This is a genomic window from Sporosarcina jiandibaonis, assembly GCF_013184495.1.
GTDB lineage: Bacteria > Bacillota > Bacilli > Bacillales_A > Planococcaceae > Sporosarcina > Sporosarcina jiandibaonis.
Genome location: NZ_JAAOIY010000006.1, coordinates 1 through 57,671 on the forward strand (window position 1 = coordinate 1; position 57,671 = coordinate 57,671).

The 57,671-nt window shown below is 42.0% G+C and carries 55 protein-coding genes, 1 tRNA gene and 1 pseudogene (1 of these 57 running past the window's edge); 18 read left to right on the forward strand and 39 right to left on the reverse strand.

Annotated features, from left to right (window positions below):
* Nucleotides 1–171 precede the first annotated feature (171 nt).
* Genes G8782_RS14345 through G8782_RS14355 form a run of 3 tightly spaced genes read right to left on the reverse strand, consistent with a single transcriptional unit; the run spans nucleotide 172 to nucleotide 3,528 of the window.
* The gene (locus tag G8782_RS14345) at nucleotides 172–804 is read right to left on the reverse strand and encodes a YczE/YyaS/YitT family protein (RefSeq protein ID WP_172372425.1); all 633 of its coding nucleotides are present in this window, start codon (nucleotides 802–804) and stop codon (nucleotides 172–174) included.
* Nucleotides 805–832: 28 nt separating this feature from the next.
* Entirely contained in the window at nucleotides 833–1,327 is a 495-nt protein-coding gene (gene ybaK / locus G8782_RS14350) for a Cys-tRNA(Pro) deacylase (protein WP_172372427.1), read from the reverse strand.
* Nucleotides 1,328–1,371: 44 nt separating this feature from the next.
* A complete protein-coding gene (locus G8782_RS14355) occupies nucleotides 1,372–3,528 on the reverse strand; it encodes a DNA topoisomerase III (RefSeq protein ID WP_172372429.1) in 2,157 nt (718 codons plus the stop codon).
* 193 nt (nucleotides 3,529–3,721) lie between these two features.
* Between G8782_RS14355 and G8782_RS14360 the strand changes: the two genes are divergently transcribed.
* On the forward strand, nucleotides 3,722–4,228 hold the full coding sequence (locus G8782_RS14360) for an RNA polymerase sigma factor (RefSeq protein ID WP_172372431.1): 507 nt from the start codon (nucleotides 3,722–3,724) through the stop codon (nucleotides 4,226–4,228).
* On the forward strand, nucleotides 4,209–4,841 hold the full coding sequence (locus G8782_RS14365; RefSeq protein WP_172372433.1) for a hypothetical protein: 633 nt from the start codon (nucleotides 4,209–4,211) through the stop codon (nucleotides 4,839–4,841). Before G8782_RS14360 ends, G8782_RS14365 begins: the two co-directional genes overlap by 20 nt.
* Before the next feature lie 53 nt (nucleotides 4,842–4,894).
* On the opposite strand, the gene G8782_RS14370 is transcribed toward G8782_RS14365, so the two are convergent.
* Nucleotides 4,895–6,766 (reverse strand): cation:proton antiporter, encoded by a 1,872-nt coding sequence (locus G8782_RS14370; RefSeq protein WP_172372435.1) that lies wholly within the window; start codon nucleotides 6,764–6,766, stop codon nucleotides 4,895–4,897.
* 133 nt (nucleotides 6,767–6,899) lie between these two features.
* Here G8782_RS14370 and G8782_RS14375 point away from each other — a divergent pair, with 133 nt between their 5' ends.
* Both G8782_RS14375 and G8782_RS14380 read left to right on the forward strand, forming a co-directional pair.
* The gene (locus G8782_RS14375) at nucleotides 6,900–7,961 is read left to right on the forward strand and encodes a PseG/SpsG family protein (RefSeq protein WP_172372437.1); all 1,062 of its coding nucleotides are present in this window, start codon (nucleotides 6,900–6,902) and stop codon (nucleotides 7,959–7,961) included.
* Nucleotides 7,962–7,987: 26 nt separating this feature from the next.
* On the forward strand, nucleotides 7,988–8,173 hold the full coding sequence (locus G8782_RS14380) for an SE1832 family protein (protein ID WP_172372424.1): 186 nt from the start codon (nucleotides 7,988–7,990) through the stop codon (nucleotides 8,171–8,173).
* Between the two features lie 178 nt (nucleotides 8,174–8,351).
* On the opposite strand, the gene G8782_RS14385 is transcribed toward G8782_RS14380, so the two are convergent.
* Entirely contained in the window at nucleotides 8,352–9,785 is a 1,434-nt protein-coding gene (locus G8782_RS14385; protein ID WP_172372439.1) for a phospholipase D-like domain-containing protein, read from the reverse strand.
* Between the two features lie 155 nt (nucleotides 9,786–9,940).
* On the opposite strand from G8782_RS14385, the gene G8782_RS14390 reads away from it, so the two are divergent.
* Entirely contained in the window at nucleotides 9,941–10,123 is a 183-nt protein-coding gene (locus tag G8782_RS14390; RefSeq protein ID WP_172372441.1) for a hypothetical protein, read from the forward strand.
* A 303-nt stretch (nucleotides 10,124–10,426) separates the two neighbouring features.
* The gene (locus G8782_RS14395; RefSeq protein WP_172372443.1) at nucleotides 10,427–10,948 is read left to right on the forward strand and encodes a helix-turn-helix domain-containing protein; all 522 of its coding nucleotides are present in this window, start codon (nucleotides 10,427–10,429) and stop codon (nucleotides 10,946–10,948) included.
* Nucleotides 10,949–11,163: 215 nt separating this feature from the next.
* Here the strand turns inward: G8782_RS14395 and G8782_RS14400 are convergent, their stop codons facing one another.
* The 4 genes from G8782_RS14400 to G8782_RS14415 all read right to left on the reverse strand — a co-directional run bounded on the left by G8782_RS14400 (nucleotide 11,164) and on the right by G8782_RS14415 (nucleotide 14,410).
* Entirely contained in the window at nucleotides 11,164–11,547 is a 384-nt protein-coding gene (locus tag G8782_RS14400; protein WP_172372445.1) for a hypothetical protein, read from the reverse strand.
* Nucleotides 11,548–11,686: 139 nt separating this feature from the next.
* The gene (locus G8782_RS14405; protein ID WP_172372446.1) at nucleotides 11,687–12,004 is read right to left on the reverse strand and encodes a hypothetical protein; all 318 of its coding nucleotides are present in this window, start codon (nucleotides 12,002–12,004) and stop codon (nucleotides 11,687–11,689) included.
* Nucleotides 12,005–12,523: 519 nt separating this feature from the next.
* Nucleotides 12,524–13,069, reverse strand: a complete 546-nt coding sequence (locus tag G8782_RS14410) for an RNA polymerase sigma factor (RefSeq protein WP_172372447.1) — start codon at nucleotides 13,067–13,069, stop codon at nucleotides 12,524–12,526.
* Between the two features lie 108 nt (nucleotides 13,070–13,177).
* Nucleotides 13,178–14,410: a hemolysin family protein gene (locus tag G8782_RS14415; RefSeq protein WP_172372451.1), complete on the reverse strand. Its 1,233-nt coding sequence runs from the start codon at nucleotides 14,408–14,410 to the stop codon at nucleotides 13,178–13,180.
* A 170-nt stretch (nucleotides 14,411–14,580) separates the two neighbouring features.
* Between G8782_RS14415 and G8782_RS14420 the strand changes: the two genes are divergently transcribed.
* Nucleotides 14,581–15,978, forward strand: coding sequence for a dipeptidase (locus G8782_RS14420; protein ID WP_172372454.1), 1,398 nt, complete (start codon nucleotides 14,581–14,583; stop codon nucleotides 15,976–15,978).
* A 297-nt stretch (nucleotides 15,979–16,275) separates the two neighbouring features.
* On the forward strand, nucleotides 16,276–17,124 hold the full coding sequence (locus G8782_RS14425) for a DegV family protein (RefSeq protein WP_172372456.1): 849 nt from the start codon (nucleotides 16,276–16,278) through the stop codon (nucleotides 17,122–17,124).
* Nucleotides 17,125–17,164: 40 nt separating this feature from the next.
* Here G8782_RS14425 and G8782_RS14430 read toward each other — a convergent pair whose 3' ends face one another.
* Entirely contained in the window at nucleotides 17,165–17,650 is a 486-nt protein-coding gene (locus tag G8782_RS14430; protein ID WP_172372458.1) for an amidase domain-containing protein, read from the reverse strand.
* A 268-nt stretch (nucleotides 17,651–17,918) separates the two neighbouring features.
* A tRNA-Ala gene (locus G8782_RS14435) sits at nucleotides 17,919–17,991 on the reverse strand.
* Nucleotides 17,992–18,058: 67 nt separating this feature from the next.
* Between G8782_RS14435 and G8782_RS14440 the strand changes: the two genes are divergently transcribed.
* Both G8782_RS14440 and G8782_RS14445 read left to right on the forward strand, forming a co-directional pair.
* Nucleotides 18,059–19,078 carry a DUF2804 domain-containing protein gene (locus G8782_RS14440; RefSeq protein WP_172372460.1) on the forward strand — a complete coding sequence of 340 codons (1,020 nt, stop codon included), beginning with the start codon at nucleotides 18,059–18,061 and terminating at the stop codon, nucleotides 19,076–19,078.
* 96 nt (nucleotides 19,079–19,174) lie between these two features.
* A complete protein-coding gene (locus tag G8782_RS14445) occupies nucleotides 19,175–19,663 on the forward strand; it encodes a YusW family protein (protein WP_172372462.1) in 489 nt (162 codons plus the stop codon).
* Between the two features lie 45 nt (nucleotides 19,664–19,708).
* Here the strand turns inward: G8782_RS14445 and G8782_RS14450 are convergent, their stop codons facing one another.
* Together G8782_RS14450 and G8782_RS14455 are read right to left on the reverse strand one after the other, a co-directional pair.
* On the reverse strand, nucleotides 19,709–21,538 hold the full coding sequence (locus G8782_RS14450) for an ABC transporter ATP-binding protein (protein WP_172372464.1): 1,830 nt from the start codon (nucleotides 21,536–21,538) through the stop codon (nucleotides 19,709–19,711).
* A complete protein-coding gene (locus G8782_RS14455) occupies nucleotides 21,519–23,261 on the reverse strand; it encodes an ABC transporter ATP-binding protein (RefSeq protein ID WP_172372466.1) in 1,743 nt (580 codons plus the stop codon). Before G8782_RS14455 ends, G8782_RS14450 begins: the two co-directional genes overlap by 20 nt.
* A gap of 226 nt (nucleotides 23,262–23,487) precedes the next feature.
* On the opposite strand from G8782_RS14455, the gene G8782_RS14460 reads away from it, so the two are divergent.
* The 4 genes from G8782_RS14460 to G8782_RS14475 are packed head-to-tail and all read left to right on the forward strand — an operon-like array spanning nucleotide 23,488 to nucleotide 26,264.
* Entirely contained in the window at nucleotides 23,488–23,871 is a 384-nt protein-coding gene (locus G8782_RS14460; protein ID WP_172372467.1) for a GntR family transcriptional regulator, read from the forward strand.
* The gene (locus tag G8782_RS14465) at nucleotides 23,868–24,761 is read left to right on the forward strand and encodes an ATP-binding cassette domain-containing protein (RefSeq protein WP_172372468.1); all 894 of its coding nucleotides are present in this window, start codon (nucleotides 23,868–23,870) and stop codon (nucleotides 24,759–24,761) included. The genes G8782_RS14460 and G8782_RS14465 overlap by 4 nt, the downstream gene beginning before the upstream one ends.
* A complete protein-coding gene (locus G8782_RS14470) occupies nucleotides 24,748–25,500 on the forward strand; it encodes a hypothetical protein (RefSeq protein WP_172372469.1) in 753 nt (250 codons plus the stop codon). The genes G8782_RS14465 and G8782_RS14470 overlap by 14 nt, the downstream gene beginning before the upstream one ends.
* Nucleotides 25,500–26,264 carry a hypothetical protein gene (locus tag G8782_RS14475; RefSeq protein WP_172372470.1) on the forward strand — a complete coding sequence of 255 codons (765 nt, stop codon included), beginning with the start codon at nucleotides 25,500–25,502 and terminating at the stop codon, nucleotides 26,262–26,264. Before G8782_RS14470 ends, G8782_RS14475 begins: the two co-directional genes overlap by 1 nt.
* A gap of 47 nt (nucleotides 26,265–26,311) precedes the next feature.
* Here the strand turns inward: G8782_RS14475 and G8782_RS14480 are convergent, their stop codons facing one another.
* Nucleotides 26,312–26,803, reverse strand: a complete 492-nt coding sequence (locus G8782_RS14480) for a YndM family protein (RefSeq protein ID WP_172372471.1) — start codon at nucleotides 26,801–26,803, stop codon at nucleotides 26,312–26,314.
* A 158-nt stretch (nucleotides 26,804–26,961) separates the two neighbouring features.
* Between G8782_RS14480 and G8782_RS14485 the strand changes: the two genes are divergently transcribed.
* Nucleotides 26,962–27,153: a hypothetical protein gene (locus G8782_RS14485; RefSeq protein ID WP_172372472.1), complete on the forward strand. Its 192-nt coding sequence runs from the start codon at nucleotides 26,962–26,964 to the stop codon at nucleotides 27,151–27,153.
* A 60-nt stretch (nucleotides 27,154–27,213) separates the two neighbouring features.
* Here the strand turns inward: G8782_RS14485 and G8782_RS14490 are convergent, their stop codons facing one another.
* A complete protein-coding gene (locus G8782_RS14490; protein ID WP_172372473.1) occupies nucleotides 27,214–28,140 on the reverse strand; it encodes a DMT family transporter in 927 nt (308 codons plus the stop codon).
* 99 nt (nucleotides 28,141–28,239) lie between these two features.
* Here G8782_RS14490 and G8782_RS14495 point away from each other — a divergent pair, with 99 nt between their 5' ends.
* From G8782_RS14495 to G8782_RS14505, 3 genes are all read left to right on the forward strand, one after another.
* Nucleotides 28,240–29,895, forward strand: coding sequence for a sensor domain-containing protein (locus G8782_RS14495; protein WP_246231705.1), 1,656 nt, complete (start codon nucleotides 28,240–28,242; stop codon nucleotides 29,893–29,895).
* A gap of 235 nt (nucleotides 29,896–30,130) precedes the next feature.
* Nucleotides 30,131–31,447 carry a short-chain fatty acid transporter gene (locus G8782_RS14500; RefSeq protein WP_172372474.1) on the forward strand — a complete coding sequence of 439 codons (1,317 nt, stop codon included), beginning with the start codon at nucleotides 30,131–30,133 and terminating at the stop codon, nucleotides 31,445–31,447.
* A 115-nt stretch (nucleotides 31,448–31,562) separates the two neighbouring features.
* Nucleotides 31,563–32,444, forward strand: a complete 882-nt coding sequence (locus tag G8782_RS14505; protein ID WP_172372475.1) for an SDR family oxidoreductase — start codon at nucleotides 31,563–31,565, stop codon at nucleotides 32,442–32,444.
* Nucleotides 32,445–32,532: 88 nt separating this feature from the next.
* Here G8782_RS14505 and G8782_RS14510 read toward each other — a convergent pair whose 3' ends face one another.
* The 24 genes and pseudogenes from G8782_RS14510 to mobB form a co-directional block, all read right to left on the reverse strand.
* The gene (locus G8782_RS14510; protein WP_172372477.1) at nucleotides 32,533–33,231 is read right to left on the reverse strand and encodes an AIM24 family protein; all 699 of its coding nucleotides are present in this window, start codon (nucleotides 33,229–33,231) and stop codon (nucleotides 32,533–32,535) included.
* Between the two features lie 76 nt (nucleotides 33,232–33,307).
* Entirely contained in the window at nucleotides 33,308–34,555 is a 1,248-nt protein-coding gene (locus tag G8782_RS14515) for a serpin family protein (RefSeq protein ID WP_172372479.1), read from the reverse strand.
* Nucleotides 34,556–34,666: 111 nt separating this feature from the next.
* On the reverse strand, nucleotides 34,667–35,824 hold the full coding sequence (locus tag G8782_RS14520) for a saccharopine dehydrogenase family protein (RefSeq protein ID WP_172372481.1): 1,158 nt from the start codon (nucleotides 35,822–35,824) through the stop codon (nucleotides 34,667–34,669).
* A 79-nt stretch (nucleotides 35,825–35,903) separates the two neighbouring features.
* Nucleotides 35,904–37,382 (reverse strand): aldehyde dehydrogenase family protein, encoded by a 1,479-nt coding sequence (locus G8782_RS14525; RefSeq protein WP_172372482.1) that lies wholly within the window; start codon nucleotides 37,380–37,382, stop codon nucleotides 35,904–35,906.
* A gap of 335 nt (nucleotides 37,383–37,717) precedes the next feature.
* On the reverse strand, nucleotides 37,718–38,764 hold the full coding sequence (locus G8782_RS14530) for a YecA family protein (RefSeq protein WP_172372484.1): 1,047 nt from the start codon (nucleotides 38,762–38,764) through the stop codon (nucleotides 37,718–37,720).
* A 99-nt stretch (nucleotides 38,765–38,863) separates the two neighbouring features.
* A pseudogene (locus tag G8782_RS14540) lies at nucleotides 38,864–39,432 on the reverse strand (MFS transporter); the annotation flags it as partial.
* A 233-nt stretch (nucleotides 39,433–39,665) separates the two neighbouring features.
* Nucleotides 39,666–40,310: a hypothetical protein gene (locus G8782_RS14545; RefSeq protein ID WP_172372490.1), complete on the reverse strand. Its 645-nt coding sequence runs from the start codon at nucleotides 40,308–40,310 to the stop codon at nucleotides 39,666–39,668.
* Between the two features lie 23 nt (nucleotides 40,311–40,333).
* The gene (gene glpK, locus G8782_RS14550) at nucleotides 40,334–41,827 is read right to left on the reverse strand and encodes a glycerol kinase GlpK (protein WP_172372500.1); all 1,494 of its coding nucleotides are present in this window, start codon (nucleotides 41,825–41,827) and stop codon (nucleotides 40,334–40,336) included.
* A 267-nt stretch (nucleotides 41,828–42,094) separates the two neighbouring features.
* Entirely contained in the window at nucleotides 42,095–42,970 is an 876-nt protein-coding gene (locus tag G8782_RS14555; RefSeq protein ID WP_172372502.1) for a choline/ethanolamine kinase family protein, read from the reverse strand.
* A 73-nt stretch (nucleotides 42,971–43,043) separates the two neighbouring features.
* A complete protein-coding gene (gene nadX, locus G8782_RS14560; protein WP_172372504.1) occupies nucleotides 43,044–43,832 on the reverse strand; it encodes an aspartate dehydrogenase in 789 nt (262 codons plus the stop codon).
* Between the two features lie 130 nt (nucleotides 43,833–43,962).
* The gene (locus G8782_RS14565; protein ID WP_343035077.1) at nucleotides 43,963–44,988 is read right to left on the reverse strand and encodes a threonine ammonia-lyase; all 1,026 of its coding nucleotides are present in this window, start codon (nucleotides 44,986–44,988) and stop codon (nucleotides 43,963–43,965) included.
* A complete protein-coding gene (leuD, locus tag G8782_RS14570) occupies nucleotides 44,989–45,582 on the reverse strand; it encodes a 3-isopropylmalate dehydratase small subunit (RefSeq protein WP_172372506.1) in 594 nt (197 codons plus the stop codon).
* A gap of 27 nt (nucleotides 45,583–45,609) precedes the next feature.
* Nucleotides 45,610–47,019, reverse strand: coding sequence for a 3-isopropylmalate dehydratase large subunit (leuC, locus tag G8782_RS14575; protein WP_172372508.1), 1,410 nt, complete (start codon nucleotides 47,017–47,019; stop codon nucleotides 45,610–45,612).
* Between the two features lie 17 nt (nucleotides 47,020–47,036).
* Complete coding sequence (gene leuB / locus G8782_RS14580; protein ID WP_172372510.1) at nucleotides 47,037–48,137, reverse strand: 3-isopropylmalate dehydrogenase; 1,101 nt, start codon at nucleotides 48,135–48,137, stop codon at nucleotides 47,037–47,039.
* Between the two features lie 40 nt (nucleotides 48,138–48,177).
* Nucleotides 48,178–49,728, reverse strand: a complete 1,551-nt coding sequence (locus G8782_RS14585; protein ID WP_172372512.1) for a 2-isopropylmalate synthase — start codon at nucleotides 49,726–49,728, stop codon at nucleotides 48,178–48,180.
* On the reverse strand, nucleotides 49,715–50,743 hold the full coding sequence (gene ilvC / locus G8782_RS14590; protein WP_172372513.1) for a ketol-acid reductoisomerase: 1,029 nt from the start codon (nucleotides 50,741–50,743) through the stop codon (nucleotides 49,715–49,717). Before ilvC ends, G8782_RS14585 begins: the two co-directional genes overlap by 14 nt.
* Nucleotides 50,744–50,776: 33 nt before the next feature.
* On the reverse strand, nucleotides 50,777–51,292 hold the full coding sequence (gene ilvN / locus G8782_RS14595; protein WP_172372518.1) for an acetolactate synthase small subunit: 516 nt from the start codon (nucleotides 51,290–51,292) through the stop codon (nucleotides 50,777–50,779).
* On the reverse strand, nucleotides 51,289–53,022 hold the full coding sequence (gene ilvB, locus G8782_RS14600) for an acetolactate synthase large subunit (protein WP_216667904.1): 1,734 nt from the start codon (nucleotides 53,020–53,022) through the stop codon (nucleotides 51,289–51,291). The genes ilvN and ilvB overlap by 4 nt, the downstream gene beginning before the upstream one ends.
* Before the next feature lie 938 nt (nucleotides 53,023–53,960).
* Nucleotides 53,961–54,923 (reverse strand): 2-hydroxyacid dehydrogenase, encoded by a 963-nt coding sequence (locus G8782_RS14605; RefSeq protein WP_172372522.1) that lies wholly within the window; start codon nucleotides 54,921–54,923, stop codon nucleotides 53,961–53,963.
* 25 nt (nucleotides 54,924–54,948) lie between these two features.
* On the reverse strand, nucleotides 54,949–55,959 hold the full coding sequence (moaA, locus tag G8782_RS14610; protein ID WP_172372524.1) for a GTP 3',8-cyclase MoaA: 1,011 nt from the start codon (nucleotides 55,957–55,959) through the stop codon (nucleotides 54,949–54,951).
* 4 nt (nucleotides 55,960–55,963) lie between these two features.
* Nucleotides 55,964–56,533 (reverse strand): molybdenum cofactor guanylyltransferase, encoded by a 570-nt coding sequence (locus G8782_RS14615; protein WP_172372526.1) that lies wholly within the window; start codon nucleotides 56,531–56,533, stop codon nucleotides 55,964–55,966.
* On the reverse strand, nucleotides 56,530–56,763 hold the full coding sequence (gene moaD, locus G8782_RS14620) for a molybdopterin converting factor subunit 1 (RefSeq protein WP_172372528.1): 234 nt from the start codon (nucleotides 56,761–56,763) through the stop codon (nucleotides 56,530–56,532). Before moaD ends, G8782_RS14615 begins: the two co-directional genes overlap by 4 nt.
* Entirely contained in the window at nucleotides 56,760–57,206 is a 447-nt protein-coding gene (locus G8782_RS14625) for a molybdenum cofactor biosynthesis protein MoaE (protein WP_172372530.1), read from the reverse strand. The genes moaD and G8782_RS14625 overlap by 4 nt, the downstream gene beginning before the upstream one ends.
* Nucleotides 57,193–57,671 carry the 3' portion of a molybdopterin-guanine dinucleotide biosynthesis protein B gene (gene mobB / locus G8782_RS14630; RefSeq protein WP_172372532.1) on the reverse strand. Its footprint extends 34 nt past the window's final position, so only the last 479 of its 513 coding nucleotides appear in the window; its start codon lies beyond the right edge, outside the window; its stop codon occupies nucleotides 57,193–57,195. Before mobB ends, G8782_RS14625 begins: the two co-directional genes overlap by 14 nt.

Consider the following 57,671-nt stretch of genomic DNA (forward strand, 5'->3'; position numbering starts at 1 on the left):
ATCAAGAAGACAATGGAATCTTAAAAAGATGACTCCGATTGAATATCGAAGTCATCTCATAGCTGCCTAATTAGCAGCGGGTATTTTATTAAACTGTCCGAAATTTAGGGCGCAGTTCATATAAAAATTCATCCTGCACTTTATTTTCGACATTTTAATATTGTTTACCTTTTACAACAAAACCTTTATATCTGTTTCCCCAATAATCTTCATTAGGAGCGCTCGGCTTTGCGGTAGTGAATATTGGACGATTTGACCGATTACGATGGCGACGATGACTGTTCCGATGCCGACTGGACCGCCGAGGAGCCAGCCTGCTAGAGCAGCGATTATTTCGATGATGGTACGCGCTTTTTTAAGGCTTGTTCCGAACTTATCGACGATGACAAGCATTAAACTATCGCGCGGTCCTGCTCCGATATTGGGTGAGACGTAAATGCCGGCACCGTAGCTCATTACGACAACGCCGAACATGAAAATAACCGTTTGTCCGGCGAGTGTTTCGATTTCTGGGATCATCCAGTTGAACATGTCGATAAATAAGCCAATTAAAAGCATATTGAGCCATGTGCCGATTTTGGGTAACTCTTTGCGAATAATCGCTGTTGTGGTCACGATTGTAAGGCCCAAAAGTATGCTCCATGTACCAATTGTTAGTCCAAACTTATTAAACAAACCGACATGGAGTACGTCCCATGGCCCGATTCCGAGACGATGCCCTTTTATCGTCATGGTTGCGCCGAGCGCCATGACTAGCATGCCGAATAGATAGAACGCCCATCTCCAAAATAATATCTTTCTCATTCAAGTCCTTCTTTCCCTTGTTAAACTGCTACTGAGTTTTCACAATATCTTTAAATACAGCTTCCGATACTTCCTTGAGATTTTCCGGCGACAGCTTCATTTGCACACCTGGTCGACCCGCACTTACGATGATTTCGTCTAGTTCCAACGCGGATTCATCGATGAATGTCGGATATTTTCTTTTCATGCCGATCGCTGAACAGCCTCCGCGGACATATCCGGTTTCTTTCGTTAAATCTTTTAAAGGAAGCATTTCCAACTTTTTAACACCTGCCGCTTTCGCTGCTTTTTTTAAATCAAGTTCGAGGGCGACCGGCAATAAAAATACGAAAAGTTCTTTTTGACTCGCCTTAGTCACGAGTGTTTTATACACAGCTTCTACTGCTTGTCCCGTTTTTTGTGCGACGGAAACTCCATCTACTTGACCATCACTGATGTCGTATTCCATTAACTCATAGTGAATATTTTCACCGTCCAGAATTCGGACAGCATTTGTTTTCGGAGCCTTATTTGGTTTTGCCATGAGTAGTCACCTCTTAAAAGGCCGCCATTTTCGGCAGCCGATTATTATTTATCGAAAAGTTTTTTCAACGCTTCCGCCATTGCGGTGTTTTCTGGTTCCTCTTGCTTTTTTAAATACTTTTGGACATCTCGTTTATTCGCTCGGTTGCCTGATTCTTTACGGCGTTTTTCAAATGCCGATAACTTTTCTCGATGTCCGCAAGAACAAACGAAAATTTGTCCATCGCCTTCCCCGCGCAGTTCCAATCGTTTTTTACAAACAGGGCATCTGGCATTTGTTTGTCTTGAAATACTTCGGCGATAACCGCATTCACGGTCTTGACAAACATGCATTTTCCCGCGTTTCCCGTTCACTTCAAGAAGAAGTTTTCCGCAATCCGGGCATGTTCTTCCTGTGACATTATCGTGTCTGAATTTTTTATCGTCTGTTTTGATTTCAGTGACGGCTTGCTTTGAAAAGGCGATCATATCCTTCATGAAGTCTGCTTTTTTCATTTTTCCATTGGCGATTTTCGTGAGTCCTTGCTCCCACTCTGCAGTGAGCGCTGGCGACTTCAAATCTTCCGGTACTAGCTCCAGAAGTTGGCGACCTTTTGACGTCGTAAAAATATCATTTCCTTTTTTCTCAATCACGAATGACTTGAACAATCTTTCAATCACATCTGCGCGTGTCGCGACTGTTCCTAGTCCGCCCGACTCGCCAATTGTCTTGATTAAATCCTTCGATTCACCTTGCATGAATTGCGTCGGATTTTCCATTGCCGCGAGAAGTGTTCCTTCATTGAACCGAGCAGGAGGTGTTGTTTTCCCTTCTGTCATGGTTACAGCCCGCACTTTTACTTCTTCGCCTTTTTTGAATGAAGGCAGCGTTTCTACGGCATCATCGTCAGATGCGTATACCTTTTTCCAGCCTTCATCAGTAACCGTCCGCCCTCTCGCATTGAATGTTTCATTCCCAACGACTAGCTCGGCAGTCACTTGATCATAGCGGAATGGGCCAAAGAAGACAGCGAGGAACCGGTTGACGATTAATTCATAAAGTCGTTGTTCACGATCTGATAGCTTTTGGTAAATCGGGGTTTCCTCTGTCGGAATAATCGCGTGGTGATCTGAAACCCTTTTATCGTCGATTACGCCTCTTTGCGGTTTAATTGTTCCTGAACGAAGAAGTGTATTCGTCGTTTTCCGGAATGGACCAAAATCTACAGCTTTAATACGCTCTTTCAACGTATTTGCCATATCCGACGTTAAATGTTTTGAATCCGTACGAGGATACGTCACGGCTTTATGATGCTCATATAAGTTTTGCAGTGTGGAAAGTGTTTCCTTTGCCGACCAAGACCAACGTTTATGCGCTTCTTTTTGGAGCTCGGTTAGATCAAATAGATGAGGAGCCGGCTGTGATTTCGGTGACGTTTTGACATCTTTTATTTTCCCAGAATGAATCCCGTCTAAATCTTTGAGCCGTTTTTCAATGTTTTCTTTATCAAACGACCGCGTTTGACCGGCGTTGTCGCGCCATGTAAATGTCGCTTTTTCGGTTATCGCCTGCAAGCCGTAATAGGCTTTAGGTTTAAATTCGTTGATTTGTTTTTCACGTTCTGCAATCATCGCAAGCGTCGGCGTTTGAACGCGTCCCGTTGAAAGTTGGGCGTTATGTTTTACAGTTAGCGCACGTGTCGCGTTTATGCCTACAACCCAATCCGCTTCTGCGCGTGCAACCGCTGCTTCGTATAGGTTTTCATAAGCGCGACCTGGTTTCAAATTGTTAAACCCGTCTTTGATCGCTTTGTCTGTCACGGATGAAATCCATAATCGTTTCACAGGTTTTCTGCTTTTCGCTTGCTCCAAAATCCAACGTGCAACGAGCTCTCCTTCACGTCCTGCATCCGTTGCAATAATGACATCTGATACGTCATTTCTACGCAACTGGCTTTTTACCGCATTGAACTGTCTCGTCGTTTGACGAATCGGGACGAGTTTGAATGGGTCTGGAATAATCGGTAGATGTTCAAGTTTCCATTCCTTGTATTCATTGCCATACCCTTCTGGATCGGCATGCGTCACCAAATGGCCAAGCGCCCATGTGACGATATATTTTGTACCTTCTAAAAATCCATTTCCTTTTTTATTACAGCCAAGCACTCGCGCAATATCTCGCGCAACAGAGGGCTTTTCGGCTAATACAAGTGATTTAGACATAGGTAAATCCCCTTTCTACATATCCCTATTATAGAGGAGAATGCAGTTTGATGCATGTCGGGCGAATGAATGGGGGTGGGGGAATTGGAAGATCATATTAACTGATATAATTGATTAAAGGGATTAATTATTTATTTAATCCGTTACGGATTTTACTAGATTGCGTCTAAGTAAGTGAAGTGGGGTGATAGAGATGTCTAGTGAGAAATGGTTTGATGACTATTTTGATTCCGTTTACAGTTACATTTTATTACAAGTCAAAGATCCACATACTGCGGAAGATTTAACCCAGGAGACATTTTTAAAGGTCTTTCGGAACGAACATCAATTCAAAGGACAGTCCTCCATCAAGACATGGATTTTTCGGATTGCGTATACGACAACGATGAGTTATTTCAGAAAGAAAAACCCTTTAACATATTTTATCGATTTAAATATGCTTAAAGATGATACCTCTCCCGAAAAAATCGCGCTTCTTAATTCGCAACAAAAACAATTTTATGAAGCGCTTGGTGGATTAAAATCTAGCTATCAGCAAGTGATTATATTACGAAGGATACAGGGATTTTCCACAATTGAAACTTCGTCCATCTTGAATTGGTCGGAAGGGAAAGTGAAGATGAGTCTGTCGCGGGCACTTGCCGCATTCAAAAAGGAATTGGAGAAAGGAGGATTTTCTAATGAAGCACTTATCCGATGATGACGTAACGAAAGGGTTGGAAACGCTCTGTCAATCATTCCAGCCTTCTGCTACGCAAAAAGAAAATTCGCGCCGCCATATTTTCCAACCGAACCATCGCAAAAAAGGATTTCACATCCAATCATGGCTTCCAACTATCGTTTCGATTGTCGTTTTATTCACTATCGGCATTGGTATTTTCGTTTTGATCAACAATGAAAGTTATATGGGTGCAGGCGAATCCACTGGAAATGGAGCGCTTATAACGGACGTTACGGCTTCCTGGGATAGGGCCTTATTGAGTCAAACAAGTACAACTAGCCCTACCAAATTTGAAATTATTTTCAGTAAAGATTCACTTGTCATTTATGATCGATTCCAAGATGTTGGGGCGGCGTATACCCCAGATCTGGATCAAAGTTTCGAAGAGGCGTTTGCGAAATATAAGATAAAAGAGTCGCCTTTAGTGGTAGGAGAGTTTACCGAATATAGAGTAGTTAAAAAAAATAACGATATGTATACGATTGAAGTGACTGGTAAGCAAAGATTCACATATACTTTGAAAAAAGTGGCCCCTAGGAAATTCGTAGGTGAAGAAGGGATTGAATATTCGACTGGGACTTATGTTGAATAAGACTATTCATTCAAAAAAGCTGCCATCCCTTATCCAAGGTCTGACAGCTTTTTTTATTTCGTAAACAATTCCTCAATCTTTTCAATCGGAATCTGCGACTCGCCGTTTTCTACATCGAGTCTTTCTTTTACTTTCTCGATTGTTTTTGCAGGAGATGTTAATGACATGACTGTGTCCCCCGCTTGCGCTTGCAATTCGACATCTGGTGCATAGAATTCTATTGCACCGTCTGCACGCAAGATGTAAAGCAGGATTGATTTATCATCGCGTTCGCGTAAATATTGCGTGTAGCTATATTGTTTTGTGATCAATGTTTTACGGATGACATGGCCCGTGTTGATTCGATCTTCGAGCTCGTATATAGAAACTGCTGGTGTAAAGAGCAACTGCCCGCCTGAAACTGTCGATGACATATTTTCATGATTGAAATGAAATGCCGTTTGGTACAAATGGTCTCGACCGAGATCCGGTTCAAAGTCTTCGCAGACATGCGCGTTGTAAGTATCGATTTTCGACATCGCCAACATGAAACGGTACGGTGTCAAATCCAGTTCATATTCAAGATGTCTTGAGAGAATATCGCCAACGAAGCTGTTCAACCCTAGTTTACGGGCATGCGTTAACCCCGCCCATGTTCTATCGATAATGAGTACTTCATTGCCTGTTTCTTTCACTGATTTTGCAAATTCGGCTGCAAATCGACTTCCCCCGACAATTAGAATTCCTGATTCATCTGTCGTTGTTAAATTCAATTTTTTCGCTAATGGTCCGATTGTAAACCCGTGAAGCACAACAGTCGCGAAAACAAGCGCGAACGTTAACGCTGTCAGCAGCTCCGCGTCAGGATATCCGTGGTCTAATAAAATCGTAGCAAAGTAGCCCGATACAGTCAGCGCTACAATGCCGCGCGGTGCAATCCATCCGACTAGCAATTTTTCTTTTGCTGTCAAATCAGTGCCAATCGTCGAAATCCAAATCGATAATGGACGCACGATAAATAACATCGCAAGAACATATAAAATGATATTCGAGTTGAAAATCTCGATGAGCACTTTTGGATTCAACGACGCCGTCAACATGACGAAAATTCCAGAAATCAGGAGTACCGAAATATTCTCTTTAAAATGACGGATTTCCCGGATTGACGTCAGATGCATATTCGCCATCGTCATCCCCATTGCCGTTACTGCAAGAAGCCCGGTTTGCGGCATAATTTCATCCGAAAATACGAATGTGAATATAACGACCGCGAATAACACCGGCGATTTTAAAAACTCAGGAACCCTACCACGTTCAAAGGCAATACCAAGAAGATGAGCAACTCCCCATCCTAAAAGAACCGCAAAAATGGATGCTGCAAAGAACAATAGAAATGAGTTTAAAGTCACTTCCCCGTCCACGAATCGAATAAATTCAAAAGCAAAAACAGCGAGAAGCGCGCCGAACGGGTCGACAACTATCCCTTCCCACTTCAAAATCGCAGCAGGACGCGGTTTCAGTTTCGCTTGCCTTAGAAGCGGTAAAATAACCGTCGGACCGGTAACGATGAATAAGCCTCCGATAATAAATGAAACTGATAATGACAATCCCGCTACATAATGTGCAGCAAGTGAACCAGCAATCCAAGCGATAAATGCGCCGATCGTTATGATTCGCAGCACCGGTTTATTGAATCCTCTAATTTCCTTGAAATCGAGGTTTAAACTTCCTTCGAATAAAATGAGCGCAACAGCAAATGTAATGATCGGACCGAATAAATTCCCCATACTTGCCTGCGGATTAATTAAACCTAAAATCGGACCGACTAGAAGTCCCGCCACAGACATGACAACAATTGCCGGCATTCGAAATCTCCATGCTACCCATTGGGACAATATCCCGATTAATACGACGAGCATTAAGTCAAACACTAACGAATCAAACAACCGGTCCCCTCCTCTGTCCTAAATGAAATAACTAGTTTACCATACTATAAGTTCTGTACAACCTTAAAAATACATAAATTATTTTTTCTAACCATACGATAAAGAGATAATAAAAACGTTTGGATTAGGAAGGATGATTCCAATAGACAAACTACCGCAAATGATGTTGGCATTTTACATCCAGGACACGGAAGGTAAAGGGACATACCCTATTCGACGGGCAAAAGTGATTGCAGAGGCCTTACCCGATACAATTGAAATTATATTTATTCTTAAAAAAGGTTCTCACCCTGCCCCTGAAGGATTTAAAACTATCACGTTTAAAAATAGTACAGAGTTGTTAAGCATTCTTGAAAAAACAAGACCGAATCTGCTCGTTCGCGATAGCGGATCCACCACGCAAGAAGAAGTCGATAAAATTCGTAAAATCGTTCCTTCAATCATTCATTTTGATGATTTTGGGAGTGGTGGCGAGTCAGCCGATCTCGTTATTCAAACGCTTTATATGGAAACCAATGAAAAACCGCATGAGCATTATGTTGTTGGACCGGAAAGTTTTATAGCAGATGATGAATTGTCTGCGTTTAAACATATCGGTTTGGGAAAAGCGGCGACTCGCCCGCTTCCACATCTCGTCATTACTTTCGGTGATGAAGATTTAGGAAACTTGACGTACCGTGCACTTCGTCATATGTTGCAACTTCAAATTCCACTCAAAGTAACTGTGCTTTTAGGTGAAAATTACAAGCACGATAAAACCGAGCTGCGAATAATGGCATTGGGGAGACGGAATACATTCATCAAAGAACAGCCTGCCTCATTAGCTGAATTTTTATCAACTGCGGATGTGATTCTTTGCGCGTCGGGTTATATGCCCTATGAAATCGCGGTTATGGGCATTCCTTGTATCGTTTTGGCGCAAAATGAGTTTGAAACTTCCTTGGATTTCCCGAAAGAAAAACATGGTTTTGTTCACCTCGGTCCTGGACGGAAAATTAAGCAGTCAAGTCTATTAAATGCGATCATGGAACCGCTTCTTCACGAGCCGCTCAGGCGTAAAGCGATTGAGCGTCAAGTTGCTCTTAATCTCGGAGAAGGTAAAGAGATGGTCTGCGAAGCGATTCTCTATTATCTTGAATATCCGAAGCGGGGAACTCATAACGAGACAGGAAAAAGCACCTCTGATGTGATATAGTGGGGAAAAAGATAGGAGTTTTTCCCTTGGATAAAAAACAAATCGAACGAGAAATCGCAGAACTGAAAATGGAGTATGTCAATTTACAAGGAGATATCGAAAAGCTCGAATCTGTCGGCCAAAATAGATTCGTCGCCAAATCCGAAGTGCGCCTCGGCGCAATGGAAGAGAAACTTGCGATGTTGAATAAAAAATTAGCTGAATTTGAATAAGAGTAAAAGTCGCCTAAAGTGGGCGACTTTTTTTGTTTACTTTTGTTATTTTTTTTAATTTGCTTGCACTCATATGCGGTTTCCTTGCAGTTTTATGGGTTTTGCTTGCACTCAAATGATTTTGCTTGCAAGCCGGGACCTTACACCTATATAAGAACCGAGGCATTATCGTGAAATTTTAGTAAGTCGTTAACTTGAACAATTCCTGCAGCCGAATAATACTTCGTTGGTAAAACGTAAAGTCGTCTTGGTACTTTTCGAAGTCGACGGTGTAAAGTGCGTCTTCGTTATTCCATAGTCTTGTAAAGTAAGCGTTGATGTCTTGAACGAGTTCGCTGTCGTTTTGCGCGATGATCCGGAGGTTTGATTCCAAGTTATAGTTATTTAAAGCGCGCTCGGTTAAATTTGCGGCGCCGTTGGAAATATATGTTTCGTCAGCAGTTTGGACGACGACGAGCTTTGTGTGGTATTGACCGATTACAGTGTTGTACCAGCGAATATCGATTGCCCCCTTTGAATCTTTCATCATTCTTTGTGCAACTGGCCGATTGGGCAGACCCGTTTTTTGACTGCCGAATGAGTTTTCGTTGGGATCTAAAATCATCTTCACATCTACTCCGCGGTTTGCGGCATCCAGAAGCGCTTCAACCACATTTTCTTCGGCTATGAAAAACATTCCAAGAAAAATTTGATCGCCTTTTTGCGCTTTATCAATATCGGCTAGCATTGTGTCGAGTATTTTCTTCTCTGTTATATATTGGACTTGGTACTTCCCGTCCGATTTTTCGTCGACTTTTACCCGCGGCAATGTGCCGCCGTTCGTATAATTCACTACCGCTTCTTCAGCTTCTAAAATATCGTTTAAGACGGACCCCGTTACTTTCATGGCGACATTCCCATGAAAACCGCTGGCGTTATGCGGGTTTGAAGACGTTACGATAGCCTCTTTGTCGGTGACAATCGCCTTTCGATGATTCGCTTTTATATTTAATAATGTCATATAGGATGCAAGTGTCATTTTCGGCGCTTCGTTTGCCATCGCATTCGGAATCCACCCCTCCCCTTTTACGTCCATCCATCTGAAAATTGTTCGATAGAGGCCTGAGTAAACTGGCGTTGAATCACGAAGCGAATCTAAGTCTGTGTAAACAACGTCAATGCCCGCATCTTCCATTTGTTCGAACCACTTATTTTCATAGGAACCATATCCAATATTGAGCGGGTCTGTGATGAAGGTGATTGGCATTTTCGGGTTTATTTCTTTTTTCTCAACTAAATTCGCAGTCAGCGTCTCTACATTTTTCGGAAAATCAATGTCCTCGTCTGAATAATGATCAAAGAGAAAGAAGTCGAGTACGATGAATTGCTCGGCATCCTCGATTAATCGATTCACTTCGTCAAAGATTTGAAGCTCGTGTTGCAAGTCGTCTCCTTTCTCATTTTGCGCGTACGTTAAATCAGTAATCATCTGAACATCGTCTGTGTAGTGTAATTTTCCTTCGTATGAAAGGCCGGGTGGGAGAGGCTTATATGTATGCCATAAAATCGTTGCTATATAGATGAGAAGTATTATTCCTACGCTTCCAAATATTATTTTCTTCTTCGTTTTCATTTGAACATCTCCGCTTCAAAACAACTAGGTCATTGGTATGTTCCCCGTGAGGATAATCGGTAAACAAACCGCACAGGGTTTTATTCGCAAATAAAAAAATGGAGGCCGAGCGATACGAGAATAAAAAATGGGGGCGAGACGGTACGAGAATAAACATGGGAGCATCGAGAGCAATCGGACCCGCTGCGAGAGCAAACCGAGGCGCAACGAGAATAAAAAAATGGAGGCGGGACGGTACGAGAATAAACATGGGAGCACCGAGAGCAACCGGACCCGCTGCGAGAGCAAACCGAGGCGCAACGAGAATAAAAAATGGAGGCGGGACGGTACGAGAATAAACATGGGAGCACCGAGAGCAACCGGACCCGCCGCGAGAGCAAACCGAGGCGCAACGAGAATAAAAAATAGGGGCAGCGCAATACGGCCTGGAGCTAAACGTGAGCAATAAAAAACACAGCCGTCGATTGGTAACGGATTCGGTTGATGGGGAGAAAAGTGCAATTAACAACGTAAATAACAGCTTTATCAGCATATATTTCAACAGTGAAATGGCTATATAAAAAACAAGTAAAAACGCTCAGATTTTGAAACTGCACCCCAATTGTTGGACACAATCTAACAATTGGAGGTGCAGTTTTTCTATGGCAAAATATACGCTTGATTATAAACTATCGGCTGTTAAACGGTATTTGGAAGGCGGAGAAAGTTATATTTCAATCGAAAGGTCAATTGGAACATCTGTAAGCGTAGTGATGAACTGGGTAAAGCAATATCAAGCTCATGGGATAGAGGGTTTAATGAAGAAAAACTACACAAATTACTCCTTACAGTTTAAACTGGATGTACTTAACTACATGAGTGATAATGGGACGTCACCAAATGAAACAGCAGTGATTTTTAACATTTCCTCTCCAGCAACGATAAGAGCTTGGAGGATCCTTTTTGAAAAAGGTGGTGTAGACGCCCTCACTTCTAAGAATAAGGGGCGTCCATCCATGAAAAGAGAATCCCGAAAGAAACAAAATAACGAGTCTCCAAAAGATGCTGTCGAAGCTTTACAGGCCGAAGTGGCACAATTACGAATGGAGAATGAGTATCTAAAAAAGTTGAATGCCTTAGTTCAAAACAAGGAAAAATCACCAAACAAGATAAAGCGAAAGTAATCTATGAACTAAGGTTAAAATTCCCGGTTAAAGCACTTATAAAGTTAGCTGGTATACCCCGCAGCGTTAGTTTGTTCTTCAACTAAACTGCACCTTTAGTTCAATAAGAAAAAAGGCTTTACTCCGTCTTGAACTAAAGCACCCGTTAGTTAAAAGTGAAGCTTATTCAACAATCGCGCCCGATCATTGCATATGTGATTTCTTTTCCACGCCTACTATTTTGCACCCTTCATGCTTTTTAAAGTTTTCATGTATCCAAGTGACAATAAAAGAACGACTGTATATATAACTACACTACCCATAGAGTATAAAGCCCGTAATTTGTTACTGACCGGAGAATAACCACTATGAGCATTGTAATGCCGTTCTGCACCTTCAAACCCTGCCTGAATACTGATTAACGCTAATCCCAATAACACTAAAGCAAAAATAGCCTTTTTATGACAGATCATTTTAACTAAGTTCTCCTTAAAAACGGAGGAAAAGGATATTTTACCTCGATAATCTTTCGATTGCTCTTGTTTTGAAAATGGAACCAAAAAGAAAATCAGAAGCCCACTATAAACCAGCAACAGGACTACAAATTCAGAAAAGCCCATGTGAACAACCTCCCTAGTCCTTTATTTTACTACCTTTGTCTCTTTTGTCTCTAAATAACATTCAACAATCTGGTCCGATTGTTGAACACAAGTTAAACAACACTCTTCAACTAATAAGACGTTCTCATGTTAATTAAAATTACTCTTTTTCAATCTCTGTATGCTCAATCTGTTCTAAAATCCAAGGTTCATCTCCTTTTTTTGAATATAAAGAAAAATACTCTTTGTTTTCTTCAATCAAGTTCCAAACCATCTCTTCTTTGACAACTACCTTAAATGCTTTATCTTTAGTTTGATTGTTAGGGTCATATGCTTCTATCCAATATTCCTTGTAATCGTTGGAATGACCTTTTTCAATTACGATTAACATAGAAGTAGTAGATTTAGAAGCTCCCCCACATGATATCAGTATTGTTAACAACATAAATATAATAAATATATTGGAAATTTTTCTCATTTTATATCCCCCCTCAACTATTTATTTCACATAAGAAAGTCATCTTTCCCTGTATAGTGCAAAATGAAAGTACATAGTATTGCAAGCAAACTTGGCGTTGCAACTTTACATGGAGTGATGGGCATGAGCCTTTGCAGGCAAAGCCAGCCCTTGATTTAGCTGGAGAACACTATTGCAACTTTTTTATCATCGATAAAATCCAGATGATATTTTCATCGAAAATCAGAATTTTTTTCTTCAACTAAACTGCCCCGTTAGTTGAAGAACATCATTTCACAATCTTTAATATATTTTAGCATATATTTCTCATCTTCCTTCTAAATTTTTTTACTCCCAATATCCAATTAGCAAGTGTTTTAACAATGGTATTAACACAGACACATAAATTTATGCGATGCTGTTAATTCCTGTGCCGATTGTAGTACCAGTTCGTTTATATAAAGCATCTAAATGTTGATGCAACAACAAAAACAGGGACACCAATTCATATGCGAATTGTGTCCCCGAACACTGTGTTTTTTAGGCAATTACATATTCGTATGCCGCTTTGTCGTCAATCATAAGTTCTTTTAAGTACTTTCTGGCACGAAATAGTCTCGATTTGACCGTTCCGATGGATACTTTCATTTCTTCCGCAATTTCGTTTAGAGAATATTGATAGACATAGAAGTACTCGATTGTCGTTTTATATATTTCATCTAATTTATCAATTTTCTGGCGAACAATTGATTGAATGTCATTTTGTTCAACAATTTCACCAGGCGTTAACGTATCACTTGGAACCAAATCGAGTATTGGAACGTCAAGTGTAGGTGGTTGGTTCATAACATGTTCGCTATGCCTTACATTTTTTCGGTAGCGATCTCGGAATGTGTTCATGCAGATGGTCGTCAGCCATCCTTTTAAATGGTCGATATCATCTAATCGATCACTGTAGCGAACCACTTTAACCCAGACGTCCTGCATAACGTCTTCGGCTTCTTCCTTATTTCGAGTTAGTTTTAAACATAGATGATAGATATACCGACCGTATTCTTCATACAAGGCATCCAGATTGTTAGTCATCTTAATTACTCTCCCGTCTTTTTGCTATTAACCTTATTATCAGCAATAAAGACGATTTAAACTATCGCATTCTCTTTCAGTAATCTTACAAACTTGTAAGGTTTGGAATTAATCTTCTCTTTCTGCTGTGATTTTCATGCGAATAATTCGAGTGCGTTCCATTTCTTCGATTTCAAACCGCAAGTTTTCATACGAAAAGCGTTCGCCTGGTTCCGGCAAATGACCAAGTTGTTGGAGAACAAATCCACCAATCGTTTCGTGATCCGTCGGCAATTCAATCCCGATTAGTTCCATCGCGTCTATAATTTCTAGTCGACCATGGCATGTTAAGGAGTCATCCGTCTTTTCATAAATCAGCACTTCTTCTTCCATATCGGTTTCGTCTTCAATATCTTGTCCGATCATTTCTTCGATTATATCTTCTTGCGTAACAATTCCAAGCGTTCCCCCGTATTCATCAAGCACAACAGCCATATGTTTCTTTTGCGAAAGCATCATTTTAAATACGGTCTCAACACTTGCTGTTTGAACGACGTAGATCATATCGCGGTCAATGAATTCCCCGAGCTTTCTTTCAGGTTCTAAAGACCATTCGATGAACATTTTCGAATAAAACATCCCCACTATGGTATCCATGCTTTCCTCGTACACAGGGTAGCGCGTGTAGAAGAACTCTAAAATCGTGTCGCGGACTTCTTCGTAAGTGGCCGTGAGCGGCAGACCGACAACATCCGTACGATGCGTCTCAAGGACGTCCCAAACATCTTTGTCACGAAAATCAAGAACACCTTTTAAGCGAAGCGTTTCATCTTGTTCGAAAGTTCCTTCTATTGTCGCGATGTCCATCATGGATTTAAGGTCTTCTTTCGTCAAAGTCGCTTCCCTGACTGTTCCTTTTGAAATTATGCGAATGAAAATATTCGTAAACATTGCCAGTATTGCCGTGAGCGGTGTGAGAATTATTACAAGCAATGAAATTGTCGGTGCAACTACATAGGCAACTCGATCAGCAAACGTTGCGGCAATCGTCTTCGGCAACACTTCACCGAATACGATAATAACGACCGTTAAAATACCGGTTGCGATGCCGACTTTCCAGCCCTTATCAATACAAATCATTGTTACGATTGTCGGCATCATTATATTGGCGATATTATTACCGATCAAAATCGCAGTAATCATTCGGTCCGGCTTCGAAATTAAGTTGAGCAGCTTTTCTGATTTTTTATCATCTTGATCAGCTCGAAGCTGGACCTTCATCCTATTTACTGCGGTCAGTGCCGTTTCGCTTCCCGAAAGAAAGAACGACATGATCAAAAAGAATCCGAGTGCGAAAAACAAAATTACATTCCTCCTAGGGGCGTTTTTCTTTATTCTATGTATAATTTGATTTTAGTTTATTTCACATATCATACCATATTTCCAATCAAACACATGACAATTTAACTTCATTTCTCACAATTCTGCTATACTATTTTCAGAAGGAAAACATATTGAAATGAGGGATTTGATTGGCGCATTTAGAAGAATTAGACCAATATTTCACTGAACAACGCGAAACGCATCTTGAGGAATTAAATGAATTTTTACGTATTCCAAGCATTAGCGCGTTATCTGAACACAAAACGGATATGCAACAAGCTGCACAGTGGTTGGTGAATTCATTGACGAAGGCTGGACTTGAGAACGTTTCTATCAATGAGACGAATGGCCACCCTGTCGTTTACGCTGATTGGCTACATGTGGAAGGAAAACCGACGATTCTTGTTTACGGTCATTACGATGTACAACCCGTCGACCCGCTTGAATTATGGGATAGCGCACCTTTTGAACCTGAAGTCCGCGATAATAAGTTATATGCTCGCGGCGCAAGTGATGATAAAGGACAAGTATTCATGCATATTAAAGCGGTTGAGGCGTTAATGAAAGAATCAGGAAGCCTCCCGGTTAACGTAAAGTTTTTAATTGAAGGCGAAGAAGAAATCGGAAGTCCTAATTTAGAGAGCTATATTGTTGATAATAAAGACAAGCTTTCCGCGGACGTTATTGTCATATCTGATACAGGCATGCAAGGACCTGGACAGCCAGCTGTTTGTTATGGACTGCGAGGACTTTGCGGCGTTCAAATCGATGTGAAAGGCGCGAAGAGCGACCTGCATTCCGGTTTATACGGCGGAGGGGTTCAAAATCCACTTCATGCGATGGTCGAGTTGCTCGCTTCGTTCCGTGATAAAGAAGGAAAGATTGCTGTGGAAGGTTTTTACGACAATGTGCGTCCTTTGAGTGATGAGGAACGCGAGGCCTATGAAGCGCTTGGATTCGATGAAGAAGATTTGAAAAATGAAATTGATGTGCCTGAGTTATTTGGGGAAAAAGGATTTTCACACCTCGAACGCACGTGGGCCCGTCCTACGCTTGAGCTAAACGGCATTTTCGGCGGTTTTTCCGGAGAAGGCATCAAGACTGTTCTACCTGCTGAAGCTGGCGTAAAGATCACATGTCGACTTGTGCCGGACCAAGATCCAGATGAAATCGTTGAAAAACTAAAAGCGCATATTGAAAAACATAAACCGGTCGGCGTTACTGTGACGGTTACTGAATTCGATAAAGGGAAACCGTTCATCACGCCATTTGATCATCCAGCCATTCAAGCAGCGGGCCGTTCGTACGAAAAGGTCTACAATGTGCCGACTGCATATACACGCGGCGGAGGTTCTATTCCAATCGTTGCCGCGTTCGATGAAATATTGGAACTGCCGGTTGTTCTCATGGGCTTTGGCTTATCAACTGAAAACTTCCACGCGCCAAACGAACACTTCCACTTGGAAAACTTTGATCAAGGTCTTCGTGTTATCGGCGATTATTATTATGAGATTGAAAAATTTAGTAAGGATGAACTGAAGAAATAAGTTTTCAAATGAATATGCGAGTACTTGAATCCCTTCTTCAAGTACTCGTTTTTTATATTCCTATTGCTTTCCAGTTTATTCCCGCAACGGATTGGGCAGGGTTTTTATTCCCGTATCGAGCTGCGTTGCTCCCGTTACGCGTGATGTTATTCCCGTTGCTCGCTAGTTTATTCCCGCAATGTTTTTCGCTGTAATTTTCCGTTGTGAGAATAGAGAAAATATTTATGTGCAAGTATAATACTTTCCATGGTATAATGTTTTTAGTAGAAAAAATGATAATAGAGGATGATTTTACTAGTGACTAAAAAACCATTAGCGTGGATTGTAGACAGCACTGCCTATGTTCCTGAGGAGCTACAACAACATCCGGATTTCTTTTCGGTGCCACTCAATATACATTTCGGAGAAAAGCAATATGTTGATGGAGTTGATCTGACTCCGGAGCAATTATACGGAAAAATCAAGAACGCGGAAGAGTTTCCAAAAACGTCACAACCTTCCGCCGGCGAGTTTTCTGAGCGATATAAAGTAATCGCTCAGAACTACGAAGAGGCGATCGCTATTCATGTTTCCGCAAAAATGAGCGGTACATTAGCATCTTCACAAGGCGGAGCTGAAATTGCCGGTTTCCCTATCACATTCATCGATTCGCTTTCCCTTTCATATGGGATTACAGGTTTAATTCAACGCGGGATTGAAATGCATGAAAATGGTTCAACTGTTCCGGAAATTAAAGATGGGTTAGAGAAGATGGTTGGTAAATGCACAAACTTTATCCTCATCGGTAAACTTGACCAATTGTACAAGGGCGGGCGTATGAGTGCTGCTCAGTTTTACTTAGGCAGTCTTTTAAAAGTGAAGCCGATTGTTCAAATTTCCACCGAAGGCAAACTAAAAGCCATCGATAAAGTACGTTCCGAAAAAAGAGCACTGCAATATTTGGTCGACAAAGTAGCTGATGGCCACCGTGCTGGCGTCAATAAAATCTATTTGATGCAAGGAAATGTTCCCGAGCAGGCTGAGCATTTAAAGAAGCTCATCAATGAACAGGTACCTGAAGTTGAAGTTGAAATCGGCGATATTAGTTCCGTGCTCGCTGTCCATGCCGGCGAAGGCACCCTTGCCGTTTTGTGGTATGAAGAGTAAATAGAAATGCAGCCCGCAGTTAGTAGACGGGCTGCATTTTTCATGGGAAATTATCGTTGATCTTGAAGAAAATATACCTGGCATTCGGCCTGTATGCATAGGAATCTTTATAGTCCCAAGTGCGATGCTTCACATTGTACGTATGCGCATTGACGAGTGGCTGCGAGCCATTTTTTGCTGTCACAATCGTCGAGTGATCAAATCTTCCGTCGTTTTGAAAGTCATAGACGATAACATCTCCAAGGTCCAATTGTTCCGCGGAACTAACTTGTGTCGCAGTCAAACCTCGTTTAGATCCTGCGAGATACCATCTAAGCGAATGGGATGTCGACCAACTAAAACTCCAAGTTCCGCCGCCAATCCACCATCCTCTCTCCCGGTTTGGATAACCCCACATCGGCGCCCCGCCCGCTCGAAGGCATTGTGAAATATAATTCGTGCAATCAACATCGAACTTCGGATAAGCGGGATTGTAGCTATTCCACCATTCATCCGCATACCGCACAGCAGCTAATCGGTCGTACAACACTGATCTCCTCCTATTCCAATCTATGAGCGCGTCAACAACCTCATGAATTTCCGACTATATCTTTGAAGCGATTAAGAATTAAGCAAACGACTAAAGAAGTCGGCGAGGCGACTAAAGCAGACGTTAAAACGACTAATGCATGGAAAATTCGACCAAAGCCGACTACGAAACGACTAAAGCGACACCTAAAACGACCAAACCGCCCAATCCAACAAAAAAGCACCTAAACCTCAATATTCACAAGGTTTAGGTGCTACTATTTTTATGGAGACTATCGGGATTGAACCGACGACCTCTTCACTGCCAGCGAAGCGCTCTCCCAGCTGAGCTAAGCCCCCTTAAATTTGGTACAATAAAAGTATAGCAGAATTTCAGATTGATGACAATAGGCAGGGGGATGCGGCGATGCAACATTTGGAAAGAGAAATTACGGAACCTGTTCTTCTTTGTGATGATAAAGGATTGCTTAACCCAGAAGCAATCGGCTTTGCGCGGTATCCGTTAATCACAAGTAATTTAACGAAAAACTTTATGAGAAAGAAAAAATGGAATTATTGGTGCGTTTACGGGGAAGAAATTATCTTTTCCGCCACCATCACCCATCTCGATTACGCAGCGGTTTGCTCCGTTTATATACTAAATTTCGAAACGCAAAGATTTTTCGAAAAACAAATTATCTTTCCCGGTGGTAGGAAAATAAAAATGTCCGAAGATGTTCTTGACAGCATCAAGTTTGTTGACGATACGATTTCTGTTCAAATGATCCATCTTCAGAATGAGACGCACCTTTCCGTTTCCATACCCGATTTTGATAATGACGTCCTTCATGCTGACCTTCACATCTTTCATCCGCCTGAAGATGAAACACTGAACGTCGTCATTCCAAGAAATCGGAACATCTTTCAATTCACTGCAAAGCATCATACTTTACCGACGAAAGGTTTCGTGAAAATCGGCGAACAGCGTTTTGACTTTAACGATGAATATAGTTTTTCAGTGCTCGATTTCGGGCGCGGGATCTGGCCGCGAAATGCGAGTTGGAATTGGGCCATGGCTTCCCAACGTCTCGGGGGACGTCGTATCGGGCTTAATTTTGGCGGTCAATGGACGGATGGCACAGGTATGACGGAAAATGCTGTTTTTATTGACGGGAAGATGACTAAGATCCATGAAGATGTTCTTTTCACTTATGATCGTGAATTTTATATGAAACCATGGAAAATTCGAACAAAATTTACAGATGACGTAAATTTAACGTTCACGCCTTTTTTTGAGCGAATTTCTAAAACAGATGCCAAGCTAGTACGTTCCGAGGTGCATCAACTCGTCGGGTATTTCAATGGTTATGTTCGATTACAGGACAACACGACTCTACAAATCCGACAAATGCTCGGTTGCTCTGAAGAACATATAGCAAAATGGTAAAAGGTTCCTCCACCTCATTCAATTCGTTTTTGTTTATTTTCTCAAATTAGCGGCAAAATACTAATAGAGGAATTATTACGAAAGGAAGCGAAGCGATTGAGAAAATCCAAATTCCTTATGATCACCATTTTCGCAAGCGTGTTTCTTGTTGTCGGTTGTGGAAATAATAATAATGATAACAAAAGGTCAGTTGAAAGCAGAGATGAACCACTTATATCCGCTGAAATCGAGGACCGTGACGGTTCATATTATTATGGCGCTGGCTACGGTTTTCTAGACTTTGATCTTGAAATCGACATTGATGGTAAAGATGCTATTGATATAAATTACGAAGTCGATAAACAGAATGATACTTTCGAGGCCGAATACAAGAATAATATTGAAAACTTCCATTTAAAAAATGAAGAAGCAATGAATGCGATCGATGAGTTTTTTAATGAAGTTTTATTGAATACTGAGAATAAATCCAAAGAAGATTTAATGAGAGAAATACTTGAGTCTTTAAATATAGAGGACTATTCAAAATTCGATCTCGAAATAACATACGACGACAATAGCACGCTAACTATTCAGGAAAGTAATTAGCTTGATACAAAAAGGCTGCGGAACACTCCTCAGCCTTTTTGGTTTTTATATTTTAGAATCTAGCAACATGTTGTAATAAACGCCTTGACGTTCGATCAGCTCTTTTTGATTTCCAGATTCGATTAGTTTTCCTTGTTCCATGACATAAACCGTGTCCGCTTTACGAACGGTGTTCAGTCTATGGGCAATGACAAAACTTGTTCGACCTTTCATCAGTCGGTCGAGGGCTTCCTGTATTTCGAGTTCAGTCACTGTGTCGATACTACTTGTCGCTTCATCGAGCAACAGAATCGCGGGGTCAGCCACAAGTGCGCGCGCGATTGACAACAGCTGTTTCTGCCCTTGTGAAATCTCTCCCCCGTCAGCAGTGAGGACAGTATCGTAGCCGTCTTCCAAGCGAATGATAAAGCTATGCGCATTCGCTTTTTTAGCCGCTTCAATGATTTCCTCGTCGGTGGCGTCCAGTTTTCCATAACGAATATTTTCAAAAACAGTCGCTTCGAATAAAAATGGATCTTGCAAAACGAAGGCAGTTTGGCTGCGAAGCGTTTGTCTCGGCAACTCGCTTATCGGGATGCCGTCGATATAGATTTCACCTTTATCGACTTCGTAAAACCGAGCAAGCAATTGCATAATCGTTGTCTTCCCCGCCCCGGTCGCGCCGACCATAGCTGCCGTTTCTCCGGCTTTCACGTGAAATGAAACATCTTTGATCGTATAACCGTCCGTATCAACAGCGTACCCGAATGAGACATTTCTAAATTCGACATCGCCTCTTAGTACGGCATCTTTATGCTTTGTCGCTTGATCCTTTTCAATGGGTTCATTCATAATGTTGAAAACGCGTTCTGCCCCGGCTAGTGCCGACAATACAGTATTGAATTGATTCGCCAAATCATTCAACGGCCGCGTGAATTGGCGCGCCAACTCGGAAAAAATAACAATTGTACCAATCGTAACAAGCCCATCCCCTTTTAACGCCAATAAACCGCCAATCCCCGCAACCACCGCGAAACTAGCATTGTTAAGCATGTTCATGACTTTCGGGATGAAACCTGAATACGTCAATGCCCAGAAGCCTGTTCGACGGAGTCGATCACTTTTTTCCGTGAATTCCTCCATGACATGCTCTTCTTGCGAAAATGCTTTGACGATGCGTTGACCCGAAATCGTTTCCTCTATCATTCCATTTAAAGATCCGACCGCCTGTTGTTGTTCTTTGAAAAGTTTTCCAGTTCGGCGCGTGATCCAACGCAGCGCGATAAACATGATCGGTATGATCATCATGGTCAGCAATGTCAAGAGCGGACTCAAGTAGAGCATTAACGCAACTGTTCCTGTCAACGTAAGGATACTTGAAAACACTTGAATGAAAGATGTATTCAGCGTCTGACTGACGTTTTCTATGTCGTTTGTCATGCGGCTCATTAACTCGCCGTGTTGACGTTTATCAAAGAAAGTGACCGGCAACTTTTGCAAGTGAGAAAATAGGTTAGTTCGCAAACGGTAAACGGTTTGTTGGGCTATCCCGACCATCCAATAGTTTTGAAAATACATGGAGGCCGATAAACCGACGTAAACCGCGATAAGAATCCCTATTTTCGAGCCAAGTCCATCAAACTGCGACGTGACAATATGGATATCGATAATTTTACCAACCATGAAAGGACCTAAAAGCGTCAAAGCTGAGCTGACGAAAACAAGTGCTAAAACCGTCAGCAAAAGCGCGCGTTGTTCATCTACGAGCTTCCATATTTGGTGAAGAACAAATTTCCAGTTACTCGCCCGCTCTCCTTTTTTTCTTCCAGGACCTTTAATATCTTCTTTTGTTAATATCGGTTCATAGCCAAAAGGTTTACGAATCGCGCGTAACATGAGCCTCCACCTCCCTTTCAGTTTGAGACTCTTCAATTCGTCGATAGAGCTCAGATTGTTTCAATAAATTCCTGTGCGTGCCGTACCCGACAACTCGGCCTTCATCGAGAAGCAGAATTTTATCGACTCCTTTTGCTGTTGAAATCTTTTGCGTCACGACAAGCATTGTCGCATCTTCTTTTTCAAGCGCATCCCATAGTTCCCTTTCCGTTTTTACATCAAGCGCACTTGTGCTGTCATCGAGGATTAATATGGACGGCTTTCTAACCAGCGCCCTGGCAATGGATAGACGCTGTTTTTGCCCGCCTGACAAGTTAACGCCTTTTTGCCCGACACGCGTTTCATACTTTTTCGGGAACAAATCGATTGAATCATGAATTTGCGCTTTTTTAGCTGCTCCGATAAGTTCATCATCATAGGCCTCAGTATCGCCCCATGATAAGTTTTCCAATATGGAGCCTGTAAAAAGAATAGATTGTTGCGGTACGAGTCCAATGGTGTCTCTTAAATCTTTTAATGGCCACTCTTTGACCTCTTTACCACTCACAAAAACTTTTCCTTCAGTCGCTTCAAATATTCGCGGAATCAGGTTCAACAATGTTGACTTACCAGACCCCGTAGCCCCCATGATAGCGAGTTTTTCTCCCGGTAATACATGAAATGACACATTATCCAAGATCGGTTCAGGTTTACCCGGATAATTGAAAGAAACATTTTCAAACCGTAAATCTCCCTCGTGCCTTCTGGTGCTTATCTCCCCTGAGTTTTGTATCTCCAGACCCTCATCGGCATTGAGTACTTCTTCCATTCTTTCAGATGAAGCTTTTGCACGTGAAAACGCGACTATGATAAATGCAAACATCGAGAACGCCCCAGTCAAACGCATCGCATAATTAACGACCGCAACAAGCTCCCCTACTTTCGCTCCCCCATCACGAACTTCAATCGCGCCAAACCACAGGACCGCCATTAAGCTAATATTCATGATGAATAAAAGAATCGGCAGTATTAATTCCATCAAGCGCATTGCTTGTACGGTATCATTTCGAAGCATGTCAGCGACTTTTGAAAAGCGGCTAGCTTCATACATGCCGCGCAAGTAAGCTTTTACAAGTCTCACTGCCTGCAAATTCTCTTGAATCACCCGGTTAACTCCGTCAAGTCGTTTTTGAATGCGCGTAAAATATTTAACGCCTGTCCGACCCATGAAATATAGGAAAAGAATTAGTAACGGTGCGCCAATGACTAAATAGAGCGCTAACTTGGGGCTTACCACAAACGCCATTATCAAACTTCCGATGACAGTAAGCGGTGCGCGCAGCATAATTCGAAGCGACATGAATAGAACGTTTTGCACCATCGTCACATCGCTTGTCAATCTAGTGATTAGCCCCGCTGTCGGAAACCGAAGAAAGGTTGCCATTGAAAAGTTTTGCACTTGGCGAAAAAGCGCTGTTCTCAAATCGAATGCAAAACTTTGTGCCGCATGTGCCGCGAAATAAGAGTTAATGACGCCTGATGAAAATGCGACGAATGCAAGTAGCATCATGACTCCCCCGAAAGTCCAAATGACATTCACATCGCCCGTGACGATTCCATCGTCAATAATTTTCGCAATAAGAAGCGGTTGAATAAGTTCGACACTAAGTTCGATTAACATCAAGCATAACGCGATTGCGATCGGCCATTTATATGGGAATGCACGAGAAAAAACTGTCCTCATCTATCTAAACCCCCAAAACTCTTTCGTATCTCGAACTAAACCCGATAGCACTATTATGCCATAACATTGACTGTTCTGTATACATTATCACGCCAATTTGAATAAGTTTTCCGAAATGAGAGACTATTTTTTCATAAAATAAATAATTCACTTGAAATTTTATTTATATTAGCATATAGTACATTACAACAGTAATGCACTGGCTGACGAATAGGAGGTGACGCGATTGCTTGAGGTAGATGGCACAAAACCGATTTATATTCAAATTGCGGATTGGATTGAAACAGAAATAATAGAAGGCAACTTGGCTGCCGACGAAAAAGTATACTCTCAATACCAACTTGCAGAGCTTTTCAACATTAATCCAGCGACTGCCGGGAAGGGACTGACTTTGTTGCTAGAAGCGGAAATCGTTTACCAAAGACGCGGGCTTGGCACATTTGTTTCACCTGATGGTCGAGAAAAGTTGCTAAATAAACGTAAGAACGAAACATTAAGAAAGCTAATCATTGAATTGCTTGATGAAGCAGAGCTATTAGGCGTAAGTAATCACCATTTACTCTCGATGATCGAGGCAGAACGCGTGAGAAAAGAGGGGGGAACTAAATGACTGTTGTTGAATTTATTAACGTAACGAAATCATACCGAACGCATACTGTGCTTAAAGAAATAAACTTTACGATTAAACAAGGCGTGCTTACCGGAATAATTGGTCGAAACGGAGTCGGTAAAACTACACTTATGAAGCTTATTGTCGGATTTATTGAAGAGACTTCGGGAAAAGTGGAGGTTTTTTCAGAGAAGCCGTTCAATAATTTAAAAGTATCCGCGAATTCGATTCTAGTTGATGATGGCATGAACTTTCCGTACCCGATGACAGTAACTGACGTTTTAAAAGAATGCAACCGTTTCTACGTCAATTGGGATGCTAAATTGGCAGAACGTCTCGTGAATTATTTTGGTTTTCATCCCGATGCGCGCCATTCCCAATTATCAAAAGGAAAAAAGAGCACTCTCAATGCTATTATCGGCATCGCTGCTCGCTGCCCACTCACTATTTTCGATGAACCGACAACTGGAATGGATTCGTCGGTTCGAAAAGATTTCTACCGCGCTTTGTTAAAAGATTACCTTGCACATCCGAGAACAATATTATTATCTAGTCATCACATCGAAGAAATTGAAGATCTTCTCGAAGATGTCCTCCTTGTCCATGAAGGAATTGCGCATTTCCATGGCTCGATTACCGAGTTGCAGGAAATGTTCATTACGTTAACAGGAAAAAAAGAGAAACTCGCTCTCCATACGAATGGAAAAACAGTGTTTAGCACAAACAATCTTGGTCCTTATTCAGAATGGATCATTCAAAATAAATGCACACAAAAAGAACTTGAACAGATGAAATTGGACGGTATTGCCATTGCTTCGGTTTCCGCAAATGACGCCTACATCGCATTAACTGATCGACCTAAAGGAGGAATTGATGATGTATTTGAATGAACCAACACTTAGTGACATCGTAAAAAAGCAATTCCGTTTTAAATTGAATGCAAATGCAGCTTCATTTTCTACCTTTGTCCTTCTACAAGCAGGTGCAATTGTTTTGTCAATTGTTGGAACCAATAGTAGTTTTTTCTATTCATCGGATGAATCTTTAGTTACGATCATTACGCTGTCCAATGATACGAATATCGTAATCGCAATGGTTTGGGCATTCGTTCTTGGAATCATGCTAACAACTCGCAATAAACAGAGCGAATCCTTCTCATTCGTCTCAACACGACTCAGCAATCACCTATCCAATTTCCTGTTCATGCTTTTCTCTTCGCTAATCGCGGGGATTAGTGCGGTGCTGTCCGGTTCCGCCATTAAACTATTTGGATTTATATTCCATGGGGAGATGGTCGTTCACTCATCTTCAATCGTAGATAACCCGAATAACTTATTATTACAACTGGTTACCGCTTTTGCTTATATTTTATTACTCTTTTTAATTGGTTACTCAATTAGTTCACTAGTTCAAACCAATAAAATTTTCATCGCCCTATTCGCGTTAATATGGATTCTAGCCACATCTATGAATGGGTCTTGGAACGGTCCAGAATATGCATTGGCTATTATTAAATTCTTCGGGTCTGAACGTTCCATCCTGCTATTTACACTAAAATTCATCGTAGCAATTCTCGGCCTATTTGTGATTTCGACGCTTATTACGAACAGATCAGAGGTGAGAAATTAATGGGCATTAATCTACTTCCTATTATTCTAATCATTATTATCGTGTTAGTCCTCGCCTATCAAATGACGAAGTCTAATAATCAAAAAGCTGCTTTCGTCATTAAAAGAAATGTGCACTTTAAGCTAGTAGCGTTCTTCATCGTATTCTTAATTATGACTACAGTTGTTACTGAGATATTTTATTCAAAGATAAATTCGGCTACTCCGCCTGATAAAATCGAAAATCATTATGACGAAGAATACAATTCATCTATACCGCTTGAGGAGACCGAAAATTATCATGAAGAATATAATTCAATCGAATACCAAATCATGAACCACGAAGACATCGATTCTGATTTATTACTTGAAAAAAGAACGCATCCAGCCGGGCAGACGTTAACGATTCAATGGGAGCATGATTTCTATGAAGGCAATAGCCCATTCATTTATATTGAGCGGAAACAAACCGGTGATCAAAGGATTGAGGAGTTCCTCTATAAACCGCTTCTTATTGTAGATGACTATGATTTCTCGAATGCTGTTGATGTAACGAAACCAATTTGGACTGATAATAAAATGACGATCCCAGAAAAGGCAATAAATGATACTACAGTCGCCACTTTTTTCTACGATGCGGGCTTAATACAACAACTAATGAAAAGTCGACAGCTGCAATCTACTGGCTATTCCTCTGAATATAGAGCACCTATTATTCACCTGAAGATTCCTGCAGAATTAGAGATTGTTGATTCGGACGAAGACTATCTTTATTTTGTCGATTAATGACTAAAAAACCGGCACCCTTTTTAGGTACCGGTTTTTCCCTTCCTTTAATCGCTATAGTAATCATCTTTTTCTCTTTCTATCCAAGCTTTTTCTTCATCGGTCATATTACTTTCATTGCGCGCAAAATCTTCTTCGGATCCGAATTCAGTTAGCATCGAACGCCTAAAATCAAACTCTTCGGGTATTGTCACATCGTCAAGTACTTCCCTTTCCAAATAACGATGGAATACGGCCTCTCCTATTCCAATAATGGCTGCTGAGATAAAGGAAGCAGTTCCCAATCCGGCAATAGGTTCAAATAAATAGGATCCCAGGAACCAGAGCATAATGAATGCAAGTCCGAAGTCGGCAATGCTCGCTATAACGTTTCCGAATCTCGGCAATATAATTCTGTCGCCAACTATATATGAAACACCGGTTAATAACACACTTGAAACTATAATATCTCCAAATGTAAATCCGAAAAGCCCGAAAACAATCCATATCACCGCTGTAATCATGATGAATTTAATAATTATCGCTCGTATCGAATTCAATTTAAAATTCCTCCCTCCTCCCATCTAACAATATGTAAATATTGTTCTCTATACGGAGGAATCTATACTCTTTAGCTATTTCGAATGAAATTTTGTCTTCATTTTATGGATAAAACTTATTTTCATGCACATAGTAAAGGATACGGAGGTGAATATCCATGACAAACAACAATAACAGAAACCCGAACAGATGCCGTGATGAAGTTTCATGTAACAACAATCAAGACGAGAACAGAAACCGTGTTGAGTTCGGAACTGAAATTGACGTGAATCAAATGAAGAATCGAAACAAGAATAACAGGTCGCAGCGGACTAATAATAATTTAGACCCGCGCGACAATCGCTTCTAATTTGATTTGTGAAATGGATAATCATCATCTTGCCGGCAGAGGATAAAGTCTCTGCCGGTTTTATTTTTTATCGGGCGGCATGTCTGCTTCATTTTCGATTTTACTACCTGCAATCGAAATTTGCGTGACGCCAATCAGCATGACACCCGCGCCGACTAATTGCCAAACACCTAGTACGTGTCCGAACCAGATCATCGAAATGATAATTGCAGTCAACGGTTCGAAACTTGATAATATACTTGTTTCGATAGCCGTAATGTATTTCATGCTGGCGAGAAACAAGATAAATGCGCCTGTCCCGACAATAATGACGAGAAATAGCATGAGGGCCGTTTTCCAATCAGTCAGCAAATAGCTTTGCTTAACAACCGTCACGGGATTCACGATGAGTAATGCAACTCCGCCAATCAGCATCGCCCACCCGACAGAAACAAGGACACCCCACTCCTGCATGAGCCGCGACGGATAAAGCGTGTAAAATGAAAATGTGAAACCAAGTACAATCCCCCACAAAACGGTTCCTTTACTTATCGTTAATCCCGATAATGATCCATTCGTTAACAAGAAAAACAAGCCGATCAACGTGACAAACATTCCTGCTACTTGAGCGATAGGAGGCAATTTACGGTGCATCCATGAAACATATAAAATGATATAGATTGGCGCTAGAAATTGAAAAAGTGTCGCAATGACTGCGCTGCTCACATTGATCGTTGCAACAAATGTGTATTGAACGCCTAGCATTCCAACGACACCGAATATAAGCAATTGGCGAGCCCATAATTTTGAGCGCCAAGGCAAAGTAATTGGGTTTCCTTGTATTTTCAACATCGATAATAACAAAACGCCTGCAAAAAGGAGTCGAATGACAAGCATAAATGATACGGTCATCTCGGTATTGGCCAATAACCACTCTATCATCGGTCCTGTTGCTCCCCACAACATTGCCCCAGCGATTATCATAGCAATCCCTTTTAGTCTGCTCATTTTGCATTCCTCCTCTTACAAATTCAAGAATTAAATGATTTTTTTGGCAATCTTCATTATAATGATAATATAGAACGTCGGGAAAGGGGTAAATGAACTTTGGATTATGAAAAACTCACTCAAGATTTACCTAATATTTTAAAAAGCCTTGAACAATATTATATGACAACCTATTTAGATGCTAGCGGCGCTATTACGTATACGAATAATTTGTTCTTGCAAACTAGTAAATGGACGCCGAAGCGGGTTTTAGGGAAAACGATTTGGCAGATGTTTCCTGACACAACTGCAGGACAAGACCAAGCCCATCTTATATGGACGGAGCTCTCTTCCGGAAATGTCTGGTCGGGCATGGTTGAAAAAGTAAACCGTTTAGGCGAACAATACTTTGTCAACATGACGGCAATTCCGATTCAACATGAAGACGAAGGACTTGTTTCGATAGTCCTTTTTGAAATGGATATTACCGAAGATGTTCAACTTCGTGATCGACTCGAAAAAATTGCTTACATTGATCATGAAACGGGTTTAATGAGTCGACATAGTTTAGAGTCTACTGTTAATAGACTAATCGCGAATAACGATCACTTCACTTTCGTGTATATCACAATTGACCATTTTTACACACTTAAAGACCTTCATTCTGACGAGGAAGCGAAAGAAATTATTAAATCTTTCACAAATCGGATGAAACGATTTTTCAAGGATGATTCAATCGCTCGTATCGGCATAAATGAATTTGTCGTTCTTACCCAGTTTGGTAGTTGGTATGTTGAAAGTTTTCTAGATTTCCTTAAAATGCATCCCATTTATATTAATAATACAGCATTAGAGTTATCTGTGAGCGGTGGAATTGTCCGCTTTCCAGAAGATCAATCTACATATCCGCATTTGATGAAAACCGCTTTGACGGCTACAAGAGAAACCATCGATGAAGGCGGCGGGAGAATTAGAACGCTGTCGACCGCTTCACATAAAAAGTTGAATAGAAAAGCATTAATTGATCGAAAGCTTCAGACAGCATTACTGGAAAATGAGTTGCAAGTCGTTTATCAACCACAAGTAGATATTTCCACTGGCAAAGTAATTTTATACGAAGCGCTAGTACGGTGGAATAATAGTGAACTTGGCACCGTTTCTCCTGATGAACTCATACCAGTTGCTGAGGAAAATGGTTTAATCGATAAGATCGGTGCGTTCGTTCTTAAAGAAGCGGCAGGGCTCGCGGCAAAGTGGCATGCAGAAGGCCATAATCTCAAGATTTCAGTGAACTCTTCTGTACGCGAATTTAATAATCCTAACTTTAAAAAGGAATTTATGCAAATTCTAAACAAAGCCACGTGTCCACCTTCTTTAATTCAACTTGAAATTACTGAGAAGTTTGCTTTCAAGGCAGAAGAAGAAAGTTCTATTTTTCGGCAGATGAACGATTTGCAAAGTGAAGGGATCGAGTTTGCCCTCGATGATTTCGGAACAGGCTATGCATCGTTTCGTTATATGCAAGACTTGCCAATATCAAAGATTAAGATTGATAAATTATTTATCCAATCGATTACAACGAGCGAACAAACAAAAAAGCTTGTCGAAGGCATGATTCAATTCGGAAAGTCAATGGGATTCTACGTCATTGCCGAAGGTGTCGAAACGAAAGTGCAATTCAGGATTTTAGAAGAGATGGGTATCGATGCCGTGCAAGGCTATTATTTAGGGCTTCCGACATCCGTGCAAAATATTAATCTACCTCTTAGTAAATAAGGTTAAACTTCAATAAACGGTTTACAAAAGAATACAGTTCAATTCTTACCCATTAGGAAGCTTTATAGCTCGTTAATAAGAGATAATAACGGAATACTCCGCATAGTATATGGAGTATTCCGTTATTTTGTTGGCCCATAATTATAAATTTACTAAAAAGTGTCGATTTTCAGGTTTTTTTGTAGTAATATTGGGACGGGAGAAAAAATAATAGATTAAAAGGGGGATTTTCCATATGAAAGTTTTAACTAGATGGTCGAATACGATTATGGAACGGTATTTGCCAGACCCATATGTCTTTGTCGCGATTTTGACATTGCTCGTATTCGTGCTCGGCGTCGGGCTGACTGATTCGAGTCCGCTTGATATGGTCGTGCATTGGGGAGATGGTTTTTGGGGGCTTCTCTCATTTACTATGCAAATGGTCATTGTTCTTGTTGCAGGTTATGTTCTAGCAATCAGCCCCGTGTTCAAAAAGTTGCTGAGCACGTTAGCAAATCTTGCGAAATCACCCGGTTCCGCAATCCTGCTAGTTTCGTTCGTATCGTTGATTGCTTGTTGGATTAATTGGGGATTCGGGCTCGTAATCGGCGCACTTTTTGCGAAAGAAATCGCGAAAAAGGTTACAACGGTGGATTACCGCCTATTGATTGCAAGCGCTTACTCAGGCTTCATCATTTGGCACGGTGGACTAGCCGGGTCGATTCCGCTTTCCGTCGCGACTGCGGATCATCCATTTGCGGGGATCATGGGTGTCGTTCCGACGTCTGAAACAATTTTCTCAACTTATAATATCATTATCGTTATTGCACTAATTATTTCAGTGCCGCTTTTGAACCGCTTCATGATGCCGAAACCGGAAGAGACGTTTTCTATCGATCCGAAGTTATTGGAAGATGAAATTGAAATTGAAGAAAAGAAAGATAGAATTACACCTGCGGACAGGCTTGAAAACAGCGTCTTGCTATCAATGCTGATTGGCGCTCTCGGTCTCGTTTATCTTGTACAGCATTTCGCTACTAAAGGATTCGATCTTAACTTAAATATCGTAAACTTGATTTTCTTTATCCTAGGAATTGTTTTTCACGGAACACCGAAACGTTTCCTTGCGGCAATTGCGACTGCGGTCAAAACGGCTGGCGGAATCATATTCCAGTTCCCGTTCTATGCAGGAATCATGGGCATGATGGTTGCATCGGGGCTAGCGGGTGTCATGTCCGAATGGTTCGTTAGCATTTCAACTGCAGAAACGTTTCCGCTGTTCACGTTTTATGCGGCAGGTCTTGTGAACTTTTTTGTTCCATCAGGCGGTGGACAGTGGGCGGTGCAAGCACCAATCATGCTTGATGCAGCTCAAACACTCGGCGTTAGCTATTCGAAAACCGCGATGGCTATTGCATGGGGCGATGCGTGGACAAATATGATTCAACCATTCTGGGCGCTGCCAGCACTTGCAATCGCTGGCCTTCGCGCGAAAGATATCATGGGTTACTGTGTGTTTGTTCTTTTACTAAGCGGTATCGTGATTAGCATTGGCTTGTTTTTCTTTTAATTGGTAATCCTTCAAACGTCCGGGAGTAAAATCCGGGACGTTTTTTTGATTTCACAGAACTAGTTTACTCTTTTTATATCGGGGAATAATTCTTTTATAAGAGGAGGGTTTCGAGATGACAAACAACAAATACGAAAAAGCGGACGAACAAGTCCAGAAACAAACACAAGATCAGCAGCCCGGCATTGAAGCAGAGATGGAGCCTGCTCCCATTTACGATGATGAGAATTACAAAGGTTCCGGGAAGTTAAAAGGAAAAAATGCACTAATCACGGGAGGCGATAGCGGAATCGGACGCGCGGTGGCCATCGCTTATGCGAAAGAAGGCGCAAACGTCGCGATTGGCTATCTTGATGAAAACGAAGATGTCGATGCGGATAAAACGGTGAAACTTATAGAGGAACACGGAGTTAAAGCAGTTAAAATTCGTCTCGATATTAGCGAAGAAGAAAATTGCGAACGGATCATTGATGATGTTGTTAATGAGTTTGGCGGTATCAACATTCTTGTCAATAATGCCGGCAAGCAGTTTCCGCAAGATGACATCGCTAATATTTCAGAAGACCAGCTGCGCGAAACTTTTGAAACAAATTTCTTCGGTTTGTTTTATTTAACGAAGGCGGCATTAAAACATATGACTGACGGAGATGCCATTATCAACACTTCTTCTGTGACAGCCTATAACGGTTCCCCTGGTTTACTGGATTATTCGGCAACAAAGGGCGCGATCACTTCTTTCACGCGATCACTTGCGCTTAATTTAGCGGATAAAGGGATACGCGTCAATGCAGTTGCGCCAGGACCGATTTGGACGCCACTAATCCCAGCGACATTTGATGGTGAAAAAGTTAAACAGCATGGATCAGATACTCCAGCGAAGCGTCGCGGACAGCCTGCGGAAAATTCCCCAGCTTATGTATTTTTAGCCTCTAACGATTCGAGTTATATGACTGGACAAACAATTCATATTGACGGCGGTGTTTTTGTAGGATCCTGATTTGAAATGAAAAGCCCTGTTACACAGTGATTTCTGTGTAACAGGGCTTATTTTATTTGCAGTGACCACCAGTTCCAGTACCTGGCATTTAGGAAGTGGGTTGCGGGGTGGCCAGCCCTTCCTCGAACGGTTGGACGATGACGAATCCTTCACCCGAAAACTCCATTTGGAACGACTCTCCGCTTCCCCGCCCCAATAATGTTCTAAAACTGATGTCGGTGCGGAATTCTGGTTGTAAATTACCAGACCATGCTACCGTCGCATTCGGATCTGTAATAACTGGTTCGCCAGGTTTAACGAGCAATGTTAACGGCTCGTAATGTGAAGTGATAGCTATTTTTCCTCGGCCTCTCAAGTTCACATTGAATAATCCGCCGGACAAGACACCAGCCATCTTCCGCATTAAATTGATATCCCATTCAATGTTTGGTTCAAAAGCAAGTAGATCATTGCCGTTCACTGTGATGGATTCGTTGTTCAAATCGAAAATCGTAATTTTCTTTCCTTGATCCGCCAAATAGAGTCGACCGTTTCCTGTCGCTTTCATTAAAGACGTTCCTTCTCCGGTAAATGCTTTTTTGAACATCTTCCCGAGGCCATGCTCTAACATTCTTTCGCGTTCGAACTTGATTTTCCCAGCGTATGAAATCATCGAACCGGTTTTCGCCCATACAAGGTCATTTAAATTCACTTCTAAGATTCGTGGAGTTTCGAGTTCAAAAAATTCATTTCCCCGCTCATCTTGCTTCGTCTGGCGAATAAATTCATCAATGGTATATTTGCTCATCGACCCAATCCCCTTTCACATACTACCTTTACATACGTATTCATTAGCTGATAGGTTTCATGCTAAAAAAGTATATTTACTTTGCTTGCACAGGGTTGGAAATCGAACCCATGAATAGGATTGTATCCGTTTCCTCATCCGTAATCGTAAAGAAGAATGGGCGATTCACTTCCATACGGAATGGTTCATTAATCGGTGCAGATGTTATTCCCATTTCAATACCGGTTACTGCCGCCGCTTCGGTTCCTTTTTCACCCACATCGATGAAAGTTTTTTGTTTAACATTTGTAATTGATACTTGATCGTCTTCGTTTATCATTTTCGTGAAATTCGCGTTTTCATCGAATGCTGATTTCATGCCCAAGCTTTTAAGCGCTCCCTTTAAAGATGCCTCAAATTCCAACTGAAACTTCGGCAGTAAAATCGTCCCTTTTTCTACTTCAAACTCTTTCTGCCAAGCCGTCCAATTTTCATGCGTCAACAGCGTTTTGAATTCTTCTAGGCTCGAGTTTTCTTTTGGAAGAAACACTTTCATGCTCATTTCGCCGTCCCCGTAAGGCAATGTGATCGCTTGAAATTTTTCATTTTCCAAATAAGAGAATTTTTCCTTCATCGCCATGAGCGGAACGTCTTTGAAAGACCCATCTAGCAGCTGAAAAGGTCGGTCTTCTGTTTCGTTCTTATCAAATTCATTTGTCCAGCTCCCTTTAAAATAAATGGCATTAATGAGAACTGCCACCAAATTGGCATCCAATGGAGAGTCGACGATTTTCTCGATTTTATCGTTTGTCGCTTCTTTCACCCAATTGTTAATCTGTTCGGGGGATTTACTATCTGCGATATCAATTTCAGCGATTTCTGCATTGAAATAATCCTTGTTGCTTCCCGCAAAATCCTTTTGAAAAGTGAATTTGTCATTTAACCAGATGGAGTTTGCGATATTTAATTGAATATCGTCCGCTTCTTTATTCAAAACAGACATCATTGATGCATTTGCTTTATTTAATTCTTCCGGATCTATTCCTTCTGAGTGAAGTACTTGAGCAATTTCTTCTTTCGTTTCACCTTCTGCGCCGTTATAAACCATGGCCAATGCCATGAATAAGCTTGTAGGCGAAATAAATATATTGTTATTTTCATCTGCTTCGACTTCTTTTAGAAGTTTGAAGCCTAATTCATTAGCAGGCGATACAATTTTTTCATAGTCTTTTTCACCGAATGCTACATCTTTTGAAATTTCAAGCCCTCCCGACTTATTTTCCGTCCCGCATCCCGTCAACATCACAAGTATAGTTGCGAGTAGAATCATTAAAGTTTTTTTCAAAGTATTCACCTTCCCTTTAATTCGATTAGACTGTGTTCAGCAAGGAAAAGTTACATGAAAATTGGAAAAGCTGACCCAATGTTAGTTTGGATCAGCTACTTATATTCATGCTTATGCGTATTCCTTCACAAACTCTTCGATGATTACGCCCCGTTTTTTCAATTCCTCTATATAAGGTTCGCCTGGGACAATCTTTTCAGGTGGATAAACGCCCCGTGTTGAAATTTTACCGGTGCCGATCATCTGCGCGACAATAGACATTGTATTGGCTGTTGCTCGTGCCATCGCCGTTACATTTTGCGTTGTGTCCTTCTCTGTGACTAAATTGTATTCATACGTCACCGGCAAGCTGTCCTTTTCCCCGCTCACTAAAACACGCAGAAGTACGGCATCCGACTTTTCACCAAGGTGAAGTTGCGGGGCTAGCTGTTCTCTCATAACATCTCGCACTTTAATTTTCTTTCCGTCCACAGGCACTTCATTTTCCCGATCTAGAAGCCCTAAATCAACAAGTAGCTGGAATTTTTCTGCGTGGCCTTTATAGCGAATCGTTTTGTATTCTAATGTTTCTACGTGAGAAAAGGATTCTGTCAGCGTAGATGTACCGCCGGATGTATGGAAAGCTTCGAGTTCTCCGTAATTGTCGAATTCTATTGTTTCAATTTCAGAAAGTGAAGCGATTTCTTGCAATTGACCGTCGCGAATGACATGAGAAGAATCCGTATAATGGTCGAAAACGCCTTCTAATGAGAAGACGACATTATAATTTAAAGGCGGTTCCGGATTGACAGGTATTCCACCAACGTATAATTTAATCGATTTTACCCGATCGAGTTTATCAGCGCCGTAACCTGTAAGTATGTTGATCATACCGGGCGCAACCCCCAAATCCGGGATAATCGTAACGCCTTTTTCAATCGCTTTTTCTTTTAACGCAAGCACGGCTTCCGTGGCTCCCCCGATATGCCCCCCTAAGTCAATCGAATGAACCCCCCGTTCGATGGCTGTTCTCGCCACTTTTTCATTAAACGTATAGAAAAGCGCATTCACAACGACATCCCCAAGCGCGATAACGTCGCTTAACTGAGCATCGTTTGTTGCATCGAGCAACAGTACATCTAGTTTATCGGACATTAGTTCTTCCGCAAACTCCTCGGCTTGGCGCACATTCACATCTGCCAAATACACTTTCGTCACGTCATCGCTTTTCACCAAATCGCGTGCTGTCTCTTTCCCCATTAAACCCGCGCCTAGAACGACTACTTTCATTTTCCCATCCCCTTACGTCTGTATAATATCCTTATTCCTATGCTATGGAAAACGACACAAAATGTATCGCTCTAGTAGTTTATGAATTATCGATTTGTGCGCGCTGCAATTTACCGCTAAAGTCTACGTAAATACTTTTCCACTCGGTAAAGACGTCGAGTGCTGCAACCCCTGAATCTCGGTGACCATTTCCAGTTCCTTTCGTCCCGCCGAAAGGCAAATGAATTTCAGCACCTGTCGTTCCAGCGTTCACATAGACGATCCCCGTATCGAGATCCCGTTGCGCTCTAAATATTTTATTGACATCGCGCGAGAAAATAGAACTTGAAAGTCCATAAACCACGCTATTATTCACTTCAATCGCTTCTTCTAAACTGCCGACTTCAATCAGCGATACGACCGGTCCGAATATTTCTTCTTGCGCGATTCGGCTATCCCATTTCACATCGGTGAATAAGGTCGGTTCAAAATAATGACCGTTCGCCAGGTCGCCTTCTGTTAATACATTTCCGCCCACTAAAAGTTTCGCGCCTTCTTCTTTTCCGATTTCTATATAGCTTGAAATCTTATCAAGCGCTTTTTCATTAATGACAGGACCAATTTTCACAGATTCATCTAACCCATTTCCAATTGTCAGATGTTTCATCTGCTCTAACAGTTTCTGTTCGAGTTCTTCTTTTACATCTTTGTGCACGATAACTCTGCTGCATGCAGTGCATCTTTGACCGGCTGTACCGAATGCGCTCCAAAGAATTCCTTCAACTGCGAGATTGATGTCTGCATCATCCATGACGATAACAGCATTTTTCCCGCCCATTTCCAGTGACACTTTTTTCAAATGGTGTCCGCCCGTCTCAGCAACATGACGTCCTGTTTCAGTCGATCCCGTGAATGAAATCACACGAACATCCGGATGCTCGATCATTGCAGTCCCAACTTCTGATCCTGAACCAAAAACGATATTGGCGACGCCTTCCGGAAGACCGACTTCTTCAAAAATAAGCGCCATTTCATAGGCCATCATCGGTGTTTCAGTTGCTGGTTTCCATATGAATGTATTGCCTGCAACGATTGCCGGAAACGACTTCCACGTTGCGATCGCTACTGGAAAATTCCACGGGGTAATAAGCCCGACGACACCGATTGGCGCACGCACGCTCATCGCGAATTTATCTTGCAGTTCAGACGGAACCGTCTCCCCGAAAAGCCGTCTTCCTTCGCCTGCCATATAAAAAGCCATGTCAATGCCTTCTTGCACTTCACCGCGAGCTTCTTCAATCACTTTCCCCATCTCAGTTGTGAGTACCTGAGCTAAATGTTCTTTTTTCTCTTTCATGATTCGTCCAATTTCATATAGGAAATCAGCACGTTTTGGTGCAGGAACAAGCGCCCATTTCTTTTGCGCTTTTTTCGCCGCAGCAACTGCTTGATTAACATCTTCCTTTGTCGATAACCTGACTTGGGCCACTTCTTCCCCGGTTGCCGGGTTTTTCACGGCAGTATATTTCGCGTCCCCCGACTCTTGCCAAGATCCCCCGATGTAGTTATTCAATTGCATGATAAACAATCCCCTTTCTTTTTCTATATTACAAAATCCACTTGAGAACGCTTACAACTTTACTATTTCGACAACTTTACTAGAAAACCTTTTTTAATTCGGGAATTCATTAGTGGAAATTTCGGCAATCGACCAATGTGGAGCGCGAAGCGACTAATGTCGACTTCGAATCGACTAAAACACATAAGCAAACGACCAAACACCATAATTCCACCAATCAAAAAAGACCTCCTGACAGTCGATAACTGCCAGGAGGTCTACCATATTCACAATAACATTCAAATATACATTGCCTCTTCTAAGCTTTCCAAGTTCGTAACCATTTCGGACATTATTTACTCGTCGTGAACATTACGTCCGATGTTTTTACCCATTTCCACGATAAATTCTTGAATTTTGACAGATTGATTTGTCATCGAACTGACGGATACATCAAATAGCTTTGCCAATTCACTTTGGGCCTTCGAGAAGTTCTCAAACATATGAAATTCATGAAGCGCATGTAAAAACGCTGCCGCAATCACTTCAGGCTTCTTGAAGTTAGGCTGTTTTTCATATAAATACGTGACGATAATATTTCCCATTAATTCTGGATGGTCTGCTTTGATTTCCAAAAACTCGAGTTTTTCATAGAAAATGTCCACCGCTTCTTGTTGGATATCCGTCAATTCGCCTTTCAGTAAATCCATGACAGAACCTTCAGATCTAGAAAGTATACGATGATAAATATCAATCATATGCGCTTTATAAAAATCATCACTTTTTTCAAACCCGCTTGACTCTGCAAGTTTTGTTATTTCATTTGCAAAACTATGATTGCCGTCTTTAACGAACAGGAGCGAGTTTATTATGAATATGCCATTCTCGCGAATCCGTTCATCGCGCAAGGCAACCCCAAACACGACACTGTCCTTTTCGACAGGCATATCTTGTTGTTTTTCGAGATAATAAGTCTCGTCCCCTAACACTTCTTCAATGACGACCAGTCCATTTTTTTCTTCAATTATTTTACCAAGTAGAATGATCGGTTCTTGCCATGTCTCTACAACCGAACGAACTGCGCTTCGAATCGGTTCATTTAATACTTTTATCAAATAACGTTTCCACAAATCTCTACGGGCAACGTAAAAGAAATATTCGCTCACTGCATACTCAGTCTCTTTTTCATCCCAAAAGCTGCCGAGTTTACTCATCCACTCTCTTTGATAAATTTCATACTCTGCATGAATCGCATGCGTAATCGGTTGTTCATACATTCCAGCGAGAATGCGTTGCAATTCTTCTTCAACGAGCGTATCAATCGATACTTCGTTTTTACCTAAGCAACATCTTTTATATTTTTTTCCACTTCCACAAGGACATGGATCATTTCTTTGTATCATACATACCGCTCCTTTAAATCGTGTGCTTTCCTACTATAACAGAAAACAAAAAGCTCCGCATCGGTTTATTAAACCGCTACAGAGCTTCTATTCATTATGTCATTTTGTTTGCACGTTATCTTTAGGCGGAGTTACGCGTTTAATGAAGAAAGTTAATACTAAAGCCCCTGCCGCAACGATAGTTGAAACGAAAAACGCGAAATTTATCCCATCGAGCATTGATTGTGTTTCAATTTGGTCTTTCAATGCTTTAAGTCCTTCTGCAGTTGATGGTACGGTTTCGGATGCTTTGCCTCTAGTTGTGTGCCTGCCGATTCCATGCGTTTTGTCATGATCGTTAATAGGACTGCGGAACCAATCGCGCCCGAAACTTGTTGCAATGTACTATTCATCGCAGTTCCGTGCGGATTGGAAATCATTGGCAACTGATTCAGCCCGTTTGTGATAGCAGGCATCATGACCAATGAAATCCCAAGCATACGAACAGTGTAAAGCATCATGATATAGTAATAACCAGAATCCATTCCAAGTTTGCTCAAGTAATAGGTTGTGACAATCGTAATTGTTAAACCGATTATCGCCATCGTTCGCGCCCCGTACTTGTCAAATAATCGACCCGTAATCGGCGACATGAGTCCCATTAATACGGCGCCGGGCAGCATCAGTAGTGGTTTGCTTGCACATATACAACATTTGCTTGCACTCAAATGATTTCGCTTGCAAGTCGGGACCTTTTGCCCGCGAGGAAATTTCCAAACGAAACGGAAATCCATGAATCAAATTAAAAAGCGATTAACTGAATAATGAACCGCTTAGGTAATCGCTTTTTATTTTAAAGTGCAATGGCAAGGATCATTACGTCCAATCATTTAAAACTTCCCCCTTCATTGCACAGCCAGTTCTATTTCCGCCTCATCGTCTGACCCGCGACATCTACGGCTTGTTTGACGGACTCCGCAACTAAGCTTCCGATCAGTCTACTTGCTTCGCCCCAGAAACCATGGCCTCGGCGGATCAAGTCGTTGATGGCTTTTTCGCAAAGTTGCTTGTCATGAAGCAGTTTATCGATAGTTGTTAAACTATAGTCTTTTATTTCCTCAAGCATTTGCATTCTCTCTTCAAACAACTCTGGAAAGAAAGAGGAAAATGTCTCGTTCGACATTAACCGTTCGGTGTTTTCCGCCTTTTTAATCGCTTGATTGTAATAGGTAATTTGTTCTTCGATTACGTATTGCAAATTTAAGTATTCTTCGATTTTAACGATGTCCTTCCTTCGCACTTTTTGCGATTTGCAAAGTTTGATCGCGCGTTGAACATCATATTTCCTCGAATGGCTTGTAGGCTGGTAATCATGAACAACCTTTGCTTCATTCGTTAAAGCTTCAGGATACGCATCATAAAATAGGTTATTGAATTTTGTCAGAATCGCTTTTATCTCCCGCCTGGCAATCAGGTCGTATGTGTTTTTGGGATAATAAAGTTCTAGCTGGGTTGCTTGCTTTTTCATCCTGAGCATGTAGTTTCGAATTCCGAAAAAATAAATCATAAGCCCCCCTCCTTCGATTCATTTTATTTAAAAAACATCGCGGCTTTGACTGCTTTTTGCCACCCAGCATATAATTCGTCACGACGACTCTGTTCCATTTTCGGTTCAAATGACTTATCCAATTGCCAATGGCTTTTTATCTCAGAACAATCTTTCCAAAATCCCACGGCTAGTCCAGCTAAATATGCCGCACCGAGCGCAGTTGTTTCATTAATAACTGGGCGTTCAACCGGGACATCAAGCAAATCGCTTTGGAACTGCATGAGGAAGTCATTTTTCACCGCGCCACCGTCGACTCTTAATGTTTTTAATGTAATTCCGGAATCGGCTTCCATCGCGCCTAATACATCTTTCGTTTGATAAGCCAGCGATTCCAATGTCGCGCGAATAAAATGCTCTTTCGACGTTCCCCGCGTCAGCCCAAATACCGCACCTCGAACATCGCTGTCCCAATAAGGAGCGCCGAGACCAACAAAAGCCGGTACAACATACACGCCATCCGTCGATTCAACACGAACTGCATATTTCTCGGTATCGGCTGAATCTCTGAACATGCGGAGTCCATCCCGCAACCATTGGATTGCCGATCCCGCGACGAAAATGCTTCCTTCAAGCGCGTATTCAACTTTCCCATCAATCCCCCAAGCGATGGTTGTCAGTAAACCATGCTCAGACTTAACTGCTTTCTCGCCTGTATTCATCAACATGAAACAACCCGTACCGTAAGTATTTTTCACCATGCCGCTTTCAAAACATGTTTGACCGAATAATGCCGCATGCTGATCTCCCGCGACCCCCGAAATAGGTGCATGATGACCGAAGAAATGAATATTGTCTGTGTAACCATAGATTTCAGATGATGATTTAACCTCAGGCAACATCGAATCCGGTATGTCTAATAGCTGTAAGAGTTCTTCATCCCATTTCAACTCATATATATTGTAAATTAACGTTCTAGAGGCATTCGTATAATCGGTGACATGCACCTTCCCGCCGGAGAGCTTCCAAACAAGCCAAGTATCTATTGTTCCGAAAAGCAAATCTCCTTGGTCGGCCTTTTCCCTTGCTCCATCGACGTTGTCCAAAATCCACTTTACTTTTGTCCCTGAAAAGTAAGCATCGATAAGAAGGCCTGTTTTGTCTCGAAATGTATCATTATGCCCCGCCGCAATCAGTTGTTCGCAGATTTCTGCCGTTTGCCTGGACTGCCAAACAATTGCATTGTAAATCGGGACCCCGGTATTTTTATCCCAGACAACGGTTGTTTCCCGCTGATTTGTAATTCCGATTCCTTCAATTTGTTCTGCTTCGATATTTTTCTCTGATAATACGCTTGCTATCACCGCTAAAATCGAACTCCAGATTTCGTTTGCGTTATGTTCGACCCAACCGGATTTCGGAAAGTATTGTTTGAATTCTTGTTGTGAGGCATGGACAACTTCCCCTTTTTTATCGAATAAAATTGCCCGTGAGCTAGTCGTTCCTTGATCGAGTGCTAGAATGTACTTTTCCTTCATACTTTCTCCCTCATTTCATTCGAATTAAAAGCCTTACTATCATTATCTTCTAATTCATCTTACAATACAAAAAAAGAATAGCGCCCTAGCTACTAGATTCCAAGGCGCTACTTAGCGAAACAAATAAACTGTCGAGTAAAATGATACTTCCATTGAAAACACACTCGCCAAATTTGGCGCTTTAGTCGTTTGAGTACTTACTTTGGTCGTTTCCGCCATTGACAATAAAAAAATACACCTCACATATGCAAGATGTATAAACGTGGGTTATTCTTGATTAAAAACCTCAATATTCTTCCTCGCCCGTTCGAATCGATTTTTTCCATAGTCACCAAAGTCATCGCCTTTTCCTTCTTTAAAAAGGGTCCATAAGCTCCAAAGATAGTCTTGGAATATTTTATGCAAGAGCATTCTTTTCTTTTCCGATACAGTAGCCTCTCTTTGAAAATACTGTCCAACAAAATACGCTTCCTCTGATTCTGAAATTCTAGCTTCCAATGCATGTGCGGCAATATCCCACATCGGATCAAACATCCCGCTATATTCCCAATCGATCAAATACACTTTATCCTCATCGCTCATGATGAAATTTGAACAGGCCGGATCTATATGGCATGGCGTTTCCTCTACATTTAGATCGGTAAAGTATTGCTGCAGTGAAATTATTTCTTTCTTCACTTCATCAAATCCATCAAAAAATTCCGCCCCCGCTTCGTGAGCAAGTTCTTCAAAATTCGTCATCATCTCAAAAAGTTCAAACCGATTGCTCATTTTCCGATTTGAATGATGGACCGTCCTGAAAATCTCCGCTACCTTTTTCATAGTTTTTTCCTGACTGGCAAGTTCGGGCGTCAAAGTGATAGCGCTTACAATTTTCTTCGTGATTTTCAATCCGCTATCCAAGTCGAAGTAACGTAATTCCGGATTTATGCCAAGCGAAGATGCAAATTCCAGATTTTCTTTTTCAATTCCTCTATCAATGAACTCTTCTGTCCCATTCCCGGGTATCCGGACGATAAATTTAGTTGAATCGATTGTGACCAAATAATTTAAATTTGTCATTCCGCCTGTCGTTTGTATATTTTCTATTTTTGCATGCGGTAATTGCAAAGCCTCTTTAATGAGATCAATTAGTTTTTCCATATCAAAATGAGCCCCCCAGCGTAATCGGTAAAAACAAGGAGAAACTTCTCGGACTCCTTGCACCACCTATGGATTAACCTATTGTTATCTGTTCATTTATCGACTTGAGTGATGATAAAATACTTAATGCTGTTAAATAACTTGTTTTCGCATTGTCTTCAGAAGGGTTATTTTGAACTATGATATCAACTTCCCCGAAAACGCCTTCTGCACGGATTGTATGAATGTTTTTATTTACCGCGGGATCAGCGATAATCTTCACTGAAGTCCGTTCGATTCCAATCCCCGCTAAAGAGAGAACGATAGCTACATTCGCGTTTTGAGGGAACTTTTGAATCGCATTTTTAGCCGACCCTTCAAACAAGACTGTTTCTTCATTAAATTGTTCATTCGAAAGAGCCTTTAATGGCTTTCGAGATACCAATGAAACAGAATTCAAGCCGCCCATAATATTCGCGGTCTTGATCACATCTAATCCGCCGATTGCGCCTGATGGCAGATAAACTTTCGTTCCATTCAACTTGGATACAGAATGCAATTCATCATATAAGGATGCGTTCGCCAAAGCGCCGATGCTTATTAGGAGTAAATCTTTTTGCTCAACAATGCGAACAGCATAATCATTAACCGTTTTGATGTTGGCGCATTCTACTACTAAATCAACACCCGATTGCAGAAACTGGTTTAAATCCTGAAAAACCGTAAACTCATATATTTCCGAAAGTCTCTGCAATTTTATCCGGCGACTATCCCGATCATCAAAAACTGAACAAATTTGATAATCCGGCAACAGTTTTTCTTGATTAAGTTTTTCCAATAAAAAATTCCCGATCGATCCACAACCTATTAACCCGATTTTCAATTTACTCACCCCTAAATCCCACTAATTAACAATATTCTGTATCTATTATATCACATTATTCTGAAGCAAAGTCTGCTGGTAAATATAAAAACTACCCGACCCTAATTCCAGGTCAGGTAGTTTGTATAGGTTAAAAGTTTTGTACATTATTTGTGCTTTGTCTCATGCACTCGCTTAATTTGCTCAGATCGAAATTGCCGCCGCTTACAATGACACCCGTTTTTTTAGATGATATTGTGAGTCTTTTATTCACGACAGCTGCTACCCCGGCGGCTGCCGCTCCTTCAACGAGCAATTTTTCTCTTTCAAGCATAAAGAGGATTGTTGAAGAGATTTCCTGTTCCGTAACCGTAATGACATCATCAACGTAGTTGCGGATAATATCTACGGTTAGTTTACCAGGTTCCTTTACACAAATCCCCTCAGCGATTGTCGGTAAGAAAGGGACGTTCTTGTTTCGAACGCCTTTGAAGACGTGAGCGATTGCCGGTGAATTAGACGCTTGAACACCAATCACTTTCACACTTGGACGGATTGTTTTGACCGCCAGCGCAGTTCCTGCGAGCAAGCCTCCGCCTCCTGCCGGAACAACAATCGTATCCATTTCAGGTTGCTGCTGCAACATTTCCATTGCAACGGTCGCTTGCCCTTCAATGATGGCGAGATCATCGAACGGATGAATGAAACTTGCACCTGTAAGAAATTGTTCTTCACGGGCCGCTAGATAGGCTTCGTCAAAATTTTGACCAACTAATTTTACAGTTGCGCCGTATTTTCGAGTTGCATTAATTTTCGTATCAGGTGTTGATTTAGGCATATATATCGTTACCGGAATACCTCTTTCACGACCTGCAAGCGCAACGCCTTGGGCATGGTTTCCGGCCGATGCTGCAAGTAGTCCCCGAGAGCACTCTTCATCAGTAAGTTGAGAAACCTTATTAAAAGCGCCGCGAATTTTAAATGAACCGGTCCTTTGCAGATTTTCCAACTTTAAATAAACGTTAGAATCCGTCCATTCATTAATTGTTTGAGACTCTTTGCAAGGCGTTCTATGAACGACATCAGTTAATCTTTCAAATGCTTCGAATAAACCTGCTGTGCTATATAAATCCCCAACGACACCATCTCCTCTATTAGTAGGGATATTGGTTACGATTCAAACCAATTGTTTCTGTTTATCTTCATAAGCTTTAATTTTATCTTCATATTGGAAAGTTAATTCAATTTCGTCCCAACCATTTAATAACATTTGTTTATAGTAGGGATCAATCGAGAATGAATAATTCTCTCCGTCTTCGGTAGTGACCGTTTGCTCTTCTAAATTCACTTGAACGGAATACGGTGCATGTTTTCCTTTTTCAAGGATTTGTTCAACTTCATCTACCGCTAATCGAATCGGGAGCAAACCATTTTTCATGCAGTTGTTATAAAAAATATCTGCAAAACTCGGTGCAATGACAACATTAAATCCATAATCCAAAATGGACCAAGGAGCATGTTCTCTTGACGATCCGCAACCGAAGTTTTCGTGAGCAACTAATACTTTCGAATCCTTGAACCGTTGGTCGTTCAATACAAAATCTTTTCTTTCATTGCCTTCTGCATCGAACCGCCAGTGATAAAATAAATATTTTCCGAATCCAGTTCGTTCGATTCGCCTTAAGAACTCTTTAGAAATAATTTGATCCGTATCAACGTTTGTTCGGTCAAGCGGTGTAATGACACTTTTCACTTTATTAATTGGTTCCATTTGATCACCCCCCTTTATAGCTATGGCTTAAGCATGAACCGCATTCATTTCACGCACATCTACGAAACGGCCTTTAACTGCAGCTGCAGCGGCCATTGGCGGACTCATCAAGTGTGTTCGCGAACCCGCTCCTTGTCGTCCTTCAAAGTTACGGTTGGATGTTGAAGCACATCGCTCACCTGCCGGAACAACATCGTCATTCATCGCTAAACACATACTGCAACCCGATTCGCGCCATTCAAAGCCTGCATCAAGGAATATTTTGTCCAGCCCTTCATCTTCTGCTTGTTTTTTCACCGTTCGTGATCCCGGCACGACAATCGCAGTCACTGATTCATGAACTTTTTGACCTTCAATCACTTTTGCCGCGGCGCGTAAATCACTTAACCGAGCATTTGTACAAGAACCGATAAATACATTTTGAATTTCGATTGACGTTAGCGGCATGCCTTCTTCTAGCCCCATATACTCAAGTGCATTTTTCAATGACTCTTTATCTGATTCTGAACTAAAGTCAGATGCATAAGGAACATGACTTGAAATGCCCGACCCCATTGATGGGTTTGTTCCCCATGTAACGAAAGGTTCGATTTCGCTTGCATTGATTTCAACGACCTTGTCATACTGCGCACCTTCATCTGTTGCATATGAAAGCCACTTTGCTGCCGCCTCTTCAAAATCTTTTCCTTCTGGAACATATTTACGGCCTTTCAAATAGGAAACTGTCGTTTCATCCGGGCTGATTAAACCTGCTTTTGCACCTGCTTCAATGGACATATTGCACACTGTCATGCGCTCTTCCATCGTTAAATTTCGAATGGCGTCGCCAGTGAATTCGATAATATGGCCATTTCCCATATCGATCCCGAATTTCGCAATGATCGCCAATATAATATCTTTAGCTGTTACGCCGAAGCCTAGTTCTCCTGAAATTCGCACTTCCATTGTTTTCGGTCTCGCTTGCCACAGTGTCTGTGTTGATAAAACATGTTCAACTTCACTCGTGCCGATCCCGAACGCAATCGCTCCGAAAGCGCCGTGGGTCGATGTATGGCTATCACCGCAAACAATCGTTTTTCCAGGTTGAGTAAGACCCAGTTCTGGACCGATAATATGAACGATTCCTTGATCGGGATGGTCCATATTCGCAAGCGGAACGCCGAACTCATCGCAGTTTTCTTGTAGCGTATTGACTTGCTTTCTGGCGATCGGATCTTTAATCGTCGGTAAATTACGAGTCGGGATATTATGATCCATCGTCGCAAAACATAAATCTGGACGGCGCACCTTTCTATTTGCGATGCGCAGTCCTTCAAAAGCTTGGGGAGACGTAACTTCATGCAATAAATGAAGGTCGATATAGAGCAGGTCCGGCTTACCACTTTCTTCGTAAACGACGTGCTGATCCCAAACTTTTTCGATAATTGTTTTAGCCATCTTGCTCCCCCTCTATGTTAATTGTACGTAAACATGATACTGTTACAAACGGATTGTAAATCGAGTTCGTAGACGACTTTATTCGTCCAATCGTCTGTCGATAAAATACGGTCGCCCGGTGACGCTAAATCAGCTGTAAAGAACCCGTCTTCAAACACGGTGTTAACCGCTTCTTCAATCGCCGCGGCTTCTGTCTCCATGCCGAACGAATACTTAAGCATCATGGCAACTGACAAAATCGTCGCGGCCGGGTTTGCTTTTCCTTGTCCTGCAATAGACGGAGCGGTTCCGTGCACGGGCTCATAAAGACCAAATCCATCTCGGCCAAGACTTGCCGATGGAAGAACGCCTAATGAACCTGTAATGACGGATGCCTCATCGCTCAATATATCGCCAAACATATTTTCCGTCACGATTACATCGAATGCACTCGGATTGGTGACAAGCTGCATAGCAGCCGAATCGACCAACATATGCTCGACTTCAACATCTGGATAAAGCTTTTTCTTTTCCTCAACAACTTCGCGCCAAAGCTTGCTCGATTCCAATACGTTTTCTTTATCGACAGATGTTACTTTGCCGCGTCGCAGTCGAGCTAATTCAAATGATTTTACAACGATGCGTTCAATTTCTTCCCGTGTATAAACAAGTGTGTCGAGTGCAGACTTTTCGTTGTGCCGACTCGGTTCACCGAAATATAAGCCGCCAGTTAACTCGCGCACGATTAACATATCGACATCTTTAGCTACTTCTTCTTTAAGAGGAGAAGCATGAAGTAAAGACGGAACAGCCATTACAGGTCGTAAATTCGCGTATAAATCAAAGTGCTTGCGAATGGCAAGCAAACCCTTTTCTGGTCGTAAATGAGTCGGATGCTGATCCCATTTCGGACCGCCTACTGCACCAAGAAGAACCGCATCACTTGTCTGGCAAAGTTCGATTGTTTCAGTCGGAAAAGGTGTATTATGCTCATCTACAGCAGCGCCGCCAATTAAGCCAAATCCAATGTCAAACGTATGATTGAATCGTCTTCCAATAACTTGCAATACCTTCACTGCCGCTTCTGTTACTTCAGGACCGATTCCATCCCCTGGTAGAACTGCTACTCTCTTTTTCATATCAAGCTCTCCTCCTTATAGTTTTCTGTACCTAGACTTCTTAAGGTGTTGAAACTGCTACTCTCTTCTCCCGAACGTCCGCGTTAATCAGTTGGCGGTTAATCGCATTCAAGTATGCTTTTGCAGATGCTTCAAGAACGTCTTGAGCAACATCGCGACCAGTTGACACATGGCCATTCAAACTTAAATTCACGACTGCTTCACCCAGCGCGTCACGTCCTTTACCGATCGAAGTAACTCGGTAATCGAGAATGTGCACCTCGCCTTGGACAAGTTCTTCCAATGTATTGAAAATCGCTTCTACTGAACCTGAGCCGGTAGCAGCTTTATTTACTTCTTCACCGCCGGGCGTTATAGCCGAAACCATTGCAGTAGGGACATTCGCTGTACCGTACTGAACTTGAACATTCTTTAATTGATAAACAGGCGTATCCGAACTTTGAATCTGTTGATCCGTGAAGAGTACAAATAAATCATCTTCCGTAATTTCTTTTTTACGGTCCGCGAGTTTTTTGAACTCGATAAAGGCATCATTTAATTTTTCGTCGCTTAATTCGAAGCCCATTTTAATCGAACGATCTTTGAATGCGTGTCTTCCGGAATGTTTTCCAAGCGCCAACGGAATTTCGCTTTCACCAATCAAAGCAGGCGTGATAATCTCATAGGTCTCCGGATTTTTCAACATGCCGTCTTGGTGAATACCCGATTCATGAGCGAAAGCATTTTTACCGACAACTGCTTTATTCGGCTGAATCACGACGCCCGTCAACTGGCTGACTAGTTGGCTCGTTCGTTTAATTTCTTTCAAATTAATATCTGTTTCATAACCGTAAAAGTCTTTTCTTATGTGAAGCGCGACTGCAATTTCTTCTAATGCGACGTTACCGGCACGTTCGCCGATTCCATTAATCGTTCCTTCGACTTGATCCGCTCCGTTTTCAATCGCAGCGATTGTATTGGCGGTCGCCATTCCTAAATCATTGTGGCAATGCGCTGATAGCTTCACTTTGTCAATTCCCGTTACATTTTCTTTCAAGTATCTGAACAGCGCGCCGTATTCCATTGGCGACGCATAACCGACAGTGTCGGGAATATTAATGGTCGTTGCGCCCGCCGCAATCACTTGATTGACAATGCGAACGAGAAATTCCGGATCCGATCGAAAAGCATCTTCCGCTGACCATTGGACGAGCGGGAATTTTTTCTTCGCATATTTGACGGCTTCAACAGCAAGTTCTACAACCTCATCTGGCGTTTTCATGAGCTTATATTGCATATGAATTGGCGATGTCGCTAAAAATGTGTGAATATGGGGTTGTTCTGCCCCCTTAAGTGCTTCCCACGTCGTATCTATATCGCTTTTTATCGTACGCGCAAGCCCGGTAACAATGGAACCCTTCACTGTGTTTGCAATTTTCTGAACCGCTTGGAAGTCTCCAGGGGATGAAGCAGGAAATCCTGCTTCAATAATTGTTACCTCTAGTTTTTCCAGCTGGCGCGCAATTTCAAGCTTTTCAGCTGTGTTTAAATTAATCCCTGCAGCTTGTTCACCGTCTCGTAGCGTCGTGTCGAAAATATCAATCTTTCGCACTCGTCACCACTTCCTTCTCTTTCTTGCCTGCGTTCACGAATGGCATCATTTCACGAAGTTTTTGGCCGACAGCTTCAATGCTATGTTTTTCTTCTTTTTCAGTGATCGCGTTGAAGTTTGGACGTCCTGTTTCGTTTTCTTCGATCCATCCTTTTGCGAACTCGCCTGATTGAATTTCAGAAAGAAGTTCTCTCATGCGATCTTTCGTTCCTGCGTCGATAATGCGGTCTCCTGCAACATAGTCTCCCCACTGGGCTGTATCTGAAATCGAGTAGCGCATTCCTGAAAGGCCGCCTTCGTACATTAAGTCGACGATTAATTTCAGTTCATGAAGTGTTTCAAAGTAAGCTAGTTCTGGCTGATAACCCGCTTCTACAAGAATTTCGAAACCAGCTTTTACAAGTGCAGTTGTTCCACCGCATAGAACTGCTTGCTCTCCGAATAAATCCGTTTCAGTTTCTTCTTTAAATGTCGTTTCTAGAACGCCGGCTCTCGCGGAACCGATTCCTTTTGCATAAGCAAGCGCAACGTCTGTCGCTTTTCCAGAAGCATCTTGATAGACTGCGAACAATGCCGGAACTCCTGCGCCTGCTTCATACGTTCTGCGGACAAGGTGTCCAGGACCTTTTGGCGCTACAAGGAATACGTCAACGTCTGCCGGAGGCTTAATCTCATCAAAGTGAACGTTAAATCCATGAGCGAAGACGAGTGATTTTCCTGCTTTTAATGCAGGTTCAATTTCATCTACGTACACTTGCTTCTGTCTTTCATCAGGCAGTAACACCATGACTAGATCCGCTTGTTCCGCTGCTTCTTTCACTGATGCAACATCCAAGCCGTCTTCTTTAGCTTGATCAAATGATTTCCCTGGGCGAACACCTACGACTACGTCAAATCCTGAATCTTTCAAGTTTCGTGCGTGTGCGTGACCTTGTGAACCGTATCCGATCACTGCAATTTTCTTTCCTTGTAGAACACTCTCATCGATATCGTTGTTATAATACATTTTAGCCATTTTAAATTTCCTCCTAGTAGTTGTTTTCTATTTTTATTTTAAAATTGATAACTGGGGTGAATGAACCTTTTGTGTTTCTCGCACAAATGCAGTGGCACCTGTTCGCGTAAGTTCCTTAATGCCGTACGGTTTAATTAAATCGATAAACGCTTCAATCTTTTCGGGATTTCCAGTCACTTGATAAGTCACTACGTTTTTCCCGATGTCGATGGCAGTCGCTCGAAATGGTTCAATAATGCTGTTCATTTCGCTTCGAATATGTGGCGGCGATATGACTTTGACAAGTGCGAGTTCTCGCATAACGATCGATTTGTCTGTTATATCATCCACTTTAATGACATCGATTTGTTTTTGAAGCTGTTTAACAAGCTGTTCGATTTTTCGTTCGTCTTCAACATTTACTATAAAAGTCATTTTCGACATTCCCACTTGTTCGGTATGACCGACTGTGATGCTTTCAATATTGAATTGTCGCTTCATGAGCAGCCCAGTCACACGATTCAATACGCCGCTTTGGTTGATAACCGTTACAGTAATGACTCTTTTCATTTACCGCTCACTCCAATCATTTCATGCAATCCCGTTCCTGGAACTACCATCGGGTATACATTTTCTAATTGCTTCACTCGACAATCGATAAGAACCGGTTCGTCGGATAATAACGCTTCCTGGAAAACTGACTCCGCTTCTTCTAATGTGTTGATGCGGTACCCTTTCAAATCGTATGCTTCCGCGAGTTTAACGAAATCCGGTTGAACCGGAATTAATGATTGGGAATACCGTTCTTCGTAAAACGTTTCTTGCCACTGGCGAACCATGCCTAAACCTTCGTTATTCAATATTACGACTTTAACGGGTATTCTGAGTTCTTGGAGCAGAGATAGTTCTTGTGCAGTCATTTGGAAACCTGCATCACCGACAATCGCTACGACTCTTTCTTTCGGTTTTGCTAGCTGAGCACCGATTGCCGCTGGAAATCCGAAGCCCATCGTTCCCAATCCGCCTGATGTTACCCAATGATCCGGGTTATTTAATGAATAATACTGCGCCGCCCACATTTGGTGTTGACCGACGTCTGTCGTTACAATGGCATCGCCGCCTGTCACACGGTGAATGATTTGAATTGCTTGCTGCGGCAAAAGATGTTCTTTATCTTCTACATACCAAAGCGGATACTCTTTATGCGCTTCTTTTAAGTGAGCAATCCAATCCGCAGTTACCGGTGATGCAATTTCTTGTTTCAGCAATTCTTTTAGCGCTTCTTTTGCATCGGCTACAATCGGAATTTCAGTCGGTACGTTTTTCCCGATTTCAGCTGGATCAATGTCGATATGAACGACTTTTGCATTCGGTGCAAATAAATTCAAGTTCCCAGTAAGCCGGTCATCGAATCGTGCGCCGATATTTACAAGTAAGTCACATTCGGTGATAGCCATATTCGCCGTGTACGTACCGTGCATGCCTGCCATTCCGAGAAACAGTTCATGTTCTCCGTGAATGCTTCCCAAACCGAGCAATGTATTCGTGATAGGTATGCGATGTCTTTCAACAAGTTCTTTCAATTCTTCCATCGCCCCGGCGTGAAGAATTCCCGCTCCTGCTAGTATAAGTGGTTTCTTGGCACTCGAGATGGCTTGCACTGCTTTTTGTATTTGTAAGAAGTTCGGTCTTGTCGTCGGTTGATAACCCGGCAAGTTCACTTCCTCGTCTACATGCTCTTCTTCATCGAATAATTCCACAGCGATGTTCTTAGGAATGTCAACGAGCACTGGTCCTCTTCGTCCGGTTGATGCGATATGAAAAGCTTCTTTTATGATTCTTGGTAATTCTTTTATGTCGTTTACTTGATAATTATGTTTTGTAATTGGTTGTGTGATTCCAATGATGTCCGCTTCTTGGAATGCGTCTGTACCGATAACTTCTTGCCCAACTTGCCCGGTGAAAACGACTAACGGCAACGAATCCATCATTGCGTCTGTAATACCTGTCACTAAATTGGTTGCCCCTGGTCCTGATGTTGCAATGACGACTCCAGGTTTACCGGATACGCGCGCATAGCCTTCTGCCGCATGTATTGCGCCTTGTTCATGTCTTGCAAGAATATGTGAAATCGGATTTTTGTATAAGGCGTCGTATATTGGTAAAACGGCTCCACCCGGATAACCAAAAATCACTTCGACACCTTGATCTTTCAAAGCTTGAATGAGTACTGCAGACCCATCATTTAATTGTTTTGGCTGTACTTCCGTTTCCGCTGGCATTTCAGTAAGCTCTTGCATTGCTTGACCTCCAGTATTCATATACCAAACTCCTCCTGACCTAATTTATTATTTAAATATAAAAAAGCTTTCTCATCCCGCGCAAAGAAACTATGTTCTTTACGAGGGATGAAAAAGCTTTTCATGGTACCACCCTTGTTCGTAGCGATAACGCTACCTCTCGAATAGCCGTAGCTATTCATTCATAACGAGCGCAATCTTGCGCCCGGAACAACCTAGTCAGTTTCCTTTTCAGCAGTTCTCTCCGAGGGGATGTCGCAAATAGATGTATTGCCGGCTTCCACCAATACCGACTCTCTAGTAATACATTGGCCTATTTCCTTTAACCTCATCAACGATTTGGTTTCTATATTCAATTAAGTGATTAATTTTTCTGACATCAAGTCGTTTGTGAATTTAATCACGAACTCGATTGGATTGTTGCTATCTTACCGCGTATTTTTCATTACGTCAACAGATTCTTTATAATTGCGTGTGAATTTAAAATAGTAAAATCGTGTGTATCCGCTTTCATTGTTGCTACTACAACATTAAAAATTTTCAACTTTTTTATAACTTTTTCGCTTTTTTGTCGGAAATGACCTCTGAAAAATTGTTCATTTTGAATTGTCAGCGTAATTTGTGAATTATTTGTGACGGGGAAATATTGGGGTTTAATATCTAAATAGATTTCTTTGTAAAGTGGGGGAATAATTGAATGATTTCTTTGAATACCGCTTCTGCGCTGGTGGATGCCTCCCGCTAGTTATCTCTTGGTAGTTTGTTGATGTTTTTATGAATGCCGGGTTGAGTGCAAGGAAACGGTTGCTAACTGCAAGCAAACTGCTTAGATGTGCAAGCAAATGTTGGTCGAGTGCAAGCAAGCCGCTGTAAATAAAAATACCGAGTACCCGACAATAAATCGTTCAGGCACCCGGTTATAAAAATCATTCTTTCAATCAAACAACCCTATTTTCCGGCTCTTTTCCTTCTAATACATCTATGATTGCTTGCAAGTTCATTTTCATCATTGCGTGGCGGGTGCGGATGCTGGCGCTTCCGATATGCGGTAAGACTGTAACGTTTGGCAGCGTGAGTAATGGATTGTCCATCGGAACAGGTTCGACTTCGAAGACATCGAGTCCTGCTGCCCAAATCGTTCCGTTTTTTAACGCATGATAGAGCGCTTCTTCGTTCACGATGCCGCCGCGTGCGACGTTGACGAGTATTGCTGTTTTCTTCATTTTCGCTAGTTCGTTTTCACCGATCATGTTTTCTGTTTCCGGAGTAAGAGGTGCAAAAATGAGAATGATATCCGACTCTTTCAGGAGCGTGTCCAACTCTGCATACTCGAAACCATGCTCTTCTTCAGCTTCTACTTTGCGGGTACGATTTTGATAGAGAACGCGCATATTAAAACCTTTTGCACGGCGCGCAGCAGCTTCTCCGATTCTTCCCATGCCAATGATGCCTAATGTGGAACCGCCGACATCCATGCCCGTGAAATCCATGACGGACCATGATTTCCAATTGCCTTTTCGCAGTTCATTTTCCGCTTCCGTAATTCGGCGCGCCGTCGCTAAAATAAGCGCGAACGCTAAATCAGCTGTTGTTTCCGTTAGCACATCAGGCGTATTGGTGACGATAATCCCCTTTTCTTTCGCAACGTCAATATCGATATTATTAAATCCGACAGCTAAATTTGAAACGACCTTCAGTTTAGTGGCAGCTTCAAACACTTCTTCGTCGATTCGATCTGCTAATACGGACCATAGAGCATCCGCATCTACTACTTCTTTCAATAAAACATCTCGTGGCACCGATTCGCTCGCCGACTCCCACATGCGAACCGTGTACTTTTCAAGTAACGGCTCAATCGCTTCTTCTGGTAATTTTCGCGTGATGTAAATAACTGGTTTCAAAAGATTTCCCCCTAAAAAATTATTCCTATCCGCCTATATAACTCATTCCGATTTTTTTGCGGTTTTTTGCGGTTTGTTCGGTCCGCTCATCGGAATAGCGGTCCACTCTACGTTCCCACACATTTGTGATCTTCTCAAGCAATTCGTCATCTGTCAGACCGCTTCTAATTAATTCACGAAGGTCGAACCCAACAGAAGCAAATAAACAAGTAAAAAACTTGCCGTCGGAGGAAAGGCGCGCACGCGTGCATGATGAACAAAACGATTCTGAAACGGATGTGATAAAGCCGACTTCTGCATCATTGTCTTTGTAACGATATCGTTTGGCGACTTCACCGTAGTAATGTTGCTCGGTTGGCTCGATTTCATAGACTTCATTTAGCATGTCGTAAATTTCTTTTTTAGTGACGACTTGTTTAAAGCTCCATCCATTATCATTTCCAACATCCATGAATTCGATGTACCTGAGCATAATGCCCCGCTCTTTGAAATAAGCTGCCATTGGAAGAATTTCACTTTCGTTGACACCTTTTTGCACGACCATATTCACTTTGATTTCGAATCCGATATTTTGGGCGTGTTCAATGTTTGATAAAATGAAATCCGGTTTAATTCCGCGCCCATTCATTTTCCCGAAGATTTCGGGATCCAACGCATCCAGACTCATATTCAATCTTCGCAGTCCCGCATCATAAAGCGGCTGAGCATACTGACGGAGCAGCACCCCGTTTGTCGTCAAGCCAATATCATTAATGCCTTCGATTTTTAATAGTTTTTCAACTAAAATCGGCAAATCCCTGCGCATTAAAGGTTCGCCGCCCGTTAAACGCAATTTCTCCACGCCGAGTGACGCAAATAATTTCGCGAATCGTTCAATCTCCTCGAATGTCAACAGTTCGTCTTTCGGTAAAAAAACGTAATCATCACCGAAGACTTCCTTCGGCATGCAATACGTGCACCTGAAATTGCAGCGGTCTGTGACTGATATTCGAAGATCCCGAATAGGTCGACCGAGCTTATCAAGAATCGCTTCCATCTCCTCAGCACCTTTCCAAGTCGATAGGCATATTTATGTTTGTAAATATACGTTTTTCATTTTTCGTAAGTGAATTTCCTTTAATCCAAGTGACTTCTAGCTCTTGCAACAATTTCATGACACTGAGCTGTTCGCGTTGGAGCGCATCGAGAATCGGTTTTTTAGATTCTTTATTCCAAATCGAAACGAGCGGGTGATATTTTCCCGCTGCCATAACAGCCGTCACGCTCCCCTGATGCAGCTGCTTGAATCCATTCATTATCCCATAATCCACATAGGGCATGTCGCATGGAAGTACTGCGTATGTATCTGCATCGACCGCTTCCATCGCTGAATAAATTCCAGCAAGCGGGCCTAATCCTACGACTTCCTGCACATCGGTTATCGTATTTACACCGGTCGGAAAACGTTCAAGCAGTTCTTCTCGTGTCACGACTACGACTTCTTCGCAAAAAGGTTCTAGCGCTTCGATTGCTCGTTCATAAAAGTACCCGGACTCACAACTTGCGAATGCCTTAGGTGAACCGAAACGCCTTGATAATCCGCCCGCTAGCACGATACCCGCAGTTTTCATCCCCCGCTCACAGGCGGAATAAATGCACAAACATCCCCGGATTGAATGACATCGTCTTTTAGGGCGTATTCCTCATTGACCGCGACATGAATCATATCTTTTCCAAAACCGGGATATGTTTCTTCTGCCCAATCGAGTAATTGTTGAACAGTCAATGATTCTTGGTTGATTGTTTCCTCGGATTTCCCCGTTAGTTCTCGAAGACGTGCAAAATAATGTACTTTAATCAATTTGAACTCTTCCCTTCCCCTGGGTATCTTTTTTGAGCGCCAATCCACTCTTCTCCGTCTTCCCAAATCTCTTTTTTCCAAATCGGGACGACTTCCTTTATTCGCTCGATGGCGTATTCATTTGCCTCATAAGCCGCTTTTCGATGCGGCGATGAAACTGCGATCAGGACCGCGATATCGGAAATATCAAGTTCTCCGATGCGATGGACGATGGCTACTTTGACACCCGGCCACCTTTCTTCCATCTCCGCGCCGATTTCCGCAAGCTTTTTCTCGGCCATTGGAATATACGCTTCATAGGCTAAATACAAAGTCCGAACCCCATGTGTCCATTCACGAACATTTCCAGTAAAAATGGTCACTGCCCCCGCTCCGGCATGAAGGACGTAATCTGCATATTTTTGTGTATCTATTGGCGTTTCGACAATTTCAAATGGTTTCACTTTGCACCCCCTCCCCGAGCCAGTTCAAAAACCAGCTGTCGAGTTCTGCTTCATGTGATCGAGAAATGCTTCGTTGAAAATCCGCACTATTGTCGTTCTGTTCGACAACAAGTTTGATATTGTCCAAGCGCTTCAATTCTTCCCAATCATTTTTACTTCTGAGAAGAACAACTTTATCTCCTCGTTCTTCTTTATACCCTTCTATAAGTAAAATATCAGGTTTTCCAATCGACGCGATTTCTTTCATTCTCCTAAAATCGAGTTCTTCATTCATATGAAACTGAACAGCGCCGCCACCCGATACAGCTGAAACATCAGCGCCGCTGTTTAGGAATTGCATGGAATCGGTAGTCGAGTCCGGCATATCGAGCGGGCTTTTATGTCCATGATGTTTTAACACCGCAACTGAAAGGCCTTGCTTTTTCACTAAACGAATCCAGCGCGTGATTAGAGTTGTTTTACCGC

Excerpts from the sequence above, each read along its gene's own strand:
- G8782_RS14545 (WP_172372490.1), bottom strand. The coding sequence starts at position 40,310 with ATGATTTATTTTTTCGGAATTCGAAACTACATGCTCAGGATGAAAAAG.
- G8782_RS14525 (WP_172372482.1), bottom strand. The coding sequence starts at position 37,382 with ATGCAATTGAATAACTACATCGGGGGATCTTGGCAAGAGTCGGGGGAC.
- G8782_RS14555 (WP_172372502.1), bottom strand. The coding sequence starts at position 42,970 with ATGGAAAAACTAATTGATCTCATTAAAGAGGCTTTGCAATTACCGCAT.
- leuD (WP_172372506.1), bottom strand. The coding sequence starts at position 45,582 with ATGGAACCAATTAATAAAGTGAAAAGTGTCATTACACCGCTTGACCGA.
- leuC (WP_172372508.1), bottom strand. The coding sequence starts at position 47,019 with ATGGCTAAAACAATTATCGAAAAAGTTTGGGATCAGCACGTCGTTTAC.
- moaA (WP_172372524.1), bottom strand. The coding sequence starts at position 55,959 with ATGGAAGCGATTCTTGATAAGCTCGGTCGACCTATTCGGGATCTTCGA.
- ilvC (WP_172372513.1), bottom strand. The coding sequence starts at position 50,743 with ATGGCTAAAATGTATTATAACAACGATATCGATGAGAGTGTTCTACAA.
- G8782_RS14470 (WP_172372469.1), top strand. The coding sequence starts at position 24,748 with ATGTATTTGAATGAACCAACACTTAGTGACATCGTAAAAAAGCAATTC.
- G8782_RS14475 (WP_172372470.1), top strand. The coding sequence starts at position 25,500 with ATGGGCATTAATCTACTTCCTATTATTCTAATCATTATTATCGTGTTA.
- G8782_RS14450 (WP_172372464.1), bottom strand. The coding sequence starts at position 21,538 with ATGTTACGCGCGATTCGTAAACCTTTTGGCTATGAACCGATATTAACA.
- G8782_RS14510 (WP_172372477.1), bottom strand. The coding sequence starts at position 33,231 with ATGAGCAAATATACCATTGATGAATTTATTCGCCAGACGAAGCAAGAT.
- G8782_RS14465 (WP_172372468.1), top strand. The coding sequence starts at position 23,868 with ATGACTGTTGTTGAATTTATTAACGTAACGAAATCATACCGAACGCAT.
- G8782_RS14505 (WP_172372475.1), top strand. The coding sequence starts at position 31,563 with ATGACAAACAACAAATACGAAAAAGCGGACGAACAAGTCCAGAAACAA.
- G8782_RS14395 (WP_172372443.1), top strand. The coding sequence starts at position 10,427 with ATGGCAAAATATACGCTTGATTATAAACTATCGGCTGTTAAACGGTAT.
- G8782_RS14400 (WP_172372445.1), bottom strand. The coding sequence starts at position 11,547 with ATGGGCTTTTCTGAATTTGTAGTCCTGTTGCTGGTTTATAGTGGGCTT.
- G8782_RS14410 (WP_172372447.1), bottom strand. The coding sequence starts at position 13,069 with ATGACTAACAATCTGGATGCCTTGTATGAAGAATACGGTCGGTATATC.
- G8782_RS14405 (WP_172372446.1), bottom strand. The coding sequence starts at position 12,004 with ATGAGAAAAATTTCCAATATATTTATTATATTTATGTTGTTAACAATA.
- G8782_RS14345 (WP_172372425.1), bottom strand. The coding sequence starts at position 804 with ATGAGAAAGATATTATTTTGGAGATGGGCGTTCTATCTATTCGGCATG.
- glpK (WP_172372500.1), bottom strand. The coding sequence starts at position 41,827 with ATGAAGGAAAAGTACATTCTAGCACTCGATCAAGGAACGACTAGCTCA.
- G8782_RS14390 (WP_172372441.1), top strand. The coding sequence starts at position 9,941 with ATGGGAGCATCGAGAGCAATCGGACCCGCTGCGAGAGCAAACCGAGGC.
- G8782_RS14530 (WP_172372484.1), bottom strand. The coding sequence starts at position 38,764 with ATGATACAAAGAAATGATCCATGTCCTTGTGGAAGTGGAAAAAAATAT.
- G8782_RS14500 (WP_172372474.1), top strand. The coding sequence starts at position 30,131 with ATGAAAGTTTTAACTAGATGGTCGAATACGATTATGGAACGGTATTTG.
- ilvN (WP_172372518.1), bottom strand. The coding sequence starts at position 51,292 with ATGAAAAGAGTCATTACTGTAACGGTTATCAACCAAAGCGGCGTATTG.
- ybaK (WP_172372427.1), bottom strand. The coding sequence starts at position 1,327 with ATGGCAAAACCAAATAAGGCTCCGAAAACAAATGCTGTCCGAATTCTG.
- G8782_RS14375 (WP_172372437.1), top strand. The coding sequence starts at position 6,900 with ATGATTCCAATAGACAAACTACCGCAAATGATGTTGGCATTTTACATC.
- G8782_RS14520 (WP_172372481.1), bottom strand. The coding sequence starts at position 35,824 with ATGAAAGTAGTCGTTCTAGGCGCGGGTTTAATGGGGAAAGAGACAGCA.
- leuB (WP_172372510.1), bottom strand. The coding sequence starts at position 48,137 with ATGAAAAAGAGAGTAGCAGTTCTACCAGGGGATGGAATCGGTCCTGAA.
- G8782_RS14355 (WP_172372429.1), bottom strand. The coding sequence starts at position 3,528 with ATGTCTAAATCACTTGTATTAGCCGAAAAGCCCTCTGTTGCGCGAGAT.
- G8782_RS14385 (WP_172372439.1), bottom strand. The coding sequence starts at position 9,785 with ATGAAAACGAAGAAGAAAATAATATTTGGAAGCGTAGGAATAATACTT.
- ilvB (WP_216667904.1), bottom strand. The coding sequence starts at position 53,022 with ATGCAAGAGCTTACTGAAATGCCAGCGGAAACGGAAGTACAGCCAAAA.
- G8782_RS14455 (WP_172372466.1), bottom strand. The coding sequence starts at position 23,261 with ATGAGGACAGTTTTTTCTCGTGCATTCCCATATAAATGGCCGATCGCA.
- G8782_RS14360 (WP_172372431.1), top strand. The coding sequence starts at position 3,722 with ATGTCTAGTGAGAAATGGTTTGATGACTATTTTGATTCCGTTTACAGT.
- G8782_RS14365 (WP_172372433.1), top strand. The coding sequence starts at position 4,209 with ATGAAGCACTTATCCGATGATGACGTAACGAAAGGGTTGGAAACGCTC.
- G8782_RS14490 (WP_172372473.1), bottom strand. The coding sequence starts at position 28,140 with ATGAGCAGACTAAAAGGGATTGCTATGATAATCGCTGGGGCAATGTTG.
- G8782_RS14615 (WP_172372526.1), bottom strand. The coding sequence starts at position 56,533 with ATGAAAACTGCGGGTATCGTGCTAGCGGGCGGATTATCAAGGCGTTTC.
- G8782_RS14485 (WP_172372472.1), top strand. The coding sequence starts at position 26,962 with ATGACAAACAACAATAACAGAAACCCGAACAGATGCCGTGATGAAGTT.
- G8782_RS14440 (WP_172372460.1), top strand. The coding sequence starts at position 18,059 with ATGCAACATTTGGAAAGAGAAATTACGGAACCTGTTCTTCTTTGTGAT.